Source organism: Lacinutrix sp. Hel_I_90 (assembly GCF_000934685.1).
GTDB lineage: Bacteria > Bacteroidota > Bacteroidia > Flavobacteriales > Flavobacteriaceae > Lacinutrix.
The window spans coordinates 3483529-3541199 of record NZ_JYNQ01000001.1 but is presented as its reverse complement, the minus strand read 5'-3'; the positions used below and the strand labels follow the sequence as shown (position 1 = coordinate 3541199).

57 protein-coding genes (2 of these 57 only partly in view) are annotated in these 57671 nt (G+C 34.3%); 31 read left to right on the top strand and 26 right to left on the bottom strand.

Annotated elements, in window-relative coordinates; translation table 11 throughout:
- Positions 1–1455: the 5' portion of a TonB-dependent receptor gene (locus tag GQ46_RS15770; protein WP_044403781.1), read on the bottom strand. Its footprint begins 699 nt before the window's first position; only the first 1455 of its 2154 coding nucleotides appear in the window; its start codon is at positions 1453–1455; the stop codon falls past the left edge of the window.
- Between the two features lie 284 nt (positions 1456–1739).
- Between GQ46_RS15770 and GQ46_RS15765 the strand changes: the two genes are divergently transcribed.
- Positions 1740–2414, top strand: a complete 675-nt coding sequence (locus tag GQ46_RS15765) for a lysoplasmalogenase (protein WP_044403778.1) — start codon at positions 1740–1742, stop codon at positions 2412–2414.
- Here GQ46_RS15765 and GQ46_RS15760 read toward each other — a convergent pair.
- Complete coding sequence (locus GQ46_RS15760; protein ID WP_044403775.1) at positions 2401–3675, bottom strand: NAD(P)/FAD-dependent oxidoreductase; 1275 nt, start codon at positions 3673–3675, stop codon at positions 2401–2403. The two genes, GQ46_RS15765 and GQ46_RS15760, sit on opposite strands and share 14 nt — an antisense overlap.
- Positions 3676–4151: 476 nt before the next feature.
- On the opposite strand from GQ46_RS15760, the gene GQ46_RS15755 reads away from it, so the two are divergent.
- A complete protein-coding gene (locus GQ46_RS15755) occupies positions 4152–4646 on the top strand; it encodes an RNA polymerase sigma factor (RefSeq protein ID WP_044405227.1) in 495 nt (164 codons plus the stop codon).
- A gap of 4 nt (positions 4647–4650) precedes the next feature.
- Complete coding sequence (locus GQ46_RS15750) at positions 4651–5283, top strand: hypothetical protein (protein WP_044403773.1); 633 nt, start codon at positions 4651–4653, stop codon at positions 5281–5283.
- Positions 5284–5333: 50 nt separating this feature from the next.
- On the opposite strand, the gene GQ46_RS15745 is transcribed toward GQ46_RS15750, so the two are convergent.
- Together GQ46_RS15745 and GQ46_RS15740 are read right to left on the bottom strand one after the other, a co-directional pair.
- Positions 5334–6140 carry a 1-acyl-sn-glycerol-3-phosphate acyltransferase gene (locus GQ46_RS15745; RefSeq protein WP_044403770.1) on the bottom strand — a complete coding sequence of 269 codons (807 nt, stop codon included), beginning with the start codon at positions 6138–6140 and terminating at the stop codon, positions 5334–5336.
- A gap of 43 nt (positions 6141–6183) precedes the next feature.
- On the bottom strand, positions 6184–6825 hold the full coding sequence (locus tag GQ46_RS15740) for a CoA pyrophosphatase (RefSeq protein ID WP_044403767.1): 642 nt from the start codon (positions 6823–6825) through the stop codon (positions 6184–6186).
- 215 nt (positions 6826–7040) lie between these two features.
- On the opposite strand from GQ46_RS15740, the gene GQ46_RS17275 reads away from it, so the two are divergent.
- Positions 7041–9128 (top strand): glucan 1,4-alpha-maltotetraohydrolase domain-containing protein, encoded by a 2088-nt coding sequence (locus GQ46_RS17275; RefSeq protein ID WP_082041777.1) that lies wholly within the window; start codon positions 7041–7043, stop codon positions 9126–9128.
- Between the two features lie 78 nt (positions 9129–9206).
- Positions 9207–9929: a peptidylprolyl isomerase gene (locus GQ46_RS15730; protein WP_044403765.1), complete on the top strand. Its 723-nt coding sequence runs from the start codon at positions 9207–9209 to the stop codon at positions 9927–9929.
- Positions 9930–9950: 21 nt separating this feature from the next.
- Here the strand turns inward: GQ46_RS15730 and GQ46_RS15725 are convergent, their stop codons facing one another.
- Entirely contained in the window at positions 9951–10559 is a 609-nt protein-coding gene (locus GQ46_RS15725) for a trimeric intracellular cation channel family protein (RefSeq protein ID WP_044403763.1), read from the bottom strand.
- Between the two features lie 266 nt (positions 10560–10825).
- Positions 10826–11542, bottom strand: a complete 717-nt coding sequence (locus GQ46_RS15720; protein WP_044403761.1) for an RDD family protein — start codon at positions 11540–11542, stop codon at positions 10826–10828.
- Positions 11543–11577: 35 nt separating this feature from the next.
- On the opposite strand from GQ46_RS15720, the gene GQ46_RS15715 reads away from it, so the two are divergent.
- From GQ46_RS15715 to GQ46_RS15680, 8 genes are all read left to right on the top strand, one after another.
- Positions 11578–12588 carry a stage II sporulation protein M gene (locus tag GQ46_RS15715; protein ID WP_044403759.1) on the top strand — a complete coding sequence of 337 codons (1011 nt, stop codon included), beginning with the start codon at positions 11578–11580 and terminating at the stop codon, positions 12586–12588.
- A gap of 4 nt (positions 12589–12592) precedes the next feature.
- Positions 12593–13480, top strand: coding sequence for a hypothetical protein (locus GQ46_RS15710; protein WP_044403757.1), 888 nt, complete (start codon positions 12593–12595; stop codon positions 13478–13480).
- Positions 13481–13483: 3 nt separating this feature from the next.
- The gene (locus GQ46_RS15705; RefSeq protein ID WP_044403756.1) at positions 13484–14212 is read left to right on the top strand and encodes a DUF4129 domain-containing protein; all 729 of its coding nucleotides are present in this window, start codon (positions 13484–13486) and stop codon (positions 14210–14212) included.
- Positions 14213–14218: 6 nt separating this feature from the next.
- Entirely contained in the window at positions 14219–15448 is a 1230-nt protein-coding gene (locus GQ46_RS15700) for a DUF4350 domain-containing protein (RefSeq protein ID WP_044403755.1), read from the top strand.
- The gene (locus tag GQ46_RS15695; RefSeq protein ID WP_044403754.1) at positions 15430–16413 is read left to right on the top strand and encodes a MoxR family ATPase; all 984 of its coding nucleotides are present in this window, start codon (positions 15430–15432) and stop codon (positions 16411–16413) included. Before GQ46_RS15700 ends, GQ46_RS15695 begins: the two co-directional genes overlap by 19 nt.
- Before the next feature lie 16 nt (positions 16414–16429).
- Entirely contained in the window at positions 16430–17761 is a 1332-nt protein-coding gene (locus GQ46_RS15690) for a DUF58 domain-containing protein (protein WP_044403752.1), read from the top strand.
- Between the two features lie 124 nt (positions 17762–17885).
- Entirely contained in the window at positions 17886–19211 is a 1326-nt protein-coding gene (locus tag GQ46_RS15685) for an OmpA family protein (RefSeq protein ID WP_044403750.1), read from the top strand.
- Between the two features lie 99 nt (positions 19212–19310).
- Positions 19311–19730, top strand: a complete 420-nt coding sequence (locus tag GQ46_RS15680; protein ID WP_044403749.1) for a DUF2141 domain-containing protein — start codon at positions 19311–19313, stop codon at positions 19728–19730.
- 82 nt (positions 19731–19812) lie between these two features.
- Here GQ46_RS15680 and GQ46_RS15675 read toward each other — a convergent pair whose 3' ends face one another.
- Positions 19813–20292 (bottom strand): Dps family protein, encoded by a 480-nt coding sequence (locus GQ46_RS15675; RefSeq protein WP_044405222.1) that lies wholly within the window; start codon positions 20290–20292, stop codon positions 19813–19815.
- Between the two features lie 104 nt (positions 20293–20396).
- Between GQ46_RS15675 and GQ46_RS15670 the strand changes: the two genes are divergently transcribed.
- Positions 20397–21335 (top strand): LysR family transcriptional regulator, encoded by a 939-nt coding sequence (locus GQ46_RS15670; RefSeq protein WP_044403747.1) that lies wholly within the window; start codon positions 20397–20399, stop codon positions 21333–21335.
- Between the two features lie 116 nt (positions 21336–21451).
- On the opposite strand, the gene GQ46_RS15665 is transcribed toward GQ46_RS15670, so the two are convergent.
- The 7 genes from GQ46_RS15665 to GQ46_RS15635 form a co-directional block, all read right to left on the bottom strand.
- Positions 21452–22444, bottom strand: a complete 993-nt coding sequence (locus GQ46_RS15665) for a hypothetical protein (protein ID WP_231567376.1) — start codon at positions 22442–22444, stop codon at positions 21452–21454.
- Complete coding sequence (locus GQ46_RS15660; RefSeq protein ID WP_044403743.1) at positions 22422–23468, bottom strand: cytochrome-c peroxidase; 1047 nt, start codon at positions 23466–23468, stop codon at positions 22422–22424. The genes GQ46_RS15665 and GQ46_RS15660 overlap by 23 nt, the downstream gene beginning before the upstream one ends.
- Before the next feature lie 62 nt (positions 23469–23530).
- On the bottom strand, positions 23531–24334 hold the full coding sequence (locus GQ46_RS15655; RefSeq protein ID WP_044403741.1) for an MbnP family protein: 804 nt from the start codon (positions 24332–24334) through the stop codon (positions 23531–23533).
- Between the two features lie 68 nt (positions 24335–24402).
- Positions 24403–24756: a hypothetical protein gene (locus GQ46_RS17270; RefSeq protein WP_052503504.1), complete on the bottom strand. Its 354-nt coding sequence runs from the start codon at positions 24754–24756 to the stop codon at positions 24403–24405.
- Between the two features lie 121 nt (positions 24757–24877).
- Positions 24878–25075, bottom strand: coding sequence for a hypothetical protein (locus GQ46_RS15645; RefSeq protein WP_044403739.1), 198 nt, complete (start codon positions 25073–25075; stop codon positions 24878–24880).
- A gap of 147 nt (positions 25076–25222) precedes the next feature.
- On the bottom strand, positions 25223–26020 hold the full coding sequence (locus tag GQ46_RS15640; protein ID WP_044403737.1) for a TIGR00266 family protein: 798 nt from the start codon (positions 26018–26020) through the stop codon (positions 25223–25225).
- Positions 26021–26193: 173 nt separating this feature from the next.
- Positions 26194–26649 (bottom strand): DUF4442 domain-containing protein, encoded by a 456-nt coding sequence (locus tag GQ46_RS15635; protein WP_044403735.1) that lies wholly within the window; start codon positions 26647–26649, stop codon positions 26194–26196.
- A 143-nt stretch (positions 26650–26792) separates the two neighbouring features.
- Here GQ46_RS15635 and GQ46_RS15630 point away from each other — a divergent pair, with 143 nt between their 5' ends.
- The 5 genes from GQ46_RS15630 (at position 26793) to GQ46_RS15610 (ending at position 31138) form a co-directional block, all read left to right on the top strand.
- A complete protein-coding gene (locus GQ46_RS15630; RefSeq protein WP_044403733.1) occupies positions 26793–27239 on the top strand; it encodes a DUF4870 domain-containing protein in 447 nt (148 codons plus the stop codon).
- Positions 27240–27415: 176 nt separating this feature from the next.
- Positions 27416–27757 (top strand): PadR family transcriptional regulator, encoded by a 342-nt coding sequence (locus tag GQ46_RS15625; RefSeq protein ID WP_044403731.1) that lies wholly within the window; start codon positions 27416–27418, stop codon positions 27755–27757.
- The gene (locus GQ46_RS15620; protein WP_044403729.1) at positions 27754–29583 is read left to right on the top strand and encodes a PspC domain-containing protein; all 1830 of its coding nucleotides are present in this window, start codon (positions 27754–27756) and stop codon (positions 29581–29583) included. Before GQ46_RS15625 ends, GQ46_RS15620 begins: the two co-directional genes overlap by 4 nt.
- 11 nt (positions 29584–29594) lie before the next feature.
- Entirely contained in the window at positions 29595–30107 is a 513-nt protein-coding gene (locus tag GQ46_RS15615) for a DUF4440 domain-containing protein (protein ID WP_044403727.1), read from the top strand.
- A 197-nt stretch (positions 30108–30304) separates the two neighbouring features.
- A complete protein-coding gene (locus GQ46_RS15610; RefSeq protein WP_044403726.1) occupies positions 30305–31138 on the top strand; it encodes a GIN domain-containing protein in 834 nt (277 codons plus the stop codon).
- A gap of 7 nt (positions 31139–31145) precedes the next feature.
- Here GQ46_RS15610 and GQ46_RS15605 read toward each other — a convergent pair whose 3' ends face one another.
- Together GQ46_RS15605 and trxB are read right to left on the bottom strand one after the other, a co-directional pair.
- Positions 31146–33368, bottom strand: coding sequence for a tetratricopeptide repeat protein (locus GQ46_RS15605; RefSeq protein WP_044403723.1), 2223 nt, complete (start codon positions 33366–33368; stop codon positions 31146–31148).
- A 162-nt stretch (positions 33369–33530) separates the two neighbouring features.
- Positions 33531–34514 carry a thioredoxin-disulfide reductase gene (gene trxB / locus GQ46_RS15600; protein WP_044403721.1) on the bottom strand — a complete coding sequence of 328 codons (984 nt, stop codon included), beginning with the start codon at positions 34512–34514 and terminating at the stop codon, positions 33531–33533.
- Positions 34515–34792: 278 nt separating this feature from the next.
- Between trxB and GQ46_RS15595 the strand changes: the two genes are divergently transcribed.
- Positions 34793–35203: an arsenate reductase family protein gene (locus GQ46_RS15595; protein ID WP_044403719.1), complete on the top strand. Its 411-nt coding sequence runs from the start codon at positions 34793–34795 to the stop codon at positions 35201–35203.
- Between the two features lie 165 nt (positions 35204–35368).
- Here the strand turns inward: GQ46_RS15595 and GQ46_RS15590 are convergent, their stop codons facing one another.
- Positions 35369–36070, bottom strand: coding sequence for an SOS response-associated peptidase family protein (locus GQ46_RS15590; RefSeq protein ID WP_044403717.1), 702 nt, complete (start codon positions 36068–36070; stop codon positions 35369–35371).
- Between the two features lie 208 nt (positions 36071–36278).
- On the opposite strand from GQ46_RS15590, the gene GQ46_RS15585 reads away from it, so the two are divergent.
- On the top strand, positions 36279–37313 hold the full coding sequence (locus GQ46_RS15585; RefSeq protein ID WP_052503503.1) for an AraC family transcriptional regulator: 1035 nt from the start codon (positions 36279–36281) through the stop codon (positions 37311–37313).
- Positions 37314–37403: 90 nt separating this feature from the next.
- On the opposite strand, the gene GQ46_RS15580 is transcribed toward GQ46_RS15585, so the two are convergent.
- From GQ46_RS15580 to GQ46_RS15555, 6 genes are all read right to left on the bottom strand, one after another.
- Positions 37404–37856, bottom strand: coding sequence for a PA2169 family four-helix-bundle protein (locus tag GQ46_RS15580; protein ID WP_044403715.1), 453 nt, complete (start codon positions 37854–37856; stop codon positions 37404–37406).
- Between the two features lie 183 nt (positions 37857–38039).
- On the bottom strand, positions 38040–39128 hold the full coding sequence (locus tag GQ46_RS15575; RefSeq protein ID WP_044403713.1) for a DNA topoisomerase IB: 1089 nt from the start codon (positions 39126–39128) through the stop codon (positions 38040–38042).
- Between the two features lie 7 nt (positions 39129–39135).
- Positions 39136–39576 carry a hemerythrin domain-containing protein gene (locus GQ46_RS15570; protein ID WP_044403711.1) on the bottom strand — a complete coding sequence of 147 codons (441 nt, stop codon included), beginning with the start codon at positions 39574–39576 and terminating at the stop codon, positions 39136–39138.
- Between the two features lie 558 nt (positions 39577–40134).
- The gene (locus GQ46_RS15565; protein ID WP_044403709.1) at positions 40135–40335 is read right to left on the bottom strand and encodes a hypothetical protein; all 201 of its coding nucleotides are present in this window, start codon (positions 40333–40335) and stop codon (positions 40135–40137) included.
- Complete coding sequence (locus GQ46_RS15560) at positions 40336–40683, bottom strand: phage holin family protein (RefSeq protein ID WP_044403707.1); 348 nt, start codon at positions 40681–40683, stop codon at positions 40336–40338. It lies immediately after the preceding gene.
- Between the two features lie 3 nt (positions 40684–40686).
- Positions 40687–41037, bottom strand: coding sequence for a YtxH domain-containing protein (locus GQ46_RS15555; RefSeq protein ID WP_044403705.1), 351 nt, complete (start codon positions 41035–41037; stop codon positions 40687–40689).
- A 181-nt stretch (positions 41038–41218) separates the two neighbouring features.
- Between GQ46_RS15555 and GQ46_RS15550 the strand changes: the two genes are divergently transcribed.
- On the top strand, positions 41219–42583 hold the full coding sequence (locus GQ46_RS15550) for an NAD-dependent succinate-semialdehyde dehydrogenase (RefSeq protein WP_044405212.1): 1365 nt from the start codon (positions 41219–41221) through the stop codon (positions 42581–42583).
- Positions 42584–42595: 12 nt separating this feature from the next.
- Positions 42596–42742 (top strand): hypothetical protein, encoded by a 147-nt coding sequence (locus GQ46_RS17895; protein ID WP_197077365.1) that lies wholly within the window; start codon positions 42596–42598, stop codon positions 42740–42742.
- 155 nt (positions 42743–42897) lie between these two features.
- Here the strand turns inward: GQ46_RS17895 and GQ46_RS15545 are convergent, their stop codons facing one another.
- The 3 genes from GQ46_RS15545 to GQ46_RS15535 all read right to left on the bottom strand — a co-directional run bounded on the left by GQ46_RS15545 (position 42898) and on the right by GQ46_RS15535 (position 47413).
- Positions 42898–45288 carry a DUF2309 domain-containing protein gene (locus GQ46_RS15545; RefSeq protein WP_082041776.1) on the bottom strand — a complete coding sequence of 797 codons (2391 nt, stop codon included), beginning with the start codon at positions 45286–45288 and terminating at the stop codon, positions 42898–42900.
- Entirely contained in the window at positions 45285–46772 is a 1488-nt protein-coding gene (locus GQ46_RS15540) for a proton-conducting transporter membrane subunit (protein WP_044403703.1), read from the bottom strand. Before GQ46_RS15540 ends, GQ46_RS15545 begins: the two co-directional genes overlap by 4 nt.
- 332 nt (positions 46773–47104) lie before the next feature.
- On the bottom strand, positions 47105–47413 hold the full coding sequence (locus GQ46_RS15535; RefSeq protein WP_044403701.1) for a hypothetical protein: 309 nt from the start codon (positions 47411–47413) through the stop codon (positions 47105–47107).
- A gap of 118 nt (positions 47414–47531) precedes the next feature.
- On the opposite strand from GQ46_RS15535, the gene GQ46_RS15530 reads away from it, so the two are divergent.
- The 8 genes from GQ46_RS15530 to GQ46_RS15495 form a co-directional block, all read left to right on the top strand.
- The gene (locus tag GQ46_RS15530) at positions 47532–48485 is read left to right on the top strand and encodes a LysR family transcriptional regulator (protein WP_044403699.1); all 954 of its coding nucleotides are present in this window, start codon (positions 47532–47534) and stop codon (positions 48483–48485) included.
- 29 nt (positions 48486–48514) lie between these two features.
- Complete coding sequence (locus GQ46_RS15525) at positions 48515–48868, top strand: transposase family protein (RefSeq protein WP_044403214.1); 354 nt, start codon at positions 48515–48517, stop codon at positions 48866–48868.
- Between the two features lie 19 nt (positions 48869–48887).
- Positions 48888–49841 (top strand): transposase, encoded by a 954-nt coding sequence (locus tag GQ46_RS15520; RefSeq protein ID WP_044403212.1) that lies wholly within the window; start codon positions 48888–48890, stop codon positions 49839–49841.
- A 681-nt stretch (positions 49842–50522) separates the two neighbouring features.
- Positions 50523–50930, top strand: coding sequence for a hypothetical protein (locus GQ46_RS15515; protein WP_044403697.1), 408 nt, complete (start codon positions 50523–50525; stop codon positions 50928–50930).
- 96 nt (positions 50931–51026) lie between these two features.
- Positions 51027–51863 (top strand): DUF932 domain-containing protein, encoded by an 837-nt coding sequence (locus GQ46_RS15510; RefSeq protein WP_044403695.1) that lies wholly within the window; start codon positions 51027–51029, stop codon positions 51861–51863.
- 114 nt (positions 51864–51977) lie between these two features.
- Positions 51978–52415 (top strand): hypothetical protein, encoded by a 438-nt coding sequence (locus GQ46_RS15505; protein ID WP_044403694.1) that lies wholly within the window; start codon positions 51978–51980, stop codon positions 52413–52415.
- A gap of 209 nt (positions 52416–52624) precedes the next feature.
- Complete coding sequence (locus tag GQ46_RS15500; RefSeq protein WP_044403692.1) at positions 52625–57025, top strand: CusA/CzcA family heavy metal efflux RND transporter; 4401 nt, start codon at positions 52625–52627, stop codon at positions 57023–57025.
- Between the two features lie 34 nt (positions 57026–57059).
- On the top strand, positions 57060–57671 hold the 5' portion of the coding sequence (locus tag GQ46_RS15495) for an efflux RND transporter periplasmic adaptor subunit (protein WP_044403690.1). The gene runs 588 nt beyond the window's last position; the window shows 612 of its 1200 coding nt (coding positions 1–612); it begins with the start codon at positions 57060–57062; its stop codon lies beyond the right edge, outside the window.

Here is a 57671-nt window from a genome sequence, read left to right as displayed (position 1 = left end):
AGCACTGTTCGGATTCTGGTAGAAATCGCCATAGGCCAACGACAACTGACTTCTTTTTCCTGTTTTATAAGCAAAAGAGGCTCTTGGCGAAATACTCATCTCATTTAAGAGCGCACTTTTTTCTGCTCTTACCCCCACTTTTAAAGCTAGTTTTCTGGAGAAAATAATATCGGCTTCTGAAAATATGGCAGAGATGTTATTGTTGAATCCGTAATCCACTGGCGCCGTTACCTCATCCTGATAGTCTTCATTAAAAGCGGTGGCTAAATACTCGGCGCCAAAATTGAGTTTAAAGCGGTTGCTAAAACTTTTTCTTAGTTTAAATTTTGAATGAAGTGAATTTTCGGTAGCTTCTATAGCACTTGTATTAATACCTGTATTAGTATTGGCATGGGTATAACTAAAACCTGTCGCTAAGGTCCATCTGTTTTGCAGTTTCGCCTCATAAGACCCATTAAAATAGAGATTGTTATTATTGAGTTTAAAACGCATCCCCGCTGGACTATTAATATCTTCTTGAATCAACTCAAAATTAGAGGCATCAAAAGCCGTATATAATTTTAGTAATCCGCTATTGGTTTGCTGTCTGTAAACCGCTTCACCAGACCCCGTCTGAAAGGGTTTAACCCATTCATTTCTGTCCTTAAACACTTCCAAATAAGGTGCTAAATTAATATAAGATGCATTAACACTTAAGGCACTTTTATCCCATTTTTGAGTATTTCCTAAGCTGGCACCAACGCTCATAAGGCCAATATCTGTTTTTTCCTGGTCAGGTTCATCTATAGTATTCAGTAATAAAATACTTGATAAGGCTTGTCCGTACTCTGCAGAGTAACCACCCGTTGAAAAGGTAATTCCATCAAAAAGAAATGGCGAATAGCGCCCGCGTGTTGGGATATTATTTGTTGTTGGGGTATACGGTGTAAACACACGAATGCCATCTATAAAAATCTGGGTTTCTTCGGCTGCTCCACCACGTACAAAGAGCCTCCCATCTTCGGCTACCGTTGTCGTTCCTGGCAAAGTTTGTAATGCCCCAACAAAATCACCTAAGGCACTAGCTGTAGTGACCACATCCAACGGTTTTAAAACAGACACTTTACTGTTATCGCCTGCAGCAAAAGTGCCTGCAGAGAGTACTACGGTGTCTAGCGTATTCACATCGTCTCGCAGTTGTATCTTTAAATTTTTCAAAGTACGCACCTCACTTGCCATTTGGTAGCTTTCGTAAGAAACAAAAGAAACAATAAGTACTTGTGTTCCTGTTTCGTTTGTTGTAAAAGTAAATGCGCCTGTTGCATTAGTGGTGTTTCCATCATAAGTGCCTTCTAAATAAACATTCGCACCCGCAATAGGATTGTTTTTATTATCTGTTACGGTACCGCTAATGGTATTTTGCCCTGAGAGTTGTAAACTTAGTAATGTGATTATGATGGGTAATACTGCTTTCATCCTGTTCGTTGGTTTTAATTGATGCTACAAAGGTGTATTTGTAGTCTCTTTTTTAAAACTTATACTTGCTGAACTGTGATTTTTTAATGCTGAATTGAAGGCTTCACATTAGAGACGATTTTATAAAACTAACTTACTATGCTTTTTGTGTAGCATTAAACAGCTACTTCTATTGTAACTACAATTCATACAAGCAATACAGCACCTTTAGAATGACGGTAAGATTGAGTTTACCGAATATTAAGAGGAATTGCATATTTTTACTAAAAAAGTATCCTACCGAGATGAAATTATTTAAAAGTCCGTCTTTCTATTTAGTATTTGCCATTTTGGTAGGTATAGAAACCATAATAGCAAACCTTGAAGGCTTAACAAACATTCACTTTATTTCTAAACCTTTACTAGTAGTTTCGTTACTATTTTACTTTATTAACAAAAGCAAGCACCTGAGTAACAGCATACGAAAGCGTACCGTATTTGCCTTGATTTTCTCTTTAATAGGAGATATTCTTTTGCTCTTCGTTTTTAAATCTAAAGCCTTCTTTATTGCGGGCTTAGTGGCATTCCTAATGGCCCATATAATGTATTGCTTGGTTTTTTTAAAACACAGAAATAAAAGCAAAAAACCCTATGGTTTTATGGCAATACTTATAGTATATGCCTTAGGCTTGTTTTGGTTTTTAAAATCTGGATTGAACGGTTTATTAATTCCCGTCATGCTATACATGCTTGTGCTATTAACCATGGCAACTTTTGCTTTTTTAAGAAAAAGGGGTGTAAACACGCTAAGTTATAACTTGGTGCTTTTAGGCGCACTGACTTTTATAATCTCTGATAGTTTATTAGCACTTAACAAATTTTATACTCCAGTGCCTCTGGCCGATTTTAGTATTATGTTTACTTATGCTTTAGCACAGCTGCTTATTGTTATTGGTCTATTGCGGATTAAGCCTTCTTAAAAGGCCTAATAATTAAACGCGCAGCCTTATCAAAATTAATATAATTATAGGTCCAGTTAAAAAAGACAATCACCTTATTACGAAAACCAACCAGCGACATTAAATGAATAAACATCCAGATAAACCAAGCAAAAAAACCTGCGAATTTGTAATATTTTAAATCAACAACGGCTTTGTTCCGTCCAACTGTAGCCATTGAACCTTTGTCTTTATAAACAAAAGCTTTCATTGGCTTACCTTCAATTAAACGCAATAGGTTTTTACCTAATAATTTACCTTGTTGAATCGCGGGCTGCGCTACTTGCGGGTGCCCTTTAGGAAAAGTTTTTGTTTCCATCATGGCAATATCGCCTACTGCAAAGATAGAATCAAAACCTTCTACTTGATTGTATTGATTAACTTTATAGCGATTCGATCGGTCTTCAAGCACCTTTGCTTTTATGCCGTGTACAGGATTACCAGTAACACCTGCTGCCCAAATAAGAGTTTCAGATTCTAAGGTTAACTCAGAATTGGTTTGCACCGTGGTACCGTCATAGTCTTTAACCAATGTGTTACAATGCACTGTAACCCCCAACGCTTTTAAAAATAATTCAGCTTTTTTAGAGGCGTGTTCACTCATTGGTGGTAAAACTCTAGAGTCTCCTTCGAGCAAGTGAATGTGCATATTACTCGCATCTAAATCTTTATAATCTTTAGGTAGAATATGATTTTTAAGTTCTGCAATGGCGCCAGCCAGTTCAACACCTGTTGGTCCACCACCAACAATAACAAAAGTGAGTAAGCTCTGACGTTCTCTTTTAGTCTCGGCAATAGCTGCTTTTTCAAAATTTTGTAAAATTAAACTTCTAATATCAAGTGCTTGTGAGACTTCCTTCATGGGCATACTATGCTTCTCAATGCTTTTGTTTCCAAAATAATTCGTTTTGGTTCCTGTGGCCAACACCAAATAATCATATGAGAGGTTTCCAATAGTGGTATGGATTTCTTTTTTTTCTGCATCAATCTGCTCTACCTCTGCCAGACGAAAAAAGGAACTGTTTTGTTTTTTTATAACTTTACGTAAAGGGTACGCTATCGAATCGGGTTCTAACCCCGAGGAAGAGACTTGATATAATAAAGGCTGAAAGGTATGGTAATTATGCTTGTCTAATAAAACCACCTGAGTCTTTTTATTAGCGAGTTTTTTAACGAGACTTACTCCTGCAAAACCACCACCAACAATAACGATTCTGGGTAAGTTAGATTTAGGAATATTCATATAACGCGTTGAAAGGTGTTGTTCCCAAAGATACAATTTATGTGTTTTAAATACTAAAATGCAGTACTATTCCTGAGTGGTTTTCATTATAAAAATTTGCTAGTGTTTAAAACTATGGGGCGCTACACCTTGGTTTATGACACAGGTTTTCATACTTCGCCTGCGCGTAATACATGCTCATCCTCATACTTTAAATGACCTTAGGATTTAGAATTCGAGCTTCTACGTTAGCAATTGCTATGGCCCCTTTTTTAGCCTGTTCAGAGAGGCCACCCAAGGGAGTCCTGAAGCTTCAGGATGTCTCGAACAAGTAAAAAATATCGTGAAAAATGCGCCCTTTTGTTAAGTTAACTGCCGTTAGACAGGCATCGAAATAATTATTTTTGATAATCCTGTAACATATCTTATGTTTACGCTACTTATATGATGAAGAAGAATTTTTAATTAAATGCTATTTCAAAACCTAACTAATGACATTGAATAAAGAGCTAGAACATAGTTTTGTGGAATTGCTGGAGAAACACCAGAATATAGTACATAAGGTGTGCCGCTTATACACAAATAATTATGATGCCCATAACGATTTGTTCCAGGAAATTACGATACAGCTCTGGAAGGCCTATCCGAAATTTAGGGGGGACTCCAAGTTCAGTACTTGGATGTATCGTGTGGGGCTAAATACAGCTATTACGCTTTATAGAAAGTCTAAACGGACGATAAACACATTAGAATTTGATGCTGTACAGTTTAAAATTAAAGCCGAAGATTATGACGATACAGAAGAACAACAGTTAAAATTATTGTACAATGCTGTATATGAATTGAATGATATTGAAAAGGCACTCGTTTTCTTGTATTTGGAAGACAAAAATTATAGAGAAATTAGTGAAACAATGGGTATTACTGAAGTAAATGCAAGAGTGAAAATGAATCGCGTGAAAACGAAGTTAAGAACCATTTTAAATCCGTAAAGCTATGGATGAATTAGATGTATTAAAAAAACACTGGCAAAAAGATGCCGTTGGGGAGAAGCAACTGTCTTCTTCACAACTCTACCCGATGTTGTTAAAAAAGTCCTCTTCGATTGTGAAGACGCTGTTCTATATTAGTATTGCAGAATTGGTATTCTGGGTTTTAATTTCCTTTTTACCCATGCTCTCTACATCTTACAGAGCAAAAATGGAAGCTTCTAACATGAATGAAAGCCTGTTAAACGGCCTCACTATTTTGAGTTTTGTTGTTATTCTTGTATTTGTATACTTATTGTATAAATCAAACAAAAAAATATCGGTTACAGATAGTGCAAAAAAATTAATGGAGAGTATTTTTAAAACGCGTAAAGTGATTAAGTACTATGTGGGTTATAACTTAATCATGGCGTTTATAACTATGGTAGGGATGTCTTATTACTCCACAACAACGAACCCTGAACTGGCAGGTGCCATGACGAAATTAGATACCAACGGAAAAATTATAATGTGTATTATCGTATTACTTATTACGGTGGCTTTCGTTACTGTTATTTGGCTATTTTACAAATTATTATATGGTATTCTAATGAAGCGCTTAAATAGAAATTATAACGAATTAAAGAAATTAGAAGTTTAGTTTGACTACTAGAAACTAAAGCCAGTAGACTATAGCCTGAAAACTGCAGACTAACTATCCAACCACTCGCGTTGTTTATTCAACTCTTCGCGTGCTTCTAGTTCTTCTTTTGAAATTACCTTTAAAAACGAAGGATGTTGCTCTATAGCATATTCTATTTTTTTTATAATATCATCAAAAGATTCATTGTCATAATCTATTTCTAATGGCGCTTTAATTTCAAAGGTTTGGTATACGTTTTTCTTTTTTACCCGTAATCCTTTCTTATCGAAAGAGCGTCTAAAACCATCAATAACAATTGGCACTACAATAGGTTTGTAGCGCTTTATAATGTGTGCTGTTCCTTTACGAATAGGTTTAAAAGGTGTGGTCGTCCCTTGTGGAAACGTAATAACCCAGCCATCATCTAAAGCCCTACTAATAGCAGAAATATCACTCATTTTTACCTGACGATTTACATCTTTACCTTCGCTTCTCCAGGTACGCTCAATACTTATAGAACCTACATAAGCCAGTATCTTTGGTAAAAGTCCAGATCTCATTGTTTCTTTTGCCGCGACGTAGTATAAATTCAGTTTTGGATGCCACAGGTAACCCACATTTTTAATCGAGTCTTCTCTGCCACTTAAACTTGCGTTAAAGACATGAAACATTGCTACAACATCAGCAAAATAGGTTTGGTGATTTGAAATGAATAACACATTCGTGTCTGGTAAATTTTTTATAATTTCAGAACCCTCAATTTGTAATTCATTAAAGCCGCGAAAGCGTCTGTGAGACAACACACCCAAAATACGGATGAGCCACTTCTTAATGAATAAATTGTGTCCGAAAGGATTTTTTTTGAATAATCCCATAGTAATTTTAGCTATTAAGTCTTACAAATGTAAAGAAAGCATCTTATTTAAGCGCAGTGTTTAGCAAGTCTTTCACTTCACTTAATATCATTGCCGTTGCTCCCCAGACAGAATGACCATTCAATTTAAACGCAGGAACATCTACAGAAACATCATAAGCGGTTGATACTGTTTTAGTAATCACGTGCGATTCATTTAAGAAATCATTAAGATGTACTTCCAATAAGTCCTCAACTTCATCATCTTGTTTTGTGAAAATTGGAGTGCTCTGGCAAACCCCAATAAAGGGTTGCACGTAAAAATTGCTTGGTGGAATATAAATTTGTGTCAATTGCTTAAGCACTGTCATGTCCTCTTGTTTTACCCCAACTTCTTCTTCGGTTTCACGAATCGCTGCTTCTTCTTTTGTTTCTCCTGCTTCCAATTTGCCACCAGGAAAACCAATTTGGGCAGAATGTACACCTTTGTATGTTTTTCTTAGAATAAGTATAATATGTGTTTCATTATTGAGGTCTGGATAAAACAAGGCCATTACTGCAGCCTGTCGCGCATTCTTTATCTTATCAGCTTGCAACTTTACTAAGTGTTCTCGGTATGGCGGAGACATTTTGAATTGAGAAGCCTGACCTGGAAGTTGTAAATTTTTAATGCCTTTTATCGCTTTAGAAAATGCATCAAATTTCATTTATTATGAGTTATGAGGGTTATTAATTAAGGGATATTTATTAGTGAAGATACTAATAAATAGTAAAGTGAATGCATGTGTATTAGGTAAATATCAATTTTAACGCTTAAAAATAAAAAGTTATTAACGCGAAAACGTTGTAGTAGTTTTTTTGTTAAAAAAACCGTTAAATAATTGCTACATTCATAAAGAATTAATTAATAAATCCGAAAAATATGACACCCTTTTTTACTCACTCACTCAAAAATTTCTCAGGTAAGATTTTGTTTTACTGCGCTTTTTTTGTTCTGTATTTCTTACAAACAACAACTCAGGCGCAACAAGCAAATGACAGTCGTGTGATGCTTCAAGGTTTCTACTGGGAATCTGCAGCAAACAATCCAAATAACTGGTATAACATTGTCAATGGAGCTAGTCAGGAAATTTCAGATATTGGAATAGACATGATCTGGTTACCACCACCAAGTGATGCTGGTTCTCTTGAGGGGTACCTGCCAAGACAATTAAACAACTTTACTACAAATTATGGAAGTTTAACGGCACATAAAAACATGCTAAATGCCTTAAATAATAAAGGTATTGAGCCTATTGCTGATATCGTGATAAATCACAGAGTCGGCACTACTAATTATGCTGATTTCACAAACCCACAATGGAATACAGATGCAGTGACTTCTAATGATGAAATGTGGAGCGTTCCAGAATTTTTTAACGTTTATCCCAGAGGAAATAACGATACGGGAACACCTTATGAAGCAGCTCGCGATATCGATCACACGAAGCAGTATGTTCAAAACAGTATTATTCAATTTTTAAATAATTTAAAAACTTTGGGCTACAAAGGCTGGAGATATGATTTTGTTCACGGATTTGACGAATATTATTTCACACTTTATAATAACGCGACAAATCCTACTTTTTCTGTAGGTGAAAATTATACAGCAAACAAACAAGTAATACAAGATTGGATTGATGCTACCGGTTCAACCGCTTTTGATTTCCCGACTTACTTTACCTTAAAATCGGTTATTAGAGATAACAACTATTCTTATTTAAGTAATAACGGTTCTGCTTCCGGCGGTATTGGATGGGATCCAAGAAACAACACAACGTTTGTTGAAAATCATGACACACCAAGATACGATACACCAAATAATGTTTTAAACGCCGGGAATGTTAGTCAGGCCTATGCTTATTTACTAACGCATTCTGGAGTTCCATGTATTTACTGGCCTCATTTATTTGATTGGGGAACTAGCGTGAAAACGGAAATTACAGATTTAGTAGCAATTAGAAAAGCTGCGGGCATCCATAGTCAAAGTAACGTATCTATTAAAGCCTCACAAAATGGTCTGTATGCCGCTGTAATAAGTGGAGATAATTATGAGGTTGCTATGAAAATGGGACCTAACAATTGGAATCCACAAGGTAGTGGCTGGAATTTAGTAGCGTCTGGAAATAACTATGCCGTATGGACAAAGGCAACAGTTATACCCCCAAATACAGATTCTTTTACCGTATTTGTTCAAAACTATTCTACTATCTATAGCTGGGATGATAATCAAAACGCAACTAATGAAAATTGGCCTGGAACAACATTAACTAATTTAGGTAATGGTTGGTCATCTGCAACTATTCCTGGAAACTGTTCAAATATAATTTTTAGTAATAATGGTAGCAATCAAACAGCAAATTTAAACACCTGTAGTGATTTACCATACTACTATCAGGGTAATTGGTATGCAAGTGATCCTACCAATAACACAGGTTCAGGTTCATTTACAGTCTATGTTCAAGGGTATTCTAATGTATACAGTTGGGATAATAACCAACAAGCCACCAGTGGAAATTGGCCAGGAACTACTTTAAGTAGCGCGGGAAACGGTTATGTATCTGCTACAATTAGCGGGAATTGCTCAAATATTATCTTTAGTAACAATGGTGGTAATCAAACTCCCGATTTATACACGTGCAGTGACAAACCTTATTATTATAATAATTCATGGCATAGTAATCCTGTAAATGCAAAACAAGCTATTGAAACTCCATTATCATTAGTAAAGGGCAAAGGATTCTCCATATTCCCAAATCCTGCAACTCATTCATTTTCAGTATCTTTTACAGAAAGTAAAATACTTAATTTAGAATTATATAACATCCAGGGACAACGCGTACTTTCTGAAAATAATTTACAGAAAGAAAGACATCATATTAATGTTGAAAGTTACCCAAGAGGATTGTATTTAATAAAATTACAATTAGAGGATGACTCGACTCAGATTAAAAAGATTATTTTAGAATAATGATTAGTCAATATTTTAGTAAAAAGCTGGTTTTTAAAGCCAGCTTTTTTATTTTTGATCATTCATTCCATTCTATTTATGCGTTTACTTCTTATTTTTTGTGCTTCTATTTTATTGTTTAATTGCGGAGAAGAACGTTCTAAGCAAAAAAAGAGCACTGCTACTCCAACTAAAAAAAATACTAAAATTGTTAAAGACACTATGGAAGTGGACATTAAAATCGACAGTTCTAAATTAACCTTAGAAGAAAGATATTTACCGCTAGATGATGATAATGCCATGGCATTCTTTCGGGAGTATGCAGAAGTACACCCCGAAAATAAAGTTAGAATTTATACTGAATATGGAAACATTACGATACAATTATTTGAAAACACCGAATTTCACAGAGCCAATTTTATCTTTCTTACAAAAAACAAGGTTTTTGATGGTACGCAATTTCATCGTGTGGTAAAGAATTTCGTCATTCAAGGCGGCAGTTCAGACGATCGAGACGTTGTAAAAAAAAGAAGAGAAATAGGAAGATACCTATTACCTCCTGATGTTAGACATGACTACAAACATCATCGCGGGGTAATTTCGATACCCAGTAGTGAAATTGAAAACGCCTATAAACTAGCCTCGCCGTTTGAGTTTTTTATCACCCAAACCAATCAATACCATTTGGACGGAAAGTATACTATTTTTGGTAAAGTCATTAACGGTTTAGATGTTGTAGACAAAATTGCAGCAGTAGAAACCGATAGCGGAGACTGGCCCATTCGTAATGTTTATATTACCAAAGTAGAAGTATTGAAATAGTGGTTAGGTATTAGCTATTGGTCAAACTGTTTTTTTATACAAACTAGGTAAACTAATTTTAAACTTTACCGCAATAATTCGAATTACAATGACTACCAAACCAGCAATTATAAAGACGAAGTCGCCTTCAATAGGGAGCCTTTTTATTAAAAAATAAGCGATACCTCCAAAAATACAGGCCGTTGCATACACTTCTTTTCTAAAAATTACTGGGATTTCATTACATAAAATATCACGAATCACACCGCCAAAGCAAGCAGACATTGTGCCTAAAGCAATACATATTATTGGATGTAATCCTGCCGAAATTCCTTTTTCTACACCAACAACGGTGTATAATCCAATACCAATGGTATCGAATAAAAACAAAGATTTTCTTAGGTAATCGATTTTCGATTTTAAAACTACAGCAAAAATAGTGGACGCCAAAATAACATAAACGAAGGTGATGTTCGTCATCCAACTTACTGGCGTATCACCAATGAGTACATCACGCAATGTACCTCCTCCAACAGCAGTAACAAAGGCTATTATTAGGATTCCAAAAGCATCCATTCTTTTATTTAAAGCGACTAAAACGCCAGAAATTGAAAAAGCAATGGTTCCTAAAATATCTATGATGTAAAACATGGGCTATAATTTAATGTCATGCTGACATTTGTATTTGATTTAATGGCTACCGAAGCACTCTCGGAATAAGTAATTTATATACGTTTTGCTAAGGCAAAAAGTGGTTCTCTTTTTTTTCCTTTTAGATTCCGCTCTGCAGCGGAATAAGCGATTCACACACGTTTTGCTAAGGCAAAAAGTGGTTCTCTTTTTTTCTTTTAGATTCCGCTCTGCAGCGGAATAAGCGATTCACACACGTTTTGCTAAGGCAAAAAGTGGTTCTCTGCTTACATTTTTTGGGTATAGTAATTGTAATCTTTAATGACTGTGTTTATAAACGCCATTGGCTTTTCAACCGGCTCTACTTGCATCACCTCAGTCACGCGTTTATTGAGGATAACGATAATATTATGATTCCCATTTTTTTTTGCTTCATCATAAAGGTTCTTAATGGTTTGCATTTCTGAATCACTAAAAAGCGTCACTTGACTGTATTTTGGAATGTACCCTGGATCTATATCTCTAAGAATAGTATCGCTTAGTGTGATTTTTCTTTTTAACGAAACCACAGTAGTACCAGCTGCTATATCACCTAAACGTTGTCCGTTTCCTTTTAGTAAAATAACTAAGACTGCTAAGCCACCAGAAGTGATTACAACATCTACAATACGCAAAATCCAACGCACAAAATAGTTGCCAAAACCTGGCTTGGAACCGTCTAATTTCACCACTTTTATCTTTATTAAATGCTTACCAACGGTTTGACCATTCCAAAAGGTTTCTAATAGGACATAATATAAAAACGCAGGTAAACTAACAATTAGATATACTGCCCAAGCATCACCAAAATCAAGATCTAGTGCTACCAATAATAATATACTCATGATGAGGTAAGCAAAAATTATAGCACTGTCTATAAGATATGCCCACATTCTATCAACAATACTCGCTGCATTTTGCTGTATTGTTACATTTTGAGCGGTTTCTATTTGAAATTCCTTCATATTTTCTTTTCTTTGAAAGCAAAATAGGGTACTATATGCGTGAGGCTGCTTTCGTGAAGCAAAATAAGGATAAATGGTTAACATTTGAAAATGTTCTGTCAAATAAAACAGTAATTTCTCCAGATGATTTATCAAGTTTATATATTGAAATCACAGACCATCTTAGTTACGCTAAAACTTTTTATCCCAATAGCAATACTGAAAGCTATTTAAATGGATTGGCTTCTACTGCCCATCAAAAAATTTATAAGACTAAAAAAGAATCTAAAAACAGACTCATCACTTTTTTTACTCATGAGTTTCCACTTATGTTTTCTCAGCACCATCGGGAATTATTGGTTGCCTTTCTGGTCTTTTCATTATTTGTTATTGTTGGCGCTTATTCGGCAGCGAATGAAGGTGATTTTGTTCGTGGTTTTTTAGGTGACAATTATGTAAATATGACATTGGAAAACATTGAAAAGGGCGACCCAATGGGGGTGTATAAAGAGCAAGGCGAGTTTCATATGTTTTTAGGTATTACCATTAATAATATAAAAGTGGCACTTATGGCTTTTGGCTATGGGATTATGCTAGCCATTGGTTCTCTTTTTATTATGATGCAAAATGGAATCATGCTTGGAAGTTTTCAGTATATGTTTTATGACAATGGCTTATTATGGGAATCTGCAAGAACCATTTGGATTCATGGTACCATTGAAATTTCAGTAATTATTATTGCAGGTGCTTCTGGTTTAGTTTTAGGAAACAGCATGCTATTTCCTGGTACTTATACAAGATTAGCGTCTTTTAAACGCGGTGTACTAAACGGCCTTAAAATTTTAATGAGCACCATACCTTTTTTTATTATCGCAGGCTTTTTAGAAGGTTTTGTTACCAGGCATACAGAAATGCCAGATTGGCTGGCCATATTTATAATAACAAGTTCAATGCTATTAATATTATTTTATTATGTCTTTTATCCCATAGCTTTGAGTAAAAAAGAAAAACAAAAAATAGCGTCACAAGAACAAGAATTACTATTACTTTCAACCAAATTAAACTAACACCATGAAAACCTACATTGAATTTAAAAAACAACGCGAATTAGGCGACATTTTTTCAGATGCTTTTGCTTTTATCCGTAATGAATACAAGCCCTTATTTAAAACCATTATTTCTATTGCCGGCCCTTATTTATTGTTCTTTTTATTTGCCTTAGTATTTTACATTTATACTATTGGCGGACAGTTTAAATTTGATTTTACAAATCCTGAAAGTAACGCTGGTTTATTTTCAGGCGCTAACGCACTTATGTTTGTTTTAGCTTACTTTGTTTATATTAGCGCTGCCATTTTAGCTTATGTCTTTACAGTATCTACCGTGCTGCACTATATGAAATCTTATGAAGAAAATAAAAGTGTTGTAAATTTACAGGAAATTAGAGAACAGGTAAACCGTTCGTTTTGGGGCTTTTTAGGTCTAACTATTTTAAAGGTCTTAACCCTTATTGTTGCTTGCGTATTATGTTGTCTTCCAATACTCTACTTTATGGTTCCTATGGCAGTAGTGATGCCTATTTATGTGTTTACAAAACGAGATGCTACTGATTCTTATAGTGAAAGCTATAGTTTGATAAAAGATGAATTTTTAATGACCTTTTTAACCGTTTTATTATTTTGGATTTTAGTTATCGTGTTGAGCTCTATATTTACACTACCAGCAACGATATACACCTATATAAAAATGGGTGTTTTCTCTGGCGAAATAGATCCTACTTCTCTAAATTCAATTGTTGATCCTGTTTACATCATTCTAAATGTCTTAAGTCAATTCTTTCAATTTCTGTCTAATATTGTGATTGTAATTTCTTCTGTTTTTATCTACTTTAATTTAAACGAAAGAAAAAATTTCACAGGTACTTTTGAACGTATAGAATCTCTAGGTAAAACAGAATAACACATGCCGTTCTTAAGAGTTTTCTTTTTGTTTTTTATTCTTTGTAGCTTTAGTTTTGCGCAACAAGACTCCTTAGCGATAAAAGACGCTTCGTATTATAAAAAGCAGGACATCTCTAAAGAAGCGTTACAAGACTATAAAAGTGATAAAGCCTTTAACTATGAAATTAAGCCTGAGGATAAAGATTCATGGTGGGCAAAATTTAAACGTTGGTTTTACAATGGTTTAAAAAAAATAGTGGAAGCTATTTTTGGTATGGAGTCTGCTGGTGGTGTTTTATGGTTTATACTAAGAGTACTGCCCTATATTTTGCTTGCAGGTTTAGTCTTTCTATTGATTCGCTTTTTCCTAAAAGTCAATTCAAAGCAGCTTATATATGGTGAGACAAAAAAAGGAAGTGTTGCTTTTACTGATGAAGAACAAATTATCAGAAATGAAGACATAAGCACATTAATTTCTGAAGCACTCAAACAAAATAATTACCGTTTAGCCATTCGTTATTATTATTTATTGTCTTTAAAAGAGCTAACCGAAGCTAATATTATTGATTGGCAACCGCAAAAAACAAACGAGGATTATAAAAGAGAAATAGTAATCAATACCATACAAACCCAATTCGAAAAAATAACCAGAATTTACGACTATGTCTGGTACGGTGAATTCGAGGTTGATGCGCCAAAATTTGAAAAATTAAAATTAGAATTCATCACCCTTAATAAACAGATTAATTAACAGCTATTGAATAAAAAAGGTAAAATATATGTTATACTCACTGCTTTAGCTATACTACTTATTGTCGTATTAGAAGCTAATAAGCCCGAGGAATTGAATTGGTTTCCCTCGTACGCCAAGCATCATAAAATACCGTTTGGAACCTTTGTTTTTCATGAACAAATGGAACGTTTGTTTTCTGAAGAAATGATTGTTGATGTAGATCGTCCACCTTTTGAGTACCTTCAAACGAATAGCATTTCTGGTTCCTATTTATTTATAAATGATCAGGTCACTATTGATGAAGTCGAATTAAACAAACTTCTGGACTGGACGACTAAAGGCAATACTTTAGTAATTGCATCGCAAAGTATGAACCAAAAATTACTAGATACATTAAAACTAGAACAATCTTTGATGAGTACTTTTGAGAACTTCAATTACCGTTTCGAGTTTCAGCTTAAAAATGAAGACTTAAAAACAGAAATACCTTACACATTTAATAAGGTCAATTTCATGTATTATTTTAAAAAGCCTGATAGTGATATTTCAGAAGTTATAGGCGTGGTCAATAGCGCTTCAGACACCGATTTCGATGTAGATAACAGCTATTCAAACGTCATCAAAAAACCCTTTGGAGATGGCGATATTATACTATCTACTTTTCCGCAGGCCTTTACCAATTATTTTATTTTAGAAGCACCAAACCAAAACTATACGGCAGGTCTATTATCTTATTTAGATCCTACACGACCTATATATCTGGATAATCATTATAAATCTGGAAAAAAAATAAGCACCTCTCCGTTGTATGTTTTCTTAAAAGCAAAACAACTAAAATGGGCCTATTATATAGCACTCATTGGTGCCCTTTTTTATATCATTTTTGAAGGCAAGCGCAAGCAGCGTGCAGTCCCTGTGATAGAACCACTGCGTAATCAAACCTTAGCTTTTACACGTACTATTGCAAATATGTATTACGAAAACGGAAAACATATAGATATTGCCCAACATAAAATTCAACATTTTCTAGAGTATATTCGAAATCATTTACATTTAAATACCAACACCATTGATCCTACTTTTATAAAACATTTAGCAGCGCGGAGCAACAATACTTTAGAAGATACTCAAAACCTTTTTAATACTATAGAAATAGTTTCTAACAGCAACAATATTACAACAGAGGCATTGGAAAAACTCAATACCGCTATAGAAAAATTCAAATCCAATAACACATGGAAGAGCAAAATTTAGATTTCAATAATAGAATCCCATTGGAGGATTTAAAAAACGCAGTAGCACAAATAAAAAATGAACTTGGCAAAGTCATCGTTGGACAAGAACAATTTGTTGAGTTATTAATTGTCGCTTTACTTTCAGACGGTCACGTACTCATTGAAGGAGTTCCTGGCATTGCAAAGACCATCACTGCCAAACTATTTGCTAAGGTTTTAAAAACAGATTTCAGCCGTATTCAGTTTACGCCAGATTTAATGCCCAGCGATGTTCTAGGTACTTCAATTTTGAATATGAAAAACGCTGAGTTCGAATTTAAAAAAGGACCAATCTTTTCCAATATTGTGTTAATAGATGAAATTAATCGTGCACCAGCGAAAACACAAGCCGCCTTGTTTGAAACCATGGAAGAGCGACAAGCTACAGTAGATGGGACCACCTATCTTTTTGAAACCCCGTTTATGGTTTTAGCGACGCAAAACCCTATTGAACAGGAAGGCACTTATGCATTACCCGAGGCACAATTGGACCGTTTTATCTTTAAAATAAAAGTGGATTACCCCACCATTGAAGATGAAGTAAAAATCATCCAGACGCACCATGAGCGTAAAGGCGAAAAGCCACAAACACTAATACAACCAGTATTAAACGCTCAGGATCTAGCAAATTATAAAACGAAAATTCAATCGGTTTTAGTAGAAGAAAAAATCATTAAATACATCGCCGAATTGGTCTCTAAAACCAGAAACCATCCGCATTTATATTTAGGCGGCTCACCAAGAGCATCCATTGCTATTTTAAACACTGCAAAAACCTTTGCCGCCATTAACGGAAGAGATTTCGTTACCCCTGAAGATGTAAAAAAAGCATTGATTCCAGTACTAAACCATCGTATTATATTAACACCAGAACGCGAAATGGAAGGCATGACGACAGAGAATGTCGTGGAAATGATTGTACAATCTGTAGAAATACCGAGATAGAAAATAGTTAAAAAGCATGACATTCATTCGCTCATTATACTTACACAAAGGCTTCTTCATTTATATGGCTAGTGCATCGGCGTGTTTTTTGTTGTCGTATTGGATTCCTATTCTATATGCTGTAGCCTGGATTATCACTATTGCCATTTCGGTATTATTCTTATCCGACTTAGTATTACTCTATCGTTTTAAACATCCCATTAAAGTGAGACGTTTATTACCGGATAAGTTTTCTAACAGCGACGAAAATCCAGTACCCATTACCATCACTAATTTCTATCCGTTTAAAACGAGTATTGCTGTAATAGATGAGCTACCCGTTCAGTTTCAAAAAAGAGATTTTAATTACGAGACGCATTTAAAAGCTGGCGAAGTTCATGATTTTAGCTATAATGTTCGTCCGGTAGAACGTGGCGAATACACCTTTGGGTTCCTTAACCTCTATGCCTCTTCAGCGTTGCGAATTGTTAAACGGAAATTTAAGTTTCAGAATGCCCAAATGGTGGCGGTCTATCCTTCCTTTATTCAAATGCAGAAATACGATTTTCTGGCCATGAGTAATAACTTAACTCAATTTGGTCTCAAAAAAATAAGGCGTATTGGGAACACTTCAGAATTTGAACAAATTAAAGATTATGTTCAAGGAGATGATTTTAGAACGGTGAATTGGAAAGCCACAGCAAAACGCGGCGAATTAATGGTAAACCAATACCAAGACGAAAAGTCTCAGCCTATCTACTCTATTATAGATACTGGACGCGTAATGAAAATGCCTTTTAATGGCTTAAAACTATTGGACTATGCCATAAACTCTACTTTAGCTTTTAGTAATGTGGCCTTAAAAAAACACGATAAAGTGGGCATGTTTACCTTTTCTAAAACGGTTGATTCTTTTCTGCCTGCCACACAAAAATTAACCTATTTAAACACCATTTTAGAACGACTATACAACATAAACACACAGTTTACAGATAGTGATTTTAGTTTGTTATATGCACAATTAAAACGAAAAGTAACGCACAGAAGTTTATTAATGCTCTACACTAATTTTGAACATATTAGTGCACTAAAACGACAATTACCCTATTTACAAGCCATTGCAAAAAAACATTTATTGGTGGTGGTTATTTTTGAAAATACCGAACTTGATGCGCTAATCGCTCAGGATGCTGAAAGTCTTCAAGCCATTTATCATAAAACCATCGCTGAAAAATTTTCTTATGAGAAACGCCTAATGGTAAAAGAACTTCAAAAACATGGGATTCAAAGTATTTTAACTGCGCCAGAAAAATTATCTGTGAACACCATAAACAAATACTTAGAAATTAAAGCAAGAGGTTTGCTTTAGTTTTTGTTTATATAGTGATTTTGTCTGCTATTTCTAGCACTTAATCCACAAAACAAACTTATCTTTTTCAGTATTCTATTTTTAATATATCTTGTCATTGCTATTAATTAAATAATATACATTGATGAAGCCTTTTGGTTATCTCTTCTTTATTTTCGTTTGCACTCTAAGTTTTCAAACGTCTCATTCTCAAACCGTAAATAAACCCTGGACGATAAGTTTTGGAACGCATGCTATTAATAATCCGGTACGTGAACAAGAAGCTGGGTTGGGCAGGTTTAAAACGTGGAATCAAAACCCTGCTGGATTTAGATTATCTGCTGGTCGTTTAATTAAAAACAGATTCTCTTTTGAAGGTGTTGCTTCTTTAAATAGTATTAAAGAGAATTATCCTAATCCAGATCCTGAAGTTCTAGATCCAGACTATCCATACATTTCATTAGATGGTATGTTTAAGTATCAATTTAGTAATGGCTTAAATGTTGTTGATCCATACCTTACTATTGGTGCTGGTTATGCATGGTTAGATACTATTGGAGCAGGAACGATAAATGGAGGTATTGGTTTTAATTTATGGATAGGTCATTCGTTTGGCTTCAATGTACAATCGGTTTATAAGCATGCTTTTGAAGATTACGGATTAAAACATTATCAACATTCAGCAGGAATTATTTTTCGTTTTGGTGGGAAAGACACAGATAATGATGGGATCAATGATGCTGAAGATGCCTGTCCAGAATTATTTGGCACCTTTGAAACCAAAGGTTGTCCTGACACAGACAAGGACGGTGTAATAGATTCAGAAGATTTATGTCCCAACGATTTTGGACCAGCAGTTATGCGTGGTTGCCCAGATAATGATGGCGATGGTACACCTGATAAATATGACGATTGTCCAGAAGTACAAGGTGCCATAAATGATGGTGGCTGTCCGCTTTTAGACACGGACAAAGATGGGGTTATTGACAGCAAAGATAAATGCCCGCAGCAACCCGGCTCTCCAGAGAATGGTGGATGCCCAACACCACTCCAACTCCAAGAACAAGCCAACTTAGTGTCACAGCAACAAAGGGATCGAAATAAGGCTATAAAAGAAGAAGTCACGACTAAACTAAATGTATTATCTCGTGCTATAACGTTTAATAATGGTAATGCCGTTTTAAACCAAGAAGACAAATTGGCTATAGAGGAAATAAGTAAAATTATGGAATCGCAGCCAAAAATGAAATTCCACATCGCTGGGCATACCGATAGTACTGGAAGTACTCAAACCAATTTGACGCTATCAGAACAACGTGCTAAAAGCGTTAAAGAGTACTTGATTTTTATTGGTGTTGATGGTCAACGCTTAACGTCTCAAGGCTATGGTGAAGTTAATCCTATAGCAGATAATAATACAAAAGAAGGCCGTTTGGCCAATAGACGTGTTGAGATTTTCGTTGTCAATTAACCGTTCAGTCTTAAAAAACGACAGTTGAGTGACTAACTTTGGTACACCTTTTAGTTAAATATGATATTTGAACCATCATTAACTTAATAACACTAAATCATGAAGACATTAACAATTACATGCGCATTTATTTTATCAACATTCCTTTTTTTTGGCCAGGAAACTAAAAACCACAGTATTACAATAACTATAGAAAATGTAAAAAGCAACACTGGAAAAGTGGTTTTAGGCTTACATACTGAAAATACCTTTATGAAAACCGAAGCAATCAAGACTGCTGAAAGCAAAATAGAGGATGGAAAAATAAGCGTTACTTTTAAAGACGTCGCCCCAGGAACATACGGGATTATGGCACTACATGACGAGAATGAAAATGGCAGAATGGATTTTGATACTAGTGGCATGCCAGCAGAGTCTTATGGTATGTCTAATAATCCTTTAAGTTATGGACCACCACAATATAGTGATGCCAAATTTGAATTAAAAAATGAAGACTTAAGTTTTAATATTAGATTTTAACCCTTAATACTATAAGCTAAAAGCGGTTGTCTGAAACGTTGTTTTACTTAAATTACTTTTTAAACAACCGCTTTTGCTTTTATTATATGCTGTTTTCTAACCAAGCATTCATCATCCAAACGGTCTTTTCTTGCTCTGTTATAAAATCACTCATCATAGCGTTTGTACCTTCATCACTAGCCTCTGAAGACTTATCTAAAATTTGACGCTCTATTTTAAGTAATTCGGTTAAAGAGTTTACTATTAATTCAACTGCTTTCACATCTTTTGAAACATTTTGACCAACGGGCACTTTAGCTCTGCTCGTATAATCTTCAAAAGTATGAAGTGGCGTTTCTCCTAGAGTCAATACACGTTCTGCAACTAAATCGACCTTCAGATTCGCATCGGTGTATAATTCTTCAAATTTAATGTGTAAATCAAAAAAATTCTTTCCTTTTATATTCCAGTGTATCCCTCTTAAATTTTGGTAATAAATTTGAAAATTAGCTAATAATTCGTTCAAGTCTCCAGCTAAATCTTCAGTTTTTTTCTTGTCTAATCCTAGTATATTAAGTGTCATAATTTTAATTAATTTATGGTTACCCAAAGTTAATTTAAAATAAATCAAAATAACCATAAATTTTATTGATAGATTTTATATTTTTATAGCTTAACGCTATATGAATGACAATTACACAACTCAAATATGTTCTAGCGGTAGCAGAACACCAAAATTTTACTAAAGCTGCCGAAAAATGCTTTGTAACTCAGCCCACCTTGAGTATGCAAATTCAAAAATTGGAAGACCAGCTAAGCATTCAAATTTTCGATCGTAGTAAAAAACCAATTGAATTAACAGATGTTGGTAGTAAGATTGTAAATCAGGCACATAATATTGTCAATGAATCTTATCGTATTCAGGATATTGTAGACCAACAAAAAGGCTTTATTGGTGGCGAATTTAGAATAGGCATTATTCCAACGGTTATGCCCACGTTACTACCTATGTTTTTAAAAAACTTTATTAAAAAATATCCTAAAGTCAAACTTAAAATTGAAGAACTCACCACTGAAGAAATCATTACCAGAATTAATGATGGGCATTTAGATGCAGCTATTGCAGCTACACCTCTAGAACATGCCAATATAAAGGAACGCGTGCTTTATTTTGAGCCTTTCGTAGCGTATATACCCAATAATCACCGTTTAAAAGACAAAAAAACACTAGAGGTTTCAGATTTAGATATTGATGATATGTTACTTCTGGAAGACGGTCATTGTTTTAGAGACGGTGTGATTAATCTGTGTAAAGGCTTTAAAAATCAAACTGACGAACATTTTCAATTAGAAAGTGGAAGCATAGAAACACTTATTAAATTGTCTAATGAAGGTATGGGGATGACGCTACTTCCCTATTTACACACTTTAGATATGAGTGAAAATTCGAAACAAAATTTACATCATTTTATAGCACCCTCTCCCGCCAGAGAGGTGAGTATTATCTATCATAAAAGTGAACTAAAAATGCAAATAATTGAAGCGATGCAAGAGGTAATCGCTAGTGTTGTTCGTGGAGCAATAGCCTTTCAAAATGTACAAATTATTAGTCCATTAGGGAAATAACAGATGATTTATAAATAACTAAAATGTTTTACTCTGGACGCAATTGAAAACTATAGTCTATACTATTTTAGACTATTTCAACGGCGTCCAGAGTAACCCATTTTATGCGGTTGATGTTATAATGCATAATTGATGTAAACAGAAATACGCTGCTTAGATTTCACATCGTGACCAAAAAGGTTTTGATTCACAGGTAAGGTATAACTTGCTCCAAAAATAAAATCTTCAACTGCAAATTCTGAACCTAATGACGCATTGATTATACTACCATCTGTGTCATTTAAAGTTTCTCCATATTGTTTAATTGAACTATAAATATCACCTGAAACTCCTAAAAAAGGCATAATATTCATTTTTTTAGTTGACAATGCAGTATATAGATTAGTTGTATAACTGAATTGGTTACCAAACTGGTATTCATTTTTATTCTCTCCTTTTAAATAATAACTAAAAAGCGTATTAACACCTAACGTGTTACCTCCATAATTATAACCAAAAGATAGAATACCATCTGTACTTCCTGTTCCTACTTGAAAACCTGGGTTAATATTATCTGCCAACCGTTCTTCAAATTCACCTGTGGGTAATTTTAAACCTAAACCAAATTGAATAGAATGACCTGAAGCCTCTTTTTTTACATCAAAGTTTAAGGTTTCTTCATTCTGTTTCTTGTAAAAAATCAATTTATACCAGCCTATTAAACTACTATCGCCTAATCCATATATGTTTTCAGTTATTCCATTAAATGTTCTGCTTAAATCGTGATAAGGTACATTCGCACTTAAGTAAAATGTTTTTATAACAGGAATTTGAGCCCATAATTGATAGGTACGAAATACCTCTTTACTTGTTGGTGAATTTTCAAAAATTCCATTTTTAGATTCGAAATTTTGATAAAGATATCGAACACCAACAAAATTAGCATTACTCAAAGTTCCAAAACCAAAGCTACCACTACTTGTAGAACAACCACATAAATCACAAAAAAAAGTGTGTTTATAATGATTGTTACAAGCTCTATTTTTCTCATGAGCACTTAAAAATTGTGCCTGTGCTATACTAATAAGAAGTAATACTGTTATTTTTCTAAAATTCTGCAAAACGTTCATCATTTAAAAATTCGTAATCTGTTAGTGTTTTTAAAAAGGCTGTTAAACTTTCTTTCTCGTAATTAGAAAGTGTAATACCATAAGTCCCATCTGGCTTTTGTAATATGGAATCAACATTACCATTATCTGTAATTCCTGAACTATAAAACTCCAAAACGGCTTCTATAGTTGCAAATCTACCATCGTGCATATAGGGGTAGGAAACCTCAATATTCCTTAAACTTGGGACTCTAAATTTATACAGATCATTAGGATTATTTCCAACATTAAAACGTCCTTTATCATTTAATTGTGGGTTAATAGATAACCCGTTATTTCTAAACTCTTGATCTGTAAATAAATCTGTTGCATGACAACCAGCACATTTTGTTTCGAATGTACTTAAGCCATCTAATTCAAGTGAACTCAATGTTGTGTCATCTTCATTTCTAATAAATTTATCATATTTAGAATTTGAAGACACCATCAGCAACATAAACTGAGACAAAGCCTTAAGCATGTTTTCTGTATTAATCTCACCGTCATCAAAGGCTCGCTCAAATTGTTCTTGGTAATAAAGGTCTGAACTTAATTTTTCTATTACGTGACTTAAGCTTTCTCCCATTTCTAACGCACTAGTTATGGGAATAATTGGCTGAAGGTCCAAGTGTGTCGCTGCACCATCCCACATGAAAGTGCTTTGATAAGCTAAGTTTTGAATTGGTTGCGCATTTCTAAAACCAATACCTCCATTAACACCATGACTTAAATTATGTCCGTGATGAGTAAAAGCAAACGCCTGTTCATGGCAAAAGGCACAAGCAATAGCATTATTTGAAGACAATTTCCCTTCGTAAAATAGTTTTTTACCAAGTTCAAAACCAGCTTCTGTAAGCGGGTTATTTTCTAAATTATAAGTGGTCTCTGGAAAATTTGAAGGTAATTCTAGAGCTATTGGAAATGGTTCATAAACCAAAACATCAGCCTCGTTAGAACATGATACAGATACAAGAATACTTAGAAAAAAAAGAATTATTTTTTTCATAATTGTATGGATTAAATAAAAACCATTGAAGATGTTTCGTTCTCCAATGGTTTAATTATTAATTAATCGTTATGTACATGATGTACTATAAACATTCTGCTAATGTTATTAGCCACTATTGGTGTTTCAACCGCATCAACATGTACTTGATCATATCCATCCGCAAAATTGATAGTCGTTATACCATCAAATACTTTTGAGATATCAGATTTTATATGAACTTCAGGTGAAGTATGTTGTCTTATTCTTACCGTATTGGTAAAACTTAAAGTGACTTCACGATAATTATCCAAAGAAGAGCCAACACTTCCCATGTGTATATTTAATGGCTCATCTGTCACTGAATCGTTAGAAAATGTCCCGTCTATTCTAATAAATTTATAACCTGCAGCCCAGCTCCAGAGCATACCTTTGGATTCTGCCAATTCTAAAAAATCTCCCTGACCATTTGCCCCTAAAGCAAAACGCTCTTGGTCTATTCCAATTCCGAAAGTAATTTCAGTATAGTCTGCTGCATCAATGTTATTTAAAGTTAGTAAAATTTCGCCTGCATTGTTGGCCTCTGCTTCATCAATAATAAAAGCATTGTCTTGTTCGGGATTCATAACCAAATTTCCCTGACTATCTTTAATTCTAATATTACTAATGATATACTTTAAGTTATCAACTTTATAGGATTCATTGTTAGATTTACTGTAGTTAGTACCAAAGATAAAATCCTGATCGCCAATACCATTATCGAACTTAAGAATTAATTGTCCTTTTTGACCTGAAAGGTCTTCCGCAATGCTGTCATCGTCATTTGATGAGCATGAGAATATTATTGCGCATAGTAAAAGCGCAAATGTAAATTTTAAAGTTTTCATTTGTTTAAATTTTATGAATTGAAATGTTTGAATTTCAGTCTTAGATAACGACTGACAAAAAATAAAATCTAAACTATTGGAGGTCTAAAGTGTGTGTTTTCAAAACAAAAAGAATACAACTTATTATCTGATAAAATCTTGTCTAGATTAATTTTAAAATCAATTTTAATAAGTTTCTTGTAATTATAATTTAAGTAAAAAACAGGAAAGAAAGATTCTACTAAATTATTTAATGCTAATTCATTTTCAAGATCTATTGAAGAGGGCACAGAGGCCAGTTGTTTCGCCAAATGACATTTACCATTACATTGCAACTGTGGTTTTTCTTTGTTAACACAATAGTTTTCAATAATGTAATCGATGTTTAATTCAAAATAAGCTACATATCCAGCGAAAAATAATGGACGAGCGGCAAATGACATAAAAAGTAATATTGTAAAAAATGATTTCAGTGTAACATATCTTTATGCAAAGATAAACCCGAAACTTTAGTTTTACTAATTATAGAATAATAAAAAAGCGACTCGAAAGTCGCTTTTTTATTTATGGTTTTAAATAAATTAAACATTGATTTAAATTGGGATTCTGGCTAACCAAAGATTCAATATAAATCTTAAGTTCTTCAATTTCATAAGGTAATAATCGTTGAAGTGCTTTCTGAACCTCTTTACAAAACAAGTTAACATCAAAACTAACTTTACTGAGTATCGTCTTGGTATACTCGAACATTGCTCTTGCCATAATTTAGTAATAGGGTTTGGTTAAAATAAAAAGTAGATGTGTAAATAGGCAAACGGTTTATTAATTCGATTAAATGTAATAAAAAAAAGAGTGCAAAACACAAGAAACTCCTTTTTTAACAGTTAATAAATTCATAATTAATAGCATTTAGAACCTATTATCACCGTCCAAAATATCGCCTAATCCTCCTAATAGACTACCTTCTCCTTTACTGTTTCCGCCCTTCGGTAAACTTGCGATAATACGATTAGCCAACCTACTAAATGGCAACGATTGTATATATACAGTTCCTGGCCCTTCTAATTTCGCAAAAAACAAGCCTTCACCTCCAAAAACAGTATTTTTTATACCGCCTACAAATTCTATATCATAATTTACATCTTGTGTAAAACCAATAATACATCCGGTGTCAACACGAAGCGTTTCACCTGGTTCTAAGACTTTTTTAGCTGTGGTACCTCCGGCATGCACAAATGCAAGACCATCACCTTCTAATTTTTGCATAATAAAACCTTCTCCTCCAAATAAACCTCGCCCTAATTTTTTGCTAAACTCAATACCTACGCTAACGCCTTTTGCAGCACATAAGAAGGCATCCTTTTGGCAAATAAACTTTCCACCGAATGCCAGTAAATCAATAGGGATAATTTTTCCTGGATAAGGTGATGCAAAAGAAACGTTTCGTTTACCTAGTCCTACATTGTAAAAGGCTGTCATGAATAAGCTCTCTCCTGTTATAATACGCTTACCAGCACCCAAAATCTTACCTAAAAATCCCGTGTCTTTTTTTGATCCATCACCAAAAATGGTTTCCATTTTAATCCCGTCGTCCATCATCATAAAACTTCCAGCCTCGGCCACAACGGCCTCTTGTGGATCCAGTTCTATTTCGACATATTGCATTTCTTCACCGTAAATTCTATAATCTACTTCGTGTGCATTCATTTCTTTTTGTGTTATGATTAATACGGTTATTTGTAACCATTTTATTTAAAATGTTACACTTATTTTAAAAACTTCCAAATTCAGTAAAGCCTGAACTCCCATCTCCATTGAAGAAAAGAATTAAAATCTCAACAGTTTTGCACAGGAAATTACAAGCGTAGTCACTCTGTCTTTTAGTTTTTAACTCTCACAGACCATTCAAAATTAAAGGTTGAAACCACAACACCATCCGCATTGGTTCCTATAGATTGCATCCATAGTGTTTGTCCTTCACCAGTTTCAAAAGTCTTTTTTAGTGCCGCATCTATTTTATGACCGTCTTTGCATGTAAAGGTGATTTTACCAGTTGCTTTTTTTGAAAAATTAGCATTATTATTAGACACTAACATCGACACTTTTTTTCCACTTTCTTTAATTTTCATAAGCACTAAAGCACCAGTTGTTAACTCTGCAGCCATCCCTTGTACTGCCCAAAACATCGAATTAAATGGGTTTTGATTAATCCATTTGTGTCTTACTTTAACACTACATGAGTCTTCTGTTATTGCTGTGACGCGAACGCCCATGAGGTAAACTGAAGGCAATTTCAGTACATTAAAAAGGTTGATTTTTCTAGGTGTAAGCTTCATATTTTGGTTCTATTTTTACCAAAACTATAGAAAATAATCCAGATTACAATATGTTAATTTTTTGTTAAAAATTAGTACTATGCGTAACATAATACCTTTTTTTAGACATATATTTGTATAAGAAACTATTATATGCTTTTAAAATGACTAGAAATAACCATCAAAATATCGCAACCTTTATTCATTTATCGACCTTTTCGAGGTTCCTTATTCCCTTTGGTAATTTTATTGCCCCATTGGTTTTATGGATTGTTAATAAAGATAAATCTGAATTTATAGATGAACACGGAAAGCAAGCCATTAATTTTCAGATTAGCATTTTACTCTATAGTATTATGATAGGTTTAATTACTGTACCGTTTTTTCTATTTACAGTTTTTGGAAACATAGATTTTATAGATTTTAATCTTTTTGATGGTATCAACCTCAATATTAGCAAACCTACCCCGCTGTTTTATATTGGAGGCTCCCTGGGATTTTTAGCTGCTATAGGCTTTATCCTGGAAATTATATTCGTCATAAAGGCTAGTTTAAGTGCAAAAGAGGGCGAATATTACAAGTATCCATTAACCATTAATTTTTTAAAATAAATCAGTGCTGGAGTGTTTCAGCAAAACAATAATCATCAATTCAATCAATCAAAAAATGAACAGTTTAACAAAATTCAAAATGAGACTATGATAAGAGCACTCAAAAAAAGTAGAAATCAACCTAAATGTTTACCATGCCATTCGCAGGTCTCATTTAAAAATATAAGAGCAATCAAATGAAAATAGAAAACACAAAAGCACAAATGCGTAAAGGTGTGTTAGAGTATTGCATCTTATCGGTCTTAAAAGACGAAGATGCCTATGTTGCCGAAATTTTAGGCACCTTAAAAGACGCCAAATTACTTGTTGTAGAAGGTACTATTTATCCGTTATTAACACGTTTAAAAAATGCGGGACTTTTAAATTATCGTTGGGAAGAATCGACTTCTGGACCCCCAAGAAAGTATTACGGACTAACAGAAACAGGACACTTATTTTTAAAAGAACTAACAACAACGTGGGACGAATTACAAACTGCAGTTAACATTGTAACCCCCTCAAAAACTAAAACAAAATGAATAAAACAGTCAACATAAATTTAGCAGGTCTATTTTTTCATATCGATGAAGATGCATACTTAAAATTACAGCGCTATCTTGAGGCTATAAAACGTTCATTTACAGACTCGCAAGGACGCTCTGAAATCATTTCAGATATTGAGGCACGTATCTCAGAATTGTTTACTGAACGTGTAAAAGACAACAAACAAGTAATTAGCACAAAAGAGGTTGATGAAGTGATTTCGATCATGGGACAACCAGAGGACTACATTGTGGATGATGAGATTTTTGAAGATGAGCCACAACGTCAATACACCAACAAAAGTGCTCATAGAAAATTATACAGAGATACTGACAACTCTTATGTTGGAGGGGTATCAGCAGGATTAGCACACTATTTTGGCATTGATGCCATCTGGATTAGACTCATCTGGTTAATTCTAGTTTTAGGATTTGGTACTGGTGTTTTAATTTACATCTTACTTTGGATTTTTATTCCTGAAGCTAAAACGACTTCGGAAAAAATACAAATGACAGGAGAAAGTGTAAACATTTCTAACATTGAAAAAAAAATTCGTGACGGCTTTGGAAGTGTTTCAGAAAGTATAAGACCAAACCTTCAAAAAGCGGGAGACAAACTTAAAGAGGGTTTTGAACACGCAAGTGAAAATATTTCAGACTCAGTAAAACGTATGGATACCAACCGTATTAAAAATAGTTCTCAAACCTTCTTTGATACTCTTGCAGAGCTCTTCAGCTTACTATTAAAAGTCTTTGCCAAGTTTATTGGCGTTATTTTAATGATAACTGGTGCTACAGGTGTCATTGCAATAACTGTTGCTTTTATATCGGCAAACTTTATAGATCGCGTACATTTGGGTAACACAGACTTAAGTTGGTTATCTCAGGCTTCAGAAACACCCTTATGGTTAATTTCAATGTTGTTGTATTTTATAATAGCCATACCTCTATTACTATTGTTTTACTTAGGCTTAAAAATATTAATAACCAACTTAAAATCCATAGGTAACGTTGCAAAGTTTACGCTTTTAGGGGTATGGGTTCTCTCTATTATTGGAATTTCGATTATAGGTGCAAAACAAGGCTTGTCCTACAGTGAAGAAGCTCCAATTATAATTAATGAAACATTCGAAAACATAACAGCGCAAGACACCTTAATCATTGCCATGCGTAATAACGACAACTATGCTGAAGATTTTAGGCGATTTAATTCCTTTAAAAAAGGATACAATGTAAATGGTGATAGAGTAACCTATTCGCAAGACGTCAACTTAATGATAAAATCTACACAAGACAGTATCGCAAAAATAAAGGTCATACAAAGTGCTAAAGGGAGCTCTTTTCAAAATGCGAAAGATCGCGCGGAACGCATTGAATATAAGTATGAGTTAAAAGGTAATACCTTGTATTTAGATAACCATTTTACCATACCAAATGATGAGGCTAATAGAGACCAAGAAATTAATATCACCGTGTATTTACCTGTAGGAAGTGTTTTATTTCCAGATAAAAACACGCACAAATTTCATACGAGTCGTGATTTATTAGCTGAAACAAAAGAAGGCTACTATCAAAAAGTAGAAAATGGGAAGCTACTTTGTATAGACTGTCCAGATGAAAACACGACAGATGACGATTTTGAAATCGATGTTAACATCAATAACGAAAAAGCAAAAATCAAAATTAATTCTGAAGGCTTTCAGGCTGAAACAGATGAAAACACACTTAATATTGACGAAAACGGAGTTAATGGAAGTACTAAAAATGTAAAAGTTAATATTGATGAGGATGGTGTAAAAATCACTTCTGAAAAGGAAGAGTAAACAGAGCCATTATGAAATCAATCAAAACCATCTTATTAACAATTTCACTTTCATGGAGTGTATGTGCTAACGTATTAGCACAAGAATCTACTTCCTCTGAACTGTTCATCACTTTAAAACAAAAAGACAGCTTACTTTTTAATGTCGGATTTAATACTTGTGCTATCAAACAGTTTGAAATATTAATTGCTGAAGATTTTGAATTTTATCACGATCAATCTGGTATAATACCATCTAAGGAAATATTTATTAATGGCACGAAAAAAGGATTGTGTAGTTCTATGAATTCATCCAAATCAAGGCGTGAACTTGTGAGTGGCAGCCTTTCTGTCTACCCCTTATATAATAAGGGAATTCTTTATGGAGCCATTCAAAAGGGAGAACACCAGTTTTTTGAAACACAAGAAGGGCAGTCGGAACAAAAAAGAAGTCTCGCAAAGTTTATGCATCTATGGCTAAAAACAGATAATAACTGGCAGATAAAACGCGTGTTAAGTTATGACCATAGAATGCCTGTAGACTAAAAAAAATCATCAATCAATCAAAAAAACCAATCAAAATGATAACAATCGCTAAATTTATTACGAGTATATTAATTGCTATTTTCTTGTGATTAACCTCTAAAACCACTTAGAAATAACCAATACTAAAACCATTTCAGGCTTTTTAAAAGTTTGGGATGGTTTTTGTTCTATCTTTGTAATAACAATAAACGATACCAATGAAATCAAGACTACACCTATTTATTTTTGCAATTTTTATAACTATTTCAGGTTTTTCACAGAGTAGTGAAAAAGTAAAAGGCAATAGAAATGTCACCACACAAATCACTGAAATATTAAATTTTAACAGACTAATTGTTGGCGACGATTTTAAGTTAAAAATAAAATATGGCGATCAGGCTGCAGTACAAATAGATACTGATGACAATTTACATGAAGTTATCGATTTTGCGGTTGATGATACTGGCACTTTGTCTTTTAGAACTAATAAAAAAATCAGGTCTAGTAAAATAATGGATATTACTGTAATCTATAAAGATTCTCTCAAAATTATTGAATTAAAGGAAGATGCTGAAATTACTGCTACTGTCGATTTAAAATTAAAAGATTTTATCTTGAAAACAAAAGAATCGTCCAAAGCCTATATGACGTTGGAAGCCGATAATTTTACCTATATCACTGCTGGTAGAAGTAAAGCTGAATTAAATGTTACTGCTAACACTATTACATTAGAAATGAATGATAATAGTAATTTGGAAGCTCTATTTAATGCTTCAACAATAGAAATAAACATGTTGCAAGATAGCGATGCAAAAATTGAAGGAGATGTGGATGATCTAACTATTAAAGCTGATAATTCAATCACTTTAGAAGCGGATAAGCTTGAGGCAAAAAACTGTAATCTATTAACTGAAGGCCGTTCTGAAATTTACATTCAAGCAACAAAAAATCTAACTATTGAAGCTTTGGGTGATACTGAAACTTATATTTATGCGCGACCGACAATTGATTTGAAAAAATTTGAAGGTGATGCCGTATTAAGAAAGAAATAGACGCCTATTAAACTCCCTTTTTGTTTAATTTATGATTCGATAATGCTTCAAAAAGTTTATCAAGTTCTAAGGGTTTCCAAAGTATCGCATCAAAAAGATGTGTACTATTGTTATCCTCATTAGTTAAAACATCGGCAGTTACGGCAAACACAGGTGTTTTTTTGTTTTTATTAGCTAGTGTTTTAATCAGTCGTGTGGCTTCAAACCCATTCATTACTGGCATATGCACATCCATGAGTATAAAATCGTAGGTATTCTTTTTAGCAGCTTCGAGAGCAGCTTTACCATCCTTTGCATGATCTGTATGAACCCCCCAATTGGTCAATACCTTTTTCATTAACATGGCATTTAAAGGCGTATCTTCTGCGATTAAAGCGCTTTTACCCTTTAGCGATTCAAAATCAGTAATCTCAATGGCTTCTTTTTTAGCAACACGCTTTAATTTAATGGTAAAATAGAATTCTGATCCTTCATCCAGGTAACTCTCTACTTCAATTTTTCCAGCATATAAAGACACTAATTTTTTTACTATGGCCAGGCCTAAACCAGTACCGCCTTGCTCTCTGGTTGTTATGGGTTTAATTTGTGAAAAGCTATCAAAAATGACCTCAAGATCTTGTTTAGAAATGCCTTCACCAGTATCTTTTATACCAAATCTAATCTTATCGTGTACAGCATCTTGGGCCATTAATTGCGTTGTAAACACAACTTCTCCATCCCTTGTAAACTTTATAGCATTGCTAATTAAATTACCTAATATTTGAGCCATTTTAGGCTGATCTATTAAATAATGCTGCTGTTTTTGTATGTCGTTTCTTAGAATAAGCTTGATGCCTTTATTATTTGCTGCATTAAGATATAGGTTTAAGACATTTGAACATAACACATCAAAATTTATATTATTCTCTTCTATAACCGATTTATTAGAATCTAATTTTGTAAAATCCAGAATATCATTAACAATAATAATTAGGTTATTAGAAGCAAACTGTAAGCTATCAAACAATTTTTTATCTTCTCCCTTAATCTTATTTTCCAGCAAGGACACAATAGTGGTTATCGCATTTAAGGGCGTTCTAATTTCATGACTCATGATGGATAAAAAATCCTGTTTCTGTTTTAAAATATTCTTTTGGTCTTTGTTTTTTTTATCTATAGCTTTTTGCTTTTCTTTTTGAATCTTAGCCTCGCTCTCTAAGGTATTCATCCTATTTATCAAGTCGTAATTCTCAATAATTCTCAAGGTTTGATTATTCATTATACTTTCCTTTTCCCTAATATAAAGCTCTAGAAACTGCAGAGATGCTATTATATTATTAGCGCCTTTATAGACTTGGTATAGCAAATGAAAATTTTTAATTTTTATAACCGATATGTTATAGCTTAACGTAATAGCCAAACTCTTCTTAACGGTTCTTTCTGCTTTTGTATAGTCCCCTAATTCGAAGTATAACTGCCCTAATTTACTGAGAGACATAGAGGCTCCCATATTTTCCACTGCGTCTTCATGAATACGGATAGCCTCAATAAAATCACGTTCTGCTTTTTCGTATTCACCTGTTCGTAAATATACTTTTGCGCGACCATAAAGTGCAAAACCATACCCTCTTATATCTCCACTTTTTTGCTTTAAGTCAATAGAATGTGTAATCATTCTCATAGCAATAGTGGGCTTGCCTTTTTTTAAAACTAAACCCGATAAATTATTAAGAGCATTGGACTCTAGATTAATATTGTTGGTTTTTCTTGCATTCTGTATGGCACTTTTATAAGTTTTAAATGCATTTACGGTATCTCCTAGATATTCATAGGTTGTTCCAATCGCTTTTTCAACTTTAGAAAGGTTTGTTAAATCATTATGCGATTTATAAATACTTAATGCTTCTATCAAATAGGATAAGCCCTTGTGATAATTATCAGACTTGTAGAGCACACTTCCTAACGTATACTTCGCATCTGCAATTCCTATTTGATATTTAATAGCTGTAAAACATAGTATAGCCTCATTTGAGGCTGCATTAGACTTTTCAAAATCACTAATGATCATATAAAAAAGACCCAGCTTGTTTAAGCTATTACCAATTAATAGTTTATCGCCTAAAGATCTACTTAATTTCAAAGCTTCTTCTGCTAATTCAATACTCTTAGGCAAGTCTATTGTACGACCTAAATAAGCTTTCTCCAAAAGCGAATTGACCTGTTCAATTTGAGGTTGATTAGTAAAAGCCATTAATTTCTCAGTATTCTCTTAGTTTTGGGACTTATTTTTAATTTTGCAAAAATAGAGAAATTATTCTATTAATAGTTAATTGTTTTTAAATCAGAAGCTTAAAATAAAAAAAAAGCCGAAACAGAGTTTTGGCTTTTAACTTTTATAAAAATGGTAGTTAGCTTAGTTATAGGTCGAAGTACTTACCTCAAAAGTAGAGTCTTTTGCAGCTAAGTAGCGTTCTGCATCTAATGCCGCCATACAACCTGTTCCTGCAGCAGTAATAGCCTGTCTGTACACATGATCTGCTGCATCTCCACTCACAAATACTCCTGCTACATTTGTTTTAGAAGTCCCTGGTTTAGCATTTATAATGTAACCCGTTTCGTCCAAGTCCAAATACTCTTTAAAAATATCGGTGTTCGGTTTGTGACCAATAGCTACAAAAAACCCTGTTGCAGGTATTTCATGCTTTTCATTCGTTTGATTATTAACAACTCGTACGCCAGTAACCACTTGCCCATCACCTAAAACCTCCTCCGTTTCTGTATTAAATAAAATTTCGATATTTGGTGTGTTTTTTACGCGAGTCGCCATAATTTTAGATGCTCTAAATTCATCACGCCGCACTAACATGGTTACTTTCTTACATAGTTTAGACAAGTAGTGTGCTTCTTCACAAGCGCTATCTCCTGCTCCAACAATAACAACTTCTTGATTTCTGTAAAAGAAACCATCACAAACGGCACAAGCAGAAACACCTCCACCTAATTTTAAATATTTTTGTTCAGAATCCAAACCTAAATATTTAGCACTCGCACCAGTAGATATTATAATGGTATCACAGTGTATTTCTTTTTCATCATTTACCCAAACCTTATGGATATCACCAGAAAAATCAACTTTAGTAATCCAGCCGTTTCTCACATCTGTTTCAAAACGCTCTGCCTGGCTTTGTAATTCCATCATCATTTCTGGACCAGTAATACCTGTTGGGTAACCTGGAAAATTTTCAACATCATTAGTAGTTGTTAACTGCCCACCAGGTTGTGTTCCTTGGTATAACACCGGTTTCATATTCGCTCTGGCTGCATAAATCGCTGCGGTATAACCTGCAGGTCCAGACCCTATTATTAAGCATTTTACTTTTTCTATTGTATCAGACATGTTTCATTATTTAATACAGCAAAAGTAGGATTTTTGACAGAAAACTTACAGTTAAGTTATCAACAGATAGTATTAAACGATAGTGATTATTTATTATAAGCCAACAAGACGACAGTAAGCTTATGTTTTAAAACATAAGGGGTTTTCTTAACATAGGGTAAAGTCAGGATAATTACAACTCTCAAAAGTGAAATGAGCTATAAATAATAGGGATTGTGCTATGTAAAATATTTCTTTCTATTTATTTTTACTTAAATAAATCAAAGACACGCATTATTATGGGAACTATAGCTACAGATGAACGGAAAACAACCTTGTTTTATAACTCTGAAAACTCATTGGGAAAACAGACGTATTCCTATGTCTACGGTTTAGATGAAAATCTTCAAGCCATAGACCTTTCTAAAACGAAAGTTACGGGCACCCAATGGGCTACCATAGCCGAAGGACTTGAAATGCCTATTTCTAACTTGATCAATACTAAACATCCAGATTTCAATTCTGAATATGACAATACTGCGACTTTAAGTGACAACGATTGGATAAAAGTATTAAACACTAAGCCCAAATGCTTAAAAGCTCCTATATTGATTTTCCAAAACACTTACTATCTTATTAACACACCTTCAGAGGTAGAAAATATTATAAAAGGTAAAAGCGAAGCCTTTGATGCCAGGAACTCTGATTAATATATAACATAAATTAGCTAGAGCTTGTAACAAAACACCAATTTATACTTCCCTAAAGCCGATTATAAAATTAGTTATAACTGCAAAACTTATTTCTAAAAATTTACTGAGAGGCTATAACACTTTGCCTATATATAGTTTACAAAGATAAGATGAACAATAATACTAACTAACTAATGGTATATCTTGATCACTCACAGGTTCTAAAATAGAATCATAAATAATATCATTTTTATAAAACTCTTTAGCTATCGGACGCCCTTTTAAAGCTGTCTGTTGCGAACAGTAAATAAAATAGTCTAAGTTTTTTAATTTTTTATCATCTAGCCATTCTTCACGCTGCTCTTCATTAATAATGAGTGGCATTTTTGAATTTATATTATGAATCGTACGAATAAAACTGTTTGCACTTGTGAGAATTGGTGAACATGTAATAAAACCGTCTTCAAGAATATTATATATTCCCCCTAATGTAATTGTAGATTTTAGAGGCGAATACACCAAATAAGGATATACTGACCCATTTTTTAAATAAGAGGTAAAAAAACCTGTAATAATGATAAGGCATCTTCTTTTTAAGAACGCATCCTTACACCATTTGTTTTTTCTTAAGTCTGACCTATTAATATTAAGGGTATTACTCACCTGCTGAAACGTTTCCCAGTCATCCTTAAAAGGCATCGGTAGAATGCCCCAAATTCCATATTCAATAATATGTGGGTTGTCTGAGGTAATGACACTAACCGTGTTTTCCTTAAAACCGTTAATAATCTTCTCAGTCTCATAGATTTTCGGGTATTTAAAATGACGCTTTAATTCATTTTCTACCGTATCTATTTCAGCCGTATTTGAAAGTTTATAGTACATAATTTACACAAGTGCAATTACGTAAAAATCAATTAATAATAGTATTAAAATCCCTTTTATTAATAACTCTTTCGCTATTATAATGTTAATTTTCTTTCAAAAAAACAAAATTATTATTAATTTAATATCATTAGAGACACACTTAATCCCAAAACCGTTAACTTTATAAAACTGTTAAATGTATTTTTACTAACAAAGAAAAAAAAACATGAATGATCCCTCTAAAACACAGTGCACTCTCCCCCCATTACAACTCATTAAGTTTCAAGAAGAACTTGGTGGCAAAATAACAGAAGATTATGGCCTCTTCAAATTGACTTTCAATACTAATCTTGGTTCTGGAATCATTCAGTACGCCAATTTTAATTATGGAATTTCAGTTTTAGATATTGAGGTTCTCCTTACTAATGATTTTACGTTTAGATTAGGAGATCGCGATGCTCATTTACTTTATTTTATATATTGCGCAGAAGGCATAGCACAATTTAAATCTAATAACAACGACAAATATCAAAAAATTGAAGAGCTTAAATCTGGTGTATTATCCTGTGATCATAATTCTGAAAATAAAATAAATATAAAAAAAGAAGTGCCATTTGCGATTAATATTATTAGCGTCGATAAGGCATTGTACTTTGAACGATTTAATAACAACACCTTTAGCAATACAATCAAACTTCAAGAATTGTTTAAATCTTTCGATGGTTTTAATTCTTATGTATACCAATGTGCTTATAACCTAAAAATAGCAGAGCAATTACGTTGCACTAAAGACTCTGGTATTTCTAATGCGCTTACAGAAGTCATGCGTTTTGAAAGTCAGCACCTGTTAATACTCGCATTGCATATTGAAGAGCTATATAAAGAAATACACCAAGAACGAACAACGACCACATTAAATAAAACTGAATTACAGAAAATCATACAACTTACTGAATACATCATGGAAAGTCCAGAAATTCAACATTCAATTAGTAGTCTGTGTGGGAGAATTTGTATGTCACCTGCTAAATTGCAAGAAGGTTTTAAAGAAATGCATGATACTACTGTTGCCGACTTTATAAGAAATGTTCGAATAGAAAAAGCAGAAGAACTTTTGAATGAAACCGATTTAAATATCTCTGAAATTGTTTATACCATAGGATTAACCAGTAGGAGCTATTTTTGTAAGATCTTCAAGAAAAAATACGATTGCAGTCCTAAACGTTACAGAAAACTTATTCGTAATAAAGCATTAGCTTAAAGCATTATGTAAATTATAATAAAAAAAAGGATGCCAAATGGCATCCTTTTTAATTAGCGCTAATTATCAATCAACCAATGAAAATGATAATTAATCGACTAAATCTTCTAATCTTTTAATTCTAGACAAACTTGTCTCGATTTTACCTTTTTGCTTTACTAATACATTTTTAGTAGACATTGGTAGACTTGCGTCCTCCAAAACATCACCATAATCATCTATAGCTGCTTTTTCGCCTCTTATAGACTCTTCCAACATGCTTTCCTCGTTTTCATTAGAAAACATTGCCTTAATATCCATCCAAGCCCTATGCGCTGACCCTGTTAAACTTCCGCCTTTATCTACCTCTTGTCCAAAAGATTTTATTTCTTCTTTTAATTCATGACCAAAGTCATAACGTTGTTGCGCCTGCTTACTAAAATATTTTTTTAGTCCGGCGTGGTCAACATTCTCTGCTGCTTTCTTATATCCTTTTTCAGCATCGTATGTTCTTTCTAATAATTCGTTAAGTTTTTTTCCAACTTCTTCTGTGTAAGTGCTCATAATTTTGTGTGTGTGTTTGTTTTGTGATTCTGTAACTTTTTTTTTTAAGATGCTTACATGTTTAACATCTACAACACTAATTTACATTTAAAACATAAAATTATTTTGCTCAAACAAAAGCAATTGTATCTCTAAAAAGTGTTAATGATTTTAAGATATAAAGCAAATTACCAGTGGTTATCTTTAAACAAAATCTGGTTTGAATTGCTTTAGGAGAAACAACAAAGCGCGCTCTGTACTTGAAAAGTTACTGCCCTCTTTTTCAGAGTTATTTATGATTTGAAAGGCGTCTTCAATCGTTCCGTTTTTATAGCTTTCCGGAATAACAGGATGCACATAAAATTTCCTACAGACCTTTCTAGTGTTACCTAAGGCTTTTGCTGAAGCAGCATAGCAATGTATAATATTTTTATCCTTCGTTTTCACATCTTCAGTTGGATCCAAATCATATAAGGTATCTAAAAACACCACTGAAGCCGCCCATGTTCTAAAATCTTTCGCAGTAAAATGCTCGTTACATATTGCATATAAATAATCGTTTACCATTGTACTATCAATACTACGCTTATTGCCTTTTTCATCATAAAATTGAAACAATTCCCAGCCTGGTAGTTCCTGACATTTATTTACTAAATGACGTAAAGATTTATTACGAACTCCAATGGAGTACTTTTTCCCCTTTTTACCTATAAACTCAAATTTTATTTTATCTTTTTCAACGTGCAGATGTTTGGTTCTTAGTGTTGATAACCCATAGGTTTTGTTACGTTTAGCATATTGTTCACTGCCAATTCTTATGTGAGTTTCTTCCATTAATTTAATAACAAGTGCCAAGGTTTTATTTTTAGGCCAACCCTTTTGGTTTAAATCACAATCTATTTGTTCTCTGATTAATGGTAAAAACTTACCAAAAAAACGCATTCTATAGAATTTGGTTTGATTCCTAATCTTATTCCATATGGGATGGTATTTGTATTGCTTTCTGTATTTATTATCGCGACCTGTAGCTTGTAAATGTGTGTTCTCTAAATGCGAAATATTTACATTTTCCCAAGCGGGAGGAATAACCAAGTTGAGGATACGATTAATTAGTACTTCATCTTTAATAATAGCACCATCGCAAGTGTATAAAAAATCATTTTTTTGCTTCTCCCTTTTTATTTTTAAAACTGCTTCATTGGCATAAACTAAGTTCAATTCTTCTATAGCAATTTCTGGCTCATACCAGAGTTGTCTTAAAAACTTTTCTTCCTTAGTAAGTTTTACTTTCATTTGCTACTTATAAATTACGCTGCTCTTCTATATAATTTATGTACTTTTTAGCTAAAGCTATTTTTTCCGTTTCTTTTAAAACTTTACCTGCCATTTGAAATATGGTATGCTCTTCTTCCTTTAAATGATGTTCTACTTTTTCTTTTAACTGTTTTGCAAACTTTAACCAGCCCGAAGAATCATAAGCTGTTTCTTCTAATTTGACTATAATTTCATCTATTTCATGATGTTCTGCTATACCATGCCTAGCTTTATCTTGCGTTAAATCTTTCTCAATTAATGGCACATAAAAAAATCGCTCTTCAGCATCTTCATGTATCTGAAGCTCATGTTTAATTGCCTTAAAAACATGATCTCTATGCGTTGTATCTCCAGAGGTTGCAATTAATTTATTTAATAATGTGCGTTGGATCTCGTGGTCTGCTCTTAGTGCTTCAAATATTGTCATTGTTATATATATTTTAGGGTTAAAAAAAGCCTTAATAGATTAATGATTAAGGCTGTTTATTGTTTTTATCAAATGGTATTAGTATTAATAAATAACGGTAGTATTTTCTATGTTTGCCGAATTTTATTGGCAAACTCTTTTGGCTTATCTAAATCAACATGAAACACACCAATTGCAGTTTATTACATAACAGTTGCGAATTACCGTACTTTCACTATGGTTGTTTTTCTTCCCACAATTAACATGACCTGAATGAAATCAAAAAATGGTAATTGCCCAAGTTATAGCTCCGTCCGTTTTACATTTACTCTAGGAAGCTCCGCTTCCTGAGTTCAATCTATTTAAAACCTCCTATTTACTAGACTTATAATAGCATGGCTGCCATTTCTTATATTTTAATATTTAAAACTGGGGTATTACATTTTACACCACTGAAGATATATCGTAAAAACAGAAAGGTAGTGCTCTATTAAAATAGATATTAGCTTAAATAGCTAACAAAAAAAACAAAAAAAAACCAACATTAAGTTGATTTTTTCTTGTTTTAGATTTTAGACCTTACCGGAATAACTTTTTAATTAATAACATTACACCAAATCTACCAGCAAATTTAAGACCGGTTTGTATCCATTGCGATAGTCGGAAACTTTCTTGAAATTCCCCTTTAATACCTCTCATTTCTTCCAAGGCTATTTGCCGCTGAAGATTAAGCCGTCTTAAGTCTGTCTCTATTTCATCAAAATTAGAATATTGCTTCATTTATTTAAAAAAAGTTTTAGATAATTTCTTTACGACTCTCCTATTAATAACGCCTCGCATGAAGAATAGCAATACAGCTAACAAAACAAACAGTCCGCCCACTATAACAAAGCCAAGAACCTTATCGTTTAATAATGTACCAATAAAAAAAGCCAGTGATACAGCCAAAAAAGTAATGCCAATTAAAGCTAGACCACCTATTAACATAGTTTTAAAAACCATACTAATGGAAACAGATACTTGCTTAAATATTTTAAGTTTGTAATACTCGTAAGACGTTTTCAACAACCTCTCACCGGCATCTACGGCATGGCTTGATGTGTCATTCAAAGAATCGAATACAGACATATATTATACTGTTGTATTACTTAAATCTGATTTCTGAAATTTTTTGTTCTTAGCTTTTAAATCTGCCAATTTCTTTTCTAATGTAGAAATAACGTCATCTGCTTTATAACTTGCATTACTAGCTATACTTTCTAATTGACTTTCAAGCGTTCCTTTTCCAGAGGCAACTGAACTCATTACTTGATCTCTTAAATCGACAGCTCCTGTTGCTACTCTATCTTTTACATGAATCGCTTCTTCTGTTAATTTTTTTCTTGTATTGGCACCTTTATCTGGTGCAAATAAAATTCCTAAGGTTGCTCCTATTGCTGTTCCTAGTAATAATCCTAATGCGGTTGTGCTGGTATTGCTCATAAATTTATTTTTTTATATTAAACATTATTTTATATAAGTTTGTTACCTTATACTTGTCTTACAAAGATAAGATTTGTCTCAAGAAAACGCTTAAAGGAATTATTAAATCTTTGTTAATTCAATAACATATGTATTGAATTTAAGAAAAATTATAGAAATTTATCAGCATATTGCAAATATTATGAATAATTCCATAACAACAAAAAATCCATACAATGGTGCTCTATTAGAAAAATATTTGATTCATTCTAAAGAAAAGATAAATTCTATATTAGAGGTCTCTGAAACAACTTTCAATGATTGGAAACAGGTTAGTGTTAAAAAACGAACAAAATTACTAAGAAATCTGGGAGATGTTTTAAATGAGAATATTGAAAAATACAGTAAGCTCATGACAGAGGAAATGGGAAAACCCATTACACAAAGTCGTGCTGAAATAAAAAAATGCATCAAACTGTGTGATTTTTACGAAACAAATGCTGAGCGCTTTTTATCAGATCAACTCATAGAAACTGAAGCTCACGAAACGTTTATAAGCTATGATCCTTTAGGTCCAATCTTAGCCATCATGCCTTGGAATTACCCTTTTTGGCAAGTGTTTCGTTTTGCTATACCCACATTAACAGCAGGAAATACAGGATTACTAAAACATGCCTCAAATGTTACGGGGTGCGCTTTAGCCATTCAAGACGCATTTGAACAGGCGGGTTATCCTATTGGTTGTTTTCAAACACTTATAGCCGATCATAATAGTATAGAAGAAGTGATTTCAAATGATATCGTAAAAGCAGTCTCCTTAACTGGTAGCGAGAAAGCAGGTATTAGTATTGCGTCTTCTGCCAGTAAAGTTTTAAAAAAATCTGTTTTAGAGTTAGGTGGAAACAATGCTTGTATTATTCTAGATGATGCAGATTTAAAAAAGCATATGGACACCATCGTCAATGCACGCTTTCAAAATACAGGACAAAGTTGTATCGCAGCAAAACGTTTTATTGTAACCGAAGGCATCTATGATTCTTTTTTAAAACGATTTAAATCTAAAGTTGAAGCGTTGCACTTTGACAATCCTTTAGAGGAAGACACGACAACTTCAACATTAGCAAGACCAGATTTAGCAGAAGACTTACAGAAACAGGTAGATGCATCTATTAAAAAAGGCGCTAAAGTACTCTTAGGAAACAAAAGAAAAGAGGCCTATTTTTCGCCTACCATCTTAACAGATATTACTGAAGATATGGCCGTTTTTACCGAAGAAACTTTTGGGCCTGTTGCACCAATTATAAAAGCAAAAAACAGTGACCATGCCTTCGCATTAGCAGCAAACAGTAGATTCGGATTGGGAACCATGCTTTTTACAAAAGACATCAAGGCAGCTAAAAAACGGATTATAGATATTCCTGATGGCGCATTCTTTATTAATGAGTTAGTAAAATCTGATCCCAGATTACCTTTTGGTGGAACCAAAGCATCAGGCTACGGCAGAGAACTGTCTCAGGAAGGGATTCATGAGTTTGTAAATATAAAAACAGTATATATTAATAAATAAAACCAATACATTATGATAAAAGACGAAGACGAAAAAACAAACGACTATATTTTACAGAAAGACAAAACCACTAAAAGTGTCTCCACCTTTGTTATTGTAGCACTAATTCTTTTAGTTGCTGCAGTAGTGATTTCAGGTTTTGTATTTAAATGGTTTTAATTAAAAACAGATATTGAAAAGCCTCTACAATAGAGGCTTTTATGCTATAAATACATTGACGCTTATCCTGCATCAAAAATCATAAAGTTTCCTTCCCGTGATAAGCGTACGGCCATCAAATAGCTGATGGCCGTTAAAGTTGTCTTTCATAGTAATTAGAGTGCTAGTTCGGTTCTGACTAATTCTTTCTTTTTACTTTTTTGAACAGCTGCACGCTTGTCCTTCTTTGAAATCAAGACCCATTGTAATGCTTTTTTATAGCGGAAGACCTCATTCTTTTGTTCAGGATCCATAACCATTAAATAGATCCATTCATTATCGAGCAAGGTCTTCAAATTACTATTTTTCAACAGAATTTCTGACACACGATTAATTGGTGCTTGAATGAGCACCGACAATCGTAAGGGTTGATGGTACATCGTATCATCTGAAGCGAATACAGATTGCAACGGGAGACCCATTTTAAGATCACCACCATTGCCTTGTACTACTCCAAATTTACCCGTAATGTTGTGAGTGATTTTAGTGCCGCCTCCAAAGGTGTCATTATCCACCGTAGAAAAGTAGTAATGGTTATTAATCCATTGTGTCACCACCATTGGACCTTGCATAATACCTTCCAGAGCTTTGCCTGTAGTATCTAATTCCCATTCATAAGAATGTAAGAAGCAACGACTATCAAGATTTTTATTTTTGGTCAGGTCTCGAGGCCCGACAATGAAACCTGCATTTTTTGCAAGTCCCCATTCTGGTCTTGTTTCTCCCCAGTGGCTCGCTTTTTGTTGTGCCACGGAAACACTTCCGTTAAGAACACCTAGTCTATCTTGAGTAGCCGTTTGCTGCGCTTTTAATAGATTTAGTTTTAAATTTTTGATTAGCTGTTCGTGCGCTTCTGGCACCTCCGAATCAAACAAAAGGATGTCATCTGTCGTGGTACTATGTTCCGCGCCTATAAACACCGTATACTCTGGAATGTCCACACCGTGAATTTCGGTTAAAGCCTGCCTAACGTCTGGTAAATTGGCAAGCTTTGCCAGCATTCTTGCATTGTGTCGCCCATGACTTGCCGCACAAGCGCCACAATCTAAACTCGAACTGAAAGGGTTGTTGGCAGAATGACTTCCGTGGCCTACAAAAAGAACTATAGGCGCAAATTGTTTCCACCCCATAAGATCGAAAGCTGATTTTACAATGCTTACTTTTTCTGCTAATGGAATTCCAAGCGGAATAACATCCTCCTGTTTAACCTTATTGATATCTGGTTGACAAATGGCTTCCACATGAGAAGTCTTCCGTTGATTCTTCCGATAGATTAAACCTGGTATTAAGGTTCTTCCAATCAATGACAATCCGTAAAAAAAACCTGCTCCTTCAACATAACCGAAAGCAGACGGCAACATATTCTTCATGCGCTTAAAAAAATAATCACCGAATTTCATTTGGTTAGTTTTCCTTTTATGACGCCGTACACTTTTATCTTTATTTTCTTGAGCTATTTCTGAAACATGATAAGCAGAAGATACAATTGGCGGACAAGATTTGCGTGTAATACCATCATTGAAACGCTTATAATCCATTGCAATCCCAAAAAAACCAGCATAACCATAAGTTTCATAATTACCTGCAGCTTCCGCATGTCTTCGAATGAGTTCTGATCGTGTATCGATACAAAATACCATCTGAGCTTCTGGAGCTGCAGTTGTATTAGAAGTTTGCGTTGCAATCGATTCCTTTTCCAAAGTTTTAACCAATTGGTTTTGCCAACTTTCTTCCCAAGCTTTCAACAAAATGTATTGTACCTTGAACGTAAGGGCATCTGAAGTCTCTTCATGCACTTCTGGCAGTATAGAACTATTCAATTTTTGTGCCGTCCATAACCGTGCAGCCAGATAATCCATAAGGCTTATAGGATACTCTTCTTGCCAGTTCGAATTGGATTCTGTCCGGTGGTTAATGTAGCCTGTCCATCCCGGTAGTGCCGCTAAATGATGGGTGAATATTGTAAGATAATCAGCTTCTGAATAGTCTTTCAAGAGCAACTCTAAGGCTAAAGCACTTGTTTTTGGAATGTCCTTCAGCCTTGTCTTTCCTATTTCAGAATCGTAAATAACCAAAAGTCTCCAAGCCGCATAAAACCCTTCAGTTTTATAGGGCATATCCCATTCTGCAAGTCCTTCATCCATAAAGGAAGAAAGCCATTTAGCCATGATACGGTCTACAACGTGGTTCTTGTTCAATACTTCCCATTGCTGTTGTAATTCTATATGTGCTAAATAGTGTTCTGGTGATTCCGATAATCCGTTTTCTTTTAGAAGCGCAAGCAACACATTCGTGTCAATACTTCCCTTTTCCCAAGCTTCACGATAGCGTTTTGCTGCTGGAAAAGCATTGGCATTAAAATGCTTTTGAGCTAAACCTGCTGCTTCTTGAAATGTTGCGTTTTCATAACCAGATAAGGGATTGGATGCAACAAAGGTGTACAAGGGCCAAGTTTTACCAATAACTTTAGAGGCTTGCGCAATACTATTTAAAATATGCTGATTCATATCGCTTTTGATTTATACATTAAAACTGAATTTTTATAAGGTTGAGAAATGTTCATCAACTTGACATAGAGCCAAGGAAGTTTTTGATAAACCCCTAATTTCATGATAAAAAATCCAACCAAAAATATGACTCCGAAGATAATTTGTGGCCAAGATAACGGCAGTGGTTTGGCAATCATGGGCATATCAGACATCAACATAGTAACACCATTATACATCAGCGCATAGATGCCTATCCCTGAAGTAAAAAGTATCGGCAAAACAATCATTTTTTGCAAAATAGATAGACTGTACTCTTTAACAATGTTGTACGTAGCTTGACCTACAGTGATCGCTACTATGAGTGTTAAAAACACACCACTATTCATCTGCATTTCTTTTCCGGTCCAAAAGGCGAAGAGTATTGCCCCAAGGCTACCGAAAAGTAACACAACAAGTGCCTGAAGTGGCTTAATTTTTAGTAGAATTGCTTTTTTAGGTGTCGTTTGCGCTATTTCCTCTCCTGAGGATAAAAATAAATAGGCTTTATAAAATCCGTGAAGGATTAAATGAACAACGGCTGCATTGAAAAAGCCCAAACCACATTGCATAATCATAAAACCCATTTGGGCAATAGTGGAGCACGCCAGTTTTTGCTTTACATTCACTTGAAGTAACTTAGTAAACTGCGCGATAATTGCTGTAAGACCTCCAATAACAAATAAGATGGTTAATGTATTTGAAGCGAACAATAAGGTGGCAAACAAAGCCAACAAAATTCCGGCACCATTAACGAAACCTGCATGCATGAGCGCAGAGGCAGGTGTTGGTGCTGTCATTGCAGAAAGCAACCAGCGATGAAACGGATAGATTGCCGATTGAACTATAGCTGCCGCAATTACACACAATGCCGAAGGTAAAGTAATGTAAAGTGGCAACTCATCAACTACAGAAGTCAATCCGCTCACTGTAAATTCATTACTATTAAAAGCCAGTAGTAATAGACCAACTGTAAGAAAAAATGCCCCTGTTAAAAAATATTTTTGAGTAAATTTTGAAGCTTCCCGCGCTTCTCCCCAAGTCTTATCGATACCAATCAATCTTGACATAAAAACCCCCATAATCAACCAGCTAAATAGCAAGAGAATGATATGATTAGACATGACCAAGAGCATTACCGATAAGGTAAAACCCAAACAAAGGATCATAAATCGAGAGTGAAGCCTAAACCCCATGAGATAGTTGCCTGCGTAACTGCTTACAATAGCACTAAAAAAGGTAACGGTCGTCCAGATTAAAATAGTAAAACCATTGATTCGAAAAAGACCGCCCCAACCCCATTCTGGTAGGGTAGAAAAATTAAGAATAAGGAATACCAAGTTTGCGCCAAACAAAAGCCACAACAAAGAAGTCACTAGCTGCCAAACCATTGGCTTCCTAATGTTTTCAACGTCTTCTGCGGCCCATTGGGCTGAGTTTGAATCTAAATTAGTTTTAAGAGTCATTTTAAATTTTTATTAGATGCTTTTATATTATAGGATTACAAAATCATACGATTACTATTTACCCATGAATTGGGGTATTAAAATCGCATTTTGAACGACAGTTTTTTAGTTCGTTCTGTCGGTATTAGAACCTCTTCCAATGCTCTCACTTCGCATTTTGGCGAAAAAGACCATTCCCAAAATAAAACTACATAGGATGATTTTGTCCAAGAAGACATGATTATTTAAATAGGATATTCCGATAAAGAAGACTAAAATGATTAGTCCTAAAACTGATGAAAGTATAGATTTTGAAAATTGCATGCTCTGATTTTTTTTTGTTAATGTTGATGTTAATTCGCAACAGTAATTTCTAGAGTACCATTAATTTTTAGGTTTTGTCCATGACCTCTTGAACTATTTATAAATTCACGAGCAATCTCTTTTTCTTTTTGAAGCTCTTTTATACGTTCATTAAGTTGATCTGTGTTGCACTTATGGTTGCCTTCCCATAACTGTAGCCTTTGTAATTTATGAAAGTTGATTTTCTCATCAATCAAATTCATAATGATGTGTGATGCTTCCGAAGGTGTAAATTCACCCGTAACTAATTGGATGTTTTGAATTTCATTTTCTGTTTTTGTTAATGCTTTTGCTTCCATTTTACTTGACTTTTTTTTTAGTAATTAATGTTTATGTAGTTATTTTCTGGGACAAATATTAGACATATTATTCATTAATTTTTATTTATATTTGTTATACTACGTATAAATTATATTTATGAATTACACACTCCACCAACTACATATATTTCTCAAAATAGCTGAATTAAAAAGCATTACTAAGACTTCAGAAGCATTACACTTAACACAACCAGCGGTATCGATACAGCTTAAAAATTTTCAAAATCAGTTCCCGATTCCACTTACTGAAGTGGTAGGAAGACAGTTATATGTTACAGATTTCGGAATGGAAATTGCGCATGCCGCAGAAAAAATTCTGAATGAAGTTCATGCGATTAATTATAAAACATTAGCCTACGAAGGGCAACTTTCAGGTCGGCTTAAACTTTCAGTAGTTTCCACTGGCAAATATGTGATGCCCTATTTTTTGTCAGATTTCATGAGACAAAACGAAGGTGTCGATCTCATTATGGATGTAACCAATAAGTCCCAAGTGGTCGAAAGTTTAGAACTAAATGAAGTCGATTTTGCGCTGGTATCAGTCTTACCAAAGAAATTAAAAGTCAATAAAGTATCCCTAATGCAGAACAAACTTTTCTTTATTGCCAGTGGTGGATTGGAAGTAAAAAAAAATCTTTCGAAGAGAAAACTTTTTGAAGAACACCCGCTAATCTATAGAGAACATGGATCTGCCACCAGAAGCGCGATGGAGTCTTTTCTCTCAAAAAACAAATTTTCAGTGCGGAAAAAAATTGAACTAACCTCCAATGAAGCTGTTAAACAGGCTGTACTATCCGGATTAGGGTGTTCTATCATGCCACTTATAGGTATTGGTAATGAACTCAAAAAAAAGGATTTACAAATTATCCCCGTTAAAGGATTACCAATAAATACGGTATGGAATTTAATCTGGTTGAAATCAAAAAAGATGTCACCAACGGCGTTGGCTTATTTAAATTTTATAACTAAAGAAAAGGATCGCATTATAAATGAAAAATTCTCTTGGACTAATATAGGATCAATCTCAAAAGTTGTGTGTGAATTAATATAGTTTTCGGATTTTTGTAAAAAAAAAGACTCTTGGACCATTATCGAGAACTACTTAAACTTATCCTTCCAGAATTTCTGATTAATCACTTCGATTTAGTTAACAACACTAAAAATGGCGAAGTCATGCATCTTTATTTTGAAGAACGAAATGTAACTCCTAAAGAAGAAGCTAAGCGTATATTAATCGCTCATGGATTCCATAAAGAAGTGACTATTCAAGACTTTCCTCTTAGGGGAAACACAGTGTATCTGCACGTGAAACGGCGTAGATGGCTAGACAAGACCACCAAGCAAGTGGTGCAGAGAGACTGGAATTTAGTAGCACAGGGAACACGTATGACCAACGAGTTCGCTGCTTTTTTAAAAGAAATTAGTCAATACTAGAGCCTCAGATTGTCATACCATTGGTCATTTTTATGGTGTTAATGGAAAGAAACTTGGGCGACAATATAAAGACCATCTAAGCGACTTCAAAGACTGGAAGCAAAAGTCCCACGCTAAAGAGTGGCTTATCTTTCCAGAGAATATAGGAAGTTATTTATCTATTGACGAAACAGCTTTGTCTAAGGGAGAACTCTATACAATCATTACTAACAAAAAAGCGAAAGGTAAAAAAGGAAGTATTGTTGCCATCTTCGCAGGAACCAAGGTGGAGCCCATTATAGAACAACTATTGAAGATCTCTGCTAAGAAAAGAGCTAGAGTTAAAGAGATTACACTGGATATGGCAAATTCAATGAAAACGATAGCTAAGAAATGCTTCCCTAAAGCCATACAAGTTACAGACCGTTTCCATGTACAGAAACTAGCCCTTGAAGCATTGCAAGATATTAGAATTAAACACAGATGGGACGCCATAGATTTAGAAAACGAACTAATAAAACAGGCTAAGCTCACAAATAAAAATTATAATTTACAAGTATTTAGTAAGGGAGATACAAGAAAACAATTACTAGCAAGAAGTAGATACTTACTCTACAAAGCACCGTCTAATTGGACAGAAAGCCAGTACCTAAGAAGCAAAATAGTGTTTAGTGAATATCCAGATATTAAAACCGCTTTTGATTTAGTTCAAGGACTTAGGCATATCTTTTACTCAGCAAAATCAATAAAGATAGCGTATACCAAACTTGCACATTGGTACAGGGAGGTAGAAGAATCTGGATTTAGAGCATTCAATACAATTGCAAATACAATACATATAAACTATCGCTCTATCTTAAACTATTTTATCAATCGAAGCACCAACGCTTCTGCAGAATCTTTCAATGCTAAAATAAAAGCCTTCAGAGCGCAGTTTAGAGGTGTAAAAAATGTAGAATTTTTTCTTTATAGATTAACCACAATTTTTGCATAAACACAACTATTAGGCTTGATCCATAATATAGCTTAATGATGTCTTATGCAGCACTGAATATTATTCAAGTATAATATAAAAAGGATCCCTCTCAAGCACCATCAGACTGGGTTACAAATGAAAAAATCCAATCACAAAAATGTGATTGGATTTTTTTGGTCGGGGTGGCAGGATTATACCCTTTCCCCATAATATTATATATATCAACCAGTTACAGATTCCGAAACTTTACTGTTAGCCGATTTGTTGACGATATTATAAATGAACTTAAAGTAAAATGCTTTACTTTCTGATGGTGCAAATATATAATTTGTATTAATTCAAACCAATATAAAAAGTCATTTATTTTATGACAATAAATACTTCTTCAAATTACGTTTTTTTTAACCTTATTATCCTCATAATATCTTTTCAGATTTGCATTAGTAATACACCAAAGACCAAGTAATTAACTATTAATCATAGGTCTATTTCACGGCTAACTTCTATACATATTTAGAGGAAGAGAGTATTCATACAATATTACCGAAATATAAACGTCGCAAAATATTTTTCGGAAAAGGGACGGCATAAAGCCAACGCTTCTTCCCAGGCTCATTTATTCCGTTTCCTTTCCACTCTAAAATTTTGTCTTCCGTTTGGGTTGTGCTCAAATATTGTTTAATCTAAAATCATTTAATTATGGAAACAAAAGTAAAATCGAACGGAACAGCAAAAAAAGTAAATGCAACCGTTAAAAAGGAAGTTCAAAAAAAGTTAACTGAAGAAGCTATCGGAAAGACCGTAGTACCTGAAAAGACTAAAACGGTTGAGAAACCTACAATTAATTTGGATGACAGAATTCAAAAGTTTGAAAAATTGAGAGGTCTGGCCAATCAACGTGAAAGGCTGACTGAAACATTGAACGAGCTTACCAAGTTCAATTATAATCAGGATGGTTCGAGTTCATTTCAAATTAGGGACTCACGTAATCTGGAATTCAAGACGACCAATACGAATTTAATCAAGTTAGTCACTACACATTTACAGTCCACTTTGGAACAACGTAAATCAGAGATTGAAGAACAGATTGTACAATTTGAACTTTAAAGAAGCCAATGTCTTCAAATGTGAAAGCCTGCTCGCAAGAGTAGGCTTTCTTTTTTTAATCATATCTGTCATTCGACAGGTCTAAAATCAAATATTATGTATTTAAATCGTTTACACCAAGATGAAATTTTCGTTTCAAACGAAATGAAATCGTTAAAAAACATTACCGGAATGGATTCTCGAAGAGGACTTGAAAACGCTATTATTTCAAATGGAAAAATTGTGAATGTGGTCTCGAACAGTTATGGCCATATTCCAAATGAACTGTTTTTCAAAAAAGCCGAACAGCTATTACTGGATGCCAATCTGAAATATCATAAACGCACGATTAACAGAAATGACAGGTCTTTCATTACCGACTTTATAATCGAGGACCATAATCAGTTTTCGTTGAAGAATGAACAGGATAAGATATTACCGATGTTGCGTTTCAAAAATTCCTATGACGGAAGCGAAAAGACTTCCGGGCATTTTGGATTTTATAGAGAAGTATGCACCAATGGCTTGCACGTTGCTCAATCAGAAATAGCATTTTCAATAAAGCACAGCAAAAACAATACAAATTTAATAATGCCGAAATTGAATTTTCTATTCGAGAAGTTCTTGGATAACGAATACTACGAAATCACAAGAAAATTCAGGGAAATGGAAGAAATCGTACTTATCGATACCAAAGCATTCGTAAAGGAAATATTGGAAAAAACGAAACTGTTCCGATATGAATGTAGCGACAAAAACGATAATCCTTCAAAGAAATCCAGGGAATTATTGGATATGATAGCCGAAGAAGGACACGATTATTATACAACGCCCACATTATGGGATGGGTATAACGCCTTTAATTGGATGCTTCACAATACCTTGAAAAAAACTTTTTCACAACAGGAAAAGTTGGACAAGGTATTGTTTGATGAAATTTATGCAATGGCTTAAAGAATCATTGTAATAGGTTTATCCAGTACCTCAAACTGGATTTATTTACTTACTAAAAGAGATTGAAGTATTATAAATTTTCCTAGACAAGAAATATTGCTATCTTTGCCAGCGATGCAAAAATCAAAAAAAATATCGGCATTTTTCTTTTTGGGCTTATTTAGCCTAATGATGCTGCATCAGGTTTTTCCGCATTTACACCATCAGCACGAGGATTCTCATTCACATTTAGATATTGCCCATACTGGCGAGGACAATCATCACGATGATAGTTCCCAAGAGAAAGAAGATTCACCTTACGGGTTTTTTGGGTTCGTTATGGATATGCATACCCATTCCACGGTGTCCAGCGATATAGTCTTACTTGAAAGAAATACAATCGAGAAAAAGACCGTTGTTGACAAGGATGTTCTAAAGAGTGTTGTTGAAACTAAAGGATTTTTTTCAGTTGAATATAGGCAAAATAGTAAACAGCCTGTTTATTATCCGCCCAGTAATTATTTCAATTCTTATCTCTCATCCCTCGACTCACGAGGCCCACCTACCTGTTAACTCCACTTTAGTTTAATAAAATTAGACAGATACATTAATAGTATCTGCAAATTTATTATGCTTTGGTAATAGTAAGCTTCGCTTTAATTACCATTTTACCATATTTATTTTTTAAGAATTAATCCTTGGTTTGTATAGCTCAAATCCATAGATAACCTGTATGGTATTTTCATTTTTATTATTTACGACTTAAAAATATTTTAAACATAATGTTAGACAAAATCATTGCATTTTCGATAAACAATAAACTTGTTATCGGATTATTTACGCTGGCTCTAATTGGATGGGGCACATATTCGCTAACACAGCTACCCATTGATGCAGTTCCAGACATCACAGACAATCAAGTTATGGTTATTACCATATCACCCACTTTAGCGGCACAAGAAGTAGAACAATTAGTTACGTTTCCAGTAGAACAAACAATGGTTAGTATTCCTGGTATTAAGGATATGCGTTCCTTTTCTCGATTCGGGCTTTCTATAGTAACTATTGTTTTTGAGGAAAGTGTCGATTTATATTGGGCAAGGCAACAAGTTCAAGAGCGATTAACGCAGGCTGCCAAAGATATTCCTGAAGGCATCGGAAAACCAGAAATGGGACCCGTAACTACTGGATTGGGTGAAATTTATCAATATGTAATTCACACCGAAAAAGGATATGAAGATAAATATGATGCCACCGAATTAAGAACTATACAGGATTGGATTATCAAAAGACAACTATTAGGAACACCAGGTGTTGCAGAAGTGAGTGGTTTTGGTGGTTTGGTCAAACAATATGAAATTGCCATAGACCCAGATAAACTTCAAAGTATGAATGTTACTATTGAAGATATTTTTACCGCTCTGGAAAAAAACAATCAAAACACGGGTGGCGCTTATATAGATAAAGGTCCTAATGCCTATTTTATTCGGAGCGAAGGACTTGTGAACAATTTACAAGAATTGGAAAAAATAGCTGTTAAAGTTAATAACGGAACACCAGTACTTGTAAGGGATGTTGCCAAAGTACAATTTGGTCACGGCGTGCGCTATGGAGCGGCTACGCGAAATGGAGAAGGCGAAGTTGTTACAGGAATTGTAATGATGCTAAAGGGAGCAAACTCTTCCGCAGTTATCAATGATGTAAAAGCTAAAATTGAACAGATTAAAGAAACTTTACCCGAAGGCGTAACCATTGAGCCCTATCTGGATAGGAAAGGTTTGGTGGACCGTGCAATAGGGACTGTAACAACTAATCTTACGGAAGGTGCTTTGATAGTAATTTTTGTACTAATCCTCTTTCTTGGAAATTTAAGAGGTGGTTTGATAGTGGCTTCGGTCATTCCGCTCTCAATGCTTTTCGCAATCGCGATGATGAACCTCTTTGGGGTATCTGGAAACCTAATGAGTTTGGGTGCCATAGATTTTGGTCTTATTGTAGATGGGGCGGTAATAGTTGTTGAATCTGTAATGTTTGGAATTCATACCAGTAAAAAGAAGTACGCAGGCGTTGAAAAGCTAACATCTAAACAAATGGATTCCGAGGTAAAATTATCTGCTGGGAAAATGATGAATTCCGCTGCTTTTGGACAAATCATTATATTAATTGTTTACGTGCCTATTTTGGCTTTGAGCGGGGTTGCAGGAAAAATGTTCCATCCAATGGCACAAACGGTAATGTTCGCTATTCTTGGAGCATTGATATTATCGCTTACCTATGTTCCAATGATGTCTGCCCTTGCACTGGGTCGCAAAACGGAACATAAACGGAATTTTTCCGATAAAATGATGGATTTCTTTCAGCGTATGTACCAACCTATTTTAGAAGCTGCCTTGCGCACAAAACTATTGGTACTTGGATTGGCAATAGGATTTTTTGTTATAACACTAATAGTTTTTGCCAATATGGGTGGTGAGTTTATTCCCCAATTAGACGAAGGGGATTTTGCGGTTGAAACACGAGTCCCTGTAGGAAGTTCCATCGACCAGATGATTGATGTTTCTCAAAAGGCGCAGACCATATTATTACGTGAATATCCAGATGAAGTGAAGCAAGTTGTAAACAAGATTGGTTCAGGGGAAATACCAACAGACCCTATGCCTATTGAAGCAGGAGATATGATGGTTATTTTAAGTCCAAAAGCGGAATGGACAAAAGCTAGCGGAAGAGAAGAACTGGCAGCAGTGATGAAAGAATCCCTTTCCATTATCCCGAATGCTACTTTTAGTTTTCAACAACCCATACAAATGCGTTTCAACGAGCTTTTGACAGGAGCAAAACAAGATGTTGTAATAAAAATTTATGGCGAAGACCTCAATGTACTTTCAGATTTGGCTGGTAATGTTGGGAGCAAAATAAAATCGGTAGAAGGAGTTGAAGATTTATATGTTGAAGAAGTGACTGGACTACCACAGATTAATATCCAAATGAACCGTGATAAGATTTCTCAATACGGAATGAACATCGAGGATGTAAACAATGCTATCGAAACTGCGTTTGCGGGTACTTCGGCAGGACTTGTTTATGAAGGGGAACGTAGATTTGACCTTGTTGTGCGGTTGGACAAGAACTATCGAACCGATATTACCGATGTACAAAATTTGTATGTGAGTACACCACAGGGAAATCAAATTCCATTAAGTCAGGTGGCGAACATTTCATTTGAACCAGGTCCTGTGCAAATTCAGCGTGACAATGCAAAGCGTCGAATTATTGTTGGCTTCAATGTACGTGACAGGGATGTACAAAGTATTATTGAGGACATTAAGCAAATTATGAATTCGAAGGTCGATATGCCAGCAGGTTACTATGTAACTTATGGCGGTCAATTTCAGAACTTGCAAGAAGCTAATCAACGTTTAATGATTGCTTTACCTGTCGCTTTGTTGCTGATTTTGGTGCTGCTTTATTTCACTTTTGGTTCAATGAAACAAAGTTTGCTCATTTTTACGGCAATCCCTTTATCAGCCATTGGTGGTGTTTTTGCACTAATCATAAGAGACTTACCTTTCAGTATTTCAGCTGGAATTGGATTTATTGCCCTATTTGGTGTGGCCGTTCTAAATGGAATCGTACTGGTGGCAGAATTCAACAGGCTTGATAAAGAAGGTGTAAGCGATATTTATGAACGCGTCATTAAAGGAACTCGTGTGAGATTGAGACCTGTGTTAATGACAGCTACCGTAGCTGCTTTAGGTTTTTTACCTATGGCATTGTCAAATTCATCAGGTGCAGAGGTACAGCGACCATTGGCTACCGTTGTTATTGGAGGATTGATTACGGCGACTGCATTAACACTTATTGTCTTGCCAGTCTTGTATATCTATTTTACTGAAGGAAAAGTAAAATTGAATTTAGGAAGAAAAAAAATAGCTACTACTTTAATCGTGATTGGCGGTCTATTCTTTCCAGCAATGCAGCTACAAGCACAAGAAACAAGTATGGTGCAAGAACGTGAAGTTACTTTGCAGCAGGCTATTGAAATGGCACTTCAGAACAATAACCGTATTAAGATTGCTCAATATGAAATAGAGGTTGAAGAAAAAGGGAAATACGGTGCTATAACTATTCCGAGAACTGAATTTACATATCAAAATGGCGAATTTAATACGCCTACGGTAAAGGATAACCAATACGGAGTTACACAGCGAATCAATTTTCCAACAGTTTATACCAGTCAGTTTAAACTCGCAAAAGCAAGAGTTAGTAGCAGTGAGCAACTAAAGGTTATAGAAGAAAATGACCTGATTGCGGATGTTAAAGCTGCCTATTTCAGAGTTGTGTTTTTAATGCAGAATAAACAATTGTTGCAGCGTCAAGATAGTCTATATGGCAATCTCAACCGTTCAAGTTCGATGCGTTATGAATCTGGCGAATCCACAAAATTGGAAAGTGTAACCTCGGCAACGCAATCGATGCAAATAAAAAACAAGCTTCAACAAAACGAAGCCGATATGAGAATCGCTAAAAAGCGGCTTCAGGTAGTTTTGAACACAAACGATGACATTCGCATTACAGATAGTGAACTGGTTCGTCGTGAGATAGATTTAGATATTGAAAACCAGTCTGTGGAGCAAAGTCCGTTTTACGTTTATTTAAAACAACAGTTGGAATTAAGGAAAAGGGAGACCAATGTAGAAAGGAATAAAGTGTTACCCGATATTATGTTCGGTTATAATAGCCAAACATTTATTGGGGCTCAAAATAGCGGTATAGCAAACCAAAATTTTAGTGACAATGACCGATTTTCATTCTTTCAGTTAGGTATTTCAATTCCTCTTTTTCCTGGTGGACATCGTGCCAAAATTCAAACTGCCAAAATCGAAGAGTACATCGTCCAATCTCAAATTGAGTTAAATAAGACGCAATTACAAGGGGAACTACAAAATTTATTGCAAGAATATTACAAACTTCAAGGTACTTTAGATTACTATCAAAATGAAGCTCTGCCACAAGCGGAACTTATCATTGATAATTCAGAAAAGAGCTTTAAAAGCGGTGATGTTTCCTATACGCAATACTTGCAAAACCTCACTTTGGCGAACAGTATTCAAACAGAGTATCTAAACACACTATATCAATATAACCAGTCCATCATAGTAATCGAAGCCTTATTGGGCTTGTAAAAAACTTGTGATATCACATTAAAACATAAAAAAGATGAAAATTAAATTCAATACAAAAATTTCGCTGCTCATTTTATCCACCCTATTTATGGTGGCTTGTGGCAATAAGGATTCCGAAAAAATGGAATCTTCCGAAGAATCTTCGATGAAAGAAGAACAACCAGTTTCAACTGGAATCAAACAAATCACTTTTACCAAAGACCAATACAATCTCGCCGGAATTGAAACCGGTGCGATTGAAATGCGGAATTTAAGTAATATCATAAAACTAAATGGAACCATAGATGTTGAGCCTGAAAGTATGGCTTCTGTATCTGCACCTTTAGGAGGTTATTTAAAAACGGCTGGCAGGTTGCCCGGTGAAGCAATTCAAAAAGGGCAAGTCTTGGCAACCATTGAGAATCCTGAATTTATCCAAATCCAACAGGGCTATTTGGAAAGTTTAAGCAGACTTCAATTTCTTGAAGAGGAATTTAATCGACAAAAAAAATTGAGAGAGGAGGACATCAATTCTGCAAAAACATTTCAGCAGGTTTCTTCGGATTATAAAATAACACAAGGAAGAGTGAAGGCATACGAACAGCAGCTTGCGCTTGCGGGAATAAGTAGAAGTTCTGTCCAAAATGGCAATATAACACGAACCGCA

Excerpts from the sequence above, each read along its gene's own strand:
- GQ46_RS15705 (WP_044403756.1), top strand. The coding sequence starts at position 13,484 with ATGCCGTTCTTAAGAGTTTTCTTTTTGTTTTTTATTCTTTGTAGCTTT.
- GQ46_RS15510 (WP_044403695.1), top strand. The coding sequence starts at position 51,027 with ATGTATTTAAATCGTTTACACCAAGATGAAATTTTCGTTTCAAACGAA.
- GQ46_RS15715 (WP_044403759.1), top strand. The coding sequence starts at position 11,578 with ATGCGTGAGGCTGCTTTCGTGAAGCAAAATAAGGATAAATGGTTAACA.
- GQ46_RS15540 (WP_044403703.1), bottom strand. The coding sequence starts at position 46,772 with ATGACTCTTAAAACTAATTTAGATTCAAACTCAGCCCAATGGGCCGCA.
- GQ46_RS15685 (WP_044403750.1), top strand. The coding sequence starts at position 17,886 with ATGAAGCCTTTTGGTTATCTCTTCTTTATTTTCGTTTGCACTCTAAGT.
- GQ46_RS15680 (WP_044403749.1), top strand. The coding sequence starts at position 19,311 with ATGAAGACATTAACAATTACATGCGCATTTATTTTATCAACATTCCTT.
- GQ46_RS15655 (WP_044403741.1), bottom strand. The coding sequence starts at position 24,334 with ATGAAAACTTTAAAATTTACATTTGCGCTTTTACTATGCGCAATAATA.
- GQ46_RS15595 (WP_044403719.1), top strand. The coding sequence starts at position 34,793 with ATGGGAACTATAGCTACAGATGAACGGAAAACAACCTTGTTTTATAAC.
- GQ46_RS15765 (WP_044403778.1), top strand. The coding sequence starts at position 1,740 with ATGAAATTATTTAAAAGTCCGTCTTTCTATTTAGTATTTGCCATTTTG.
- GQ46_RS15605 (WP_044403723.1), bottom strand. The coding sequence starts at position 33,368 with ATGGCTTTTACTAATCAACCTCAAATTGAACAGGTCAATTCGCTTTTG.
- GQ46_RS15505 (WP_044403694.1), top strand. The coding sequence starts at position 51,978 with ATGCAAAAATCAAAAAAAATATCGGCATTTTTCTTTTTGGGCTTATTT.
- GQ46_RS15500 (WP_044403692.1), top strand. The coding sequence starts at position 52,625 with ATGTTAGACAAAATCATTGCATTTTCGATAAACAATAAACTTGTTATC.
- GQ46_RS15725 (WP_044403763.1), bottom strand. The coding sequence starts at position 10,559 with ATGTTTTACATCATAGATATTTTAGGAACCATTGCTTTTTCAATTTCT.
- GQ46_RS15645 (WP_044403739.1), bottom strand. The coding sequence starts at position 25,075 with ATGGCAAGAGCAATGTTCGAGTATACCAAGACGATACTCAGTAAAGTT.
- GQ46_RS15720 (WP_044403761.1), bottom strand. The coding sequence starts at position 11,542 with ATGAAGGAATTTCAAATAGAAACCGCTCAAAATGTAACAATACAGCAA.
- GQ46_RS15635 (WP_044403735.1), bottom strand. The coding sequence starts at position 26,649 with ATGAAGCTTACACCTAGAAAAATCAACCTTTTTAATGTACTGAAATTG.
- GQ46_RS15565 (WP_044403709.1), bottom strand. The coding sequence starts at position 40,335 with ATGAAGCAATATTCTAATTTTGATGAAATAGAGACAGACTTAAGACGG.
- GQ46_RS15620 (WP_044403729.1), top strand. The coding sequence starts at position 27,754 with ATGAATAAAACAGTCAACATAAATTTAGCAGGTCTATTTTTTCATATC.
- GQ46_RS15530 (WP_044403699.1), top strand. The coding sequence starts at position 47,532 with ATGAATTACACACTCCACCAACTACATATATTTCTCAAAATAGCTGAA.
- GQ46_RS15675 (WP_044405222.1), bottom strand. The coding sequence starts at position 20,292 with ATGACACTTAATATACTAGGATTAGACAAGAAAAAAACTGAAGATTTA.
- GQ46_RS15615 (WP_044403727.1), top strand. The coding sequence starts at position 29,595 with ATGAAATCAATCAAAACCATCTTATTAACAATTTCACTTTCATGGAGT.
- GQ46_RS15670 (WP_044403747.1), top strand. The coding sequence starts at position 20,397 with ATGACAATTACACAACTCAAATATGTTCTAGCGGTAGCAGAACACCAA.
- GQ46_RS15575 (WP_044403713.1), bottom strand. The coding sequence starts at position 39,128 with ATGAAAGTAAAACTTACTAAGGAAGAAAAGTTTTTAAGACAACTCTGG.
- GQ46_RS15750 (WP_044403773.1), top strand. The coding sequence starts at position 4,651 with ATGGATGAATTAGATGTATTAAAAAAACACTGGCAAAAAGATGCCGTT.
- GQ46_RS17270 (WP_052503504.1), bottom strand. The coding sequence starts at position 24,756 with ATGTCATTTGCCGCTCGTCCATTATTTTTCGCTGGATATGTAGCTTAT.
- GQ46_RS15710 (WP_044403757.1), top strand. The coding sequence starts at position 12,593 with ATGAAAACCTACATTGAATTTAAAAAACAACGCGAATTAGGCGACATT.
- GQ46_RS15695 (WP_044403754.1), top strand. The coding sequence starts at position 15,430 with ATGGAAGAGCAAAATTTAGATTTCAATAATAGAATCCCATTGGAGGAT.
- GQ46_RS15560 (WP_044403707.1), bottom strand. The coding sequence starts at position 40,683 with ATGTCTGTATTCGATTCTTTGAATGACACATCAAGCCATGCCGTAGAT.
- GQ46_RS15690 (WP_044403752.1), top strand. The coding sequence starts at position 16,430 with ATGACATTCATTCGCTCATTATACTTACACAAAGGCTTCTTCATTTAT.
- GQ46_RS15740 (WP_044403767.1), bottom strand. The coding sequence starts at position 6,825 with ATGAAATTTGATGCATTTTCTAAAGCGATAAAAGGCATTAAAAATTTA.
- GQ46_RS15610 (WP_044403726.1), top strand. The coding sequence starts at position 30,305 with ATGAAATCAAGACTACACCTATTTATTTTTGCAATTTTTATAACTATT.
- GQ46_RS15730 (WP_044403765.1), top strand. The coding sequence starts at position 9,207 with ATGCGTTTACTTCTTATTTTTTGTGCTTCTATTTTATTGTTTAATTGC.
- GQ46_RS15660 (WP_044403743.1), bottom strand. The coding sequence starts at position 23,468 with ATGAAAAAAATAATTCTTTTTTTTCTAAGTATTCTTGTATCTGTATCA.
- GQ46_RS15545 (WP_082041776.1), bottom strand. The coding sequence starts at position 45,288 with ATGAATCAGCATATTTTAAATAGTATTGCGCAAGCCTCTAAAGTTATT.
- GQ46_RS15665 (WP_231567376.1), bottom strand. The coding sequence starts at position 22,444 with ATGAACGTTTTGCAGAATTTTAGAAAAATAACAGTATTACTTCTTATT.
- GQ46_RS15515 (WP_044403697.1), top strand. The coding sequence starts at position 50,523 with ATGGAAACAAAAGTAAAATCGAACGGAACAGCAAAAAAAGTAAATGCA.
- GQ46_RS15625 (WP_044403731.1), top strand. The coding sequence starts at position 27,416 with ATGAAAATAGAAAACACAAAAGCACAAATGCGTAAAGGTGTGTTAGAG.
- GQ46_RS15745 (WP_044403770.1), bottom strand. The coding sequence starts at position 6,140 with ATGGGATTATTCAAAAAAAATCCTTTCGGACACAATTTATTCATTAAG.
- GQ46_RS15555 (WP_044403705.1), bottom strand. The coding sequence starts at position 41,037 with ATGAGCAATACCAGCACAACCGCATTAGGATTATTACTAGGAACAGCA.
- trxB (WP_044403721.1), bottom strand. The coding sequence starts at position 34,514 with ATGTCTGATACAATAGAAAAAGTAAAATGCTTAATAATAGGGTCTGGA.
- GQ46_RS17895 (WP_197077365.1), top strand. The coding sequence starts at position 42,596 with ATGATAAAAGACGAAGACGAAAAAACAAACGACTATATTTTACAGAAA.
- GQ46_RS15550 (WP_044405212.1), top strand. The coding sequence starts at position 41,219 with ATGAATAATTCCATAACAACAAAAAATCCATACAATGGTGCTCTATTA.
- GQ46_RS15630 (WP_044403733.1), top strand. The coding sequence starts at position 26,793 with ATGACTAGAAATAACCATCAAAATATCGCAACCTTTATTCATTTATCG.
- GQ46_RS15580 (WP_044403715.1), bottom strand. The coding sequence starts at position 37,856 with ATGAGCACTTACACAGAAGAAGTTGGAAAAAAACTTAACGAATTATTA.
- GQ46_RS15590 (WP_044403717.1), bottom strand. The coding sequence starts at position 36,070 with ATGTACTATAAACTTTCAAATACGGCTGAAATAGATACGGTAGAAAAT.
- GQ46_RS15570 (WP_044403711.1), bottom strand. The coding sequence starts at position 39,576 with ATGACAATATTTGAAGCACTAAGAGCAGACCACGAGATCCAACGCACA.
- GQ46_RS15640 (WP_044403737.1), bottom strand. The coding sequence starts at position 26,020 with ATGAATGCACACGAAGTAGATTATAGAATTTACGGTGAAGAAATGCAA.
- GQ46_RS15585 (WP_052503503.1), top strand. The coding sequence starts at position 36,279 with ATGAATGATCCCTCTAAAACACAGTGCACTCTCCCCCCATTACAACTC.
- GQ46_RS15535 (WP_044403701.1), bottom strand. The coding sequence starts at position 47,413 with ATGGAAGCAAAAGCATTAACAAAAACAGAAAATGAAATTCAAAACATC.
- GQ46_RS17275 (WP_082041777.1), top strand. The coding sequence starts at position 7,041 with ATGACACCCTTTTTTACTCACTCACTCAAAAATTTCTCAGGTAAGATT.
- GQ46_RS15760 (WP_044403775.1), bottom strand. The coding sequence starts at position 3,675 with ATGAATATTCCTAAATCTAACTTACCCAGAATCGTTATTGTTGGTGGT.